A 55,722-nucleotide genomic window follows, 5' to 3' on the forward strand; every position below is an offset into this window, starting at 1 on the left:
GCCGAAGCGGTGGCCGCAGACACCATGACCAGCGGCTGCATTCTGGTTCTGGATACGGCCACTGCTGCGGTTCGCGCCAGCGTCAGCGTACCGGGCTATGACCCGGATGACCTTGCCGCAAGTCTGGATGCACCGGACAGTCCGTTCCTGAACCGCGCACTGGAAAGCTATGCTGTGGGTTCAGTGTTCAAGCCGGTGCTGGCTGCGGCAGCGCTGGAGCAGGGCATCCTGCCGGAGTACGAATGCACCGGTGCGGTGGTGGTGGATGGACAGATCTTCCGCTGCGCAGGCGGTGTTCCGCACGGAACGGTGGACATGACTGCGGCTCTGGAAAAAAGCTGCAACGGCTATTTTATCCGGCTGGGGCAGCAGCTGGGGGCAGAGACGCTTTTGCAGATGTCTCGGCAGCTTGGTTTCGGGCAAGAGGTGCCGGTGGCAGGTGCGCTGCACGCCGATGCCGGAAAGCTGCCGTCTGCCGGGGAGCTTGCCCAGAGCGGCCAGCTGGCAAATTTCAGCTTTGGGCAGGGCGGTCTGCTGGCATCACCGGTACAGATCGCCGCCATGATGAACACCATTGCTTCCGGCGGGGTGTACCGCACGCCTTTCTTTGTGTGTGGCTCGGTGGATGAAACTGACGGTACGCCGCTGGAAACGCTTGCACATCCGCAGTCAAGGCGGGTGATGAGTGCGGAAAATGCAGCGCTCCTGCGTAAAATGCTGCGGCAGGTGGTGGAAGAGGGCACCGCACAGGATGCTGCCGGGCTGGAAGAAGGGGCTGGCGGCAAGACCGGTACCGCGCAGACCGGGCAGTTCACACCGGATGGCACGGAACGCAAAAACTTGTGGTTCGCAGGGTTTTACCCGGCGCAGCAGCCGCGCTACACCATTGTGGTGCTGCAGGACGGGCAGGTGAGCACGGAACATTCCAGCGCCGCCATCTTTGCCCGGCTGTGCGCAATGCTGGACCTTCTGGCATAAAAACGCACGGTTTCTGCTTGCTTTTTTGCGCTTGTTATGCTACTATATATTTGTATTTCTGCGTAGTTTTTATTGAATTAAAATAAAGGAGCGTTTCAATCCATGTCTGTTATCGAAATTGTTGGCGGTGTGATCCTGCTGATCGCTTCGCTCGTCATCGTTTTCCTCACTCTCATGCAGCACACCCATGGTCAGGGCCTTTCCGGTGCCATCAACGGCAGTATGGGCGGCGCAAACAATGCCCGTTTGACCCCGGCTGATCAGATGCTGGCCAAGACCACCCGCATTGCAGGCATTGTTTTCTTTGTGGTTGCCATTCTGGCATGTCTGTTTGCAGGCCGTCTGGCAGGTTGACAAGGTTCGTGCAGCCCCGTGTAAAGGACGGGGCTGTTTTTCTGTGTTATGATAGGATGTCGGCGGCAGTCTGACCGCTGGGCAGGGTGGGGCAGCTGGCCCACGATTGGCAGCGCTGCGGCACGTTGGAGGCTGCGGCCATGGAAGAGCAAGGAGAAAAAATATTATGGCAATGCGCGATAAAATTGAGCACGCGATCCAGAATCAGCCGTGCACCGTCAAAGACCTCAAATCCAAATTCGGCGGGGACCGCGGCTCGGACCGCAAGGTGATGGAGGCTGTGGATCAGCTGGTGCACGAGGCGGTCATCTGCCAGCGTCAGGGCGTGTTCTTTACGGTGCGCTCCGGCCGTGCAGACAAGGCTCTGCTGTGCAAGGTGGTAAAACTGGGCAAGAATTTTGCCTTTGTCATGCTGGAGGACGGCACCAGCGATATCTTTATCCCGGGCCGTTTTACCCGCGGTGCCATGCCCGGCGACATGGTGCTTGTGGAAAAGTTTGAGCACCCCCGTGTGGAGGGCAGCGATGAAGGCGAGATCCTGGCCATTCTGGAAGAAAAGAACGATCTGGTGGGCACTGCCCGCCGCATTGAGGGCCGCCTGAAGTTCGTGCCGGACGACTGCCCGGCCATCTCCATGCAGTTGATGCGTGACTGCGAGGGCGGTGCAAAGGACGGCGACAAGGTGGCCGTGGAGATCCTGCAGCGCGGCAATCGGCAGGAAGATCACCGCGTGGGCGTTGCCATGCGGTTTGGCAGCTCGGACGAAGCAAAGCGCTGCGCAAAGGCCCTGCTCTATGCGCAGGATATCCGCAGCCGCTTCCCGGATAAGGTTCGTGAGGAAGCCAAGAAGCTGGAGAACGCTGAGGTCTCTGAAAAGGACACCGAGGGCCGCATGGATCTGCGTGCCCTGCCCATCTTCACCATTGACAGTGCTGAGACCAAGGACATCGATGATGCCATCAGCCTGACCAAGACCCCGGAGGGCGGCTTTGAGCTGGGTGTCCACATTGCAGATGTTTCCAACTATGTCAAGCCCGGCAGCGAACTGGACAACGAAGCGTTTAACCGCGCAACCAGCGTCTACTATGCCGATCAGGTGGTGCCCATGCTGCCCAAGCAGCTTTCCAACGGCATCTGCAGCCTGAATGAGGGCGTGCTGCGTCTGGCCTTCTCCTGCCTGATGCATCTGGATAAGGATGGCAACCTGATCGATTACCGCTTTGTCAAGTCGGTCATCCGCAGCCGCGTCAAGGGTGTTTACTCCGAGATCAATGCCTTGCTGGCCGGCAGTGCTGACGACGAGCTGAAGGGCAAGTACCATGAAGTGCTCAGCCAGCTGCCCGCCATGAAGGAGCTGTACGGCCACCGTGCCCGCCTGCGCAAGGAGCGCGGCTGCATGGATATCGAGAGCGGCGAGGTGAAGCTGATCCTCGACGAGGACGGCCACTGCATCGATGTGAAAAAGCGCACCTCCGGCGAGAGCGAAGCTATGATCGAAGAGTTCATGCTGCTGGCCAACCAGTGCGCTGCCCACTTTGCCCGCGTGAAGCAGATCCCCTTCGTGTACCGTGTGCACGAGGAACCCAATGCTGAAAAGCTGGAGCGTCTGCACACTCTGCTGCAGGCCTGCGGCATCAACGATCACTTTGCCAAGGATGTGCCCACCCCCAAGGAGCTGAGCGCAATTCTGGAAGGTGTGCGCGGCGGCCCGTATGAGCAGATCATCAATACCGGTATGCTGCGCTGCATGTCCAAGGCTGTGTATGAGGAAAAGCCCAAGGGCCACTACGGTCTGGTGCTGAAGGACTACGCTCACTTCACCAGCCCCATCCGCCGCTACCCGGATCTGGCCATCCATCGCATCATGACCGCCCAGCTCAAGGGCATGGATAAGGATACCATGGTGCTGCGCTACAGCGACTTTGCCGAGAAGGCAAGCAAGCAGTCCAGTGAGCGCGAGATCATTGCAATGCAGATCGAGCGCAAGGCTGAGGACTGCTACAAGGCCGAGTATGCCCGCCGCCATCTGGGCGAGTGCTACGAGGGCCGCATTTCCGGCGTGACCCAGCGCGGCCTGTTCATCGAGTTGGAGAACGGCGTGGAGGGCTTTGTGCCGGCTTCCAGCCTGACCCCCTCCGGTACCATGCTCACCGAGGGCATCCGCCTGTCCGACCCCGTCTCCGGCAAGAACTGGAGTCTGGGCGACACCATGATGATCACCATTGTGCGTGCGGATGTGAACCTGGGCAAGATCGACTTTGAGGTTGCTCCGGCAAGCACAAAGTAAGCAAAAAAGATCAGAACACCTGTACTGCGTTTTCCTGCATAGGAAGAGACTGTACAGGTGTTTTTTGTCCGCGGACAAGAAGCAATGGAAAAGGGGAGAACGACATGCTGAAAAACGAAACACTGCGCAGAGATGCAGATGCCATCATCCGTGCCAGCCTGAACGCTGTTCTGCCGGACGAAGCGGTGCGCCGCGCGCTGAAAAATTTCCGGCCGCAGGGCGGCAGGGTGCTGCTGGTGGCTGCCGGTAAGGCAGCATGGCAGATGGCCCATGCTGCAGTGAGATTTCTTGGCCGGGTGGATGGCGGTGTGGTCGTGACCAAATACGGCCACGTGAAGGGCACGATCTCCGGCGTGGATTGCTGTGAAGCCGGGCACCCCGTGCCAGATGAGAATGGCTTTGCCGCCACCCGGAAAGCGCTGGAACTGGTGCAGGGCTTAACGGCAGAGGATACGGTGCTGTTTCTGCTGTCCGGCGGAGGCAGTGCACTGTTTGAGAAGCCGCTGATTCCCGGCGCAGAGCTGCAGCAGATCACGGGCCAGCTGCTTGCCAGCGGTGCCGATATCGTGGAGATGAACACCATTCGCAAGCGCCTGTCCGGGGTCAAGGGCGGGCGATTTGCACAGAGCTGTGCGCCCGCGCAGGTGTTCAGCATCGTGCTCAGTGATATTCTGGGCGACCCGCTGGATATGATCGCCAGCGGCCCGGCGGTGCCGGATACCTCCACCTGTGCACAGGCCCTTGCCATTGCGGAAAAATATCACCTGCAGCTTTCGGCACAGGCCAAGGCTCTGCTGGCACAGGAGACTCCAAAGGTGCTGGACCGTGTTGCCACGCAGATCACCGGAAGCGTGCGGGAGCTGTGCAGCGCAGCAGCCAACGCCTGCCGGGAGCTGGGCTATGAGCCGGTGATCTTGACCGACAGGCTCTGCTGTGAAGCGCGGGAGGCTGGCAGCTTCCTTGGTTCCATAGCCCGCACCCACGCGGGGCAGGGCAAAAAGCTGGCCTTTCTTGCAGGCGGTGAGACGGTCGTCCACCTGACCGGAACAGGTCTGGGCGGGCGCAATCAGGAGCTGGCCCTTGCTGCAGCACCAATGATCGCCGGGCTGGATGCAGCGGTCTTTTCGGTGGGCAGCGATGGCACCGACGGCCCAACCGATGCTGCGGGCGGCTATGTGGACGGCAGCACGGCCGCGGCACTGGCGCAGAACCAGCTGAAGGTGTACGATGTGCTGCAGAACAACGATGCCTACCATGCCCTCAAGGCGGTGGATGGGCTGATCATCACCGGCGCGACCGGCACGAATGTCAACGATGTGGCCGTGGTGCTGATCGGAAATCAAGGATAGAACAAAGCCACCGGGAGTTCTCTGCAAAAGCGGAAAGCTCCCGGTGGCTTTTTGTGTGATACAGGGAATGGACTTTTTAGAAATTTTCCTCCGGTGCAGCAGACGGGGCGGTGATGTCCCGGTAAAAGACGGCCCACGCGGATTCCTCATAGGGGCGCAGGAAGAAGCCAATGCGTAGCGGAACCTTGAACAGCATGCAGGCAATTGCCAGCGGGAAATGCGGAAAGTACTCGGCAGAACAGAGCGCCAGAAGGCTCCAAAGGCGGCGGAAGGCCGCTCTGTGCGCGAATCGACCGTTTTCAGGCGTGAATCGACCATTTCGTGCATTGACACCCATTTTTCGGAAATGGTATAATTTCTCTGGGAAGATATAAGAAAAGTAGAGGGAACAGCTTATGAAACAGCGGAGGAAGAATATCCTTCTTGGGGCAGGGCTTGTTCTGGTAATGCTGCTCAGTATTGTGGCATACAGCCGCTATACCCAGCGCCAGATCCACCACGAGAGCACGCAAAATCTGCTTTCCACCTATGGGCAGGTAAGCAAGACCTTTACCATGTTTGTGCAGCGCAACTGGAATATCCTTGAGATCTGGTCTGATGATCTTGCGCAGCTGGCAGAGGAAACGAATACCGAGGTAAAGTGGCGCAGATATGTGAACGAAAAAGCCAACTGGCAGTACAGCGAGGTGGCCCTGTTCAACGCGGATGATCAGTTCTGGACGGTCAGCGGCAGACGGGGAGATGCCCCGCATATGCAGTCTGCGCTGGAAGAAGTATACACTATGGACGGCCCTATCGTGACCAGCTACATTTCCAGTAAGGGTGTGCGCAAGGTCATGTTTGCCCAGCAGATCGAGCCTGTCACGATGGATAGCGTTACCTATACCTCGCTGGCGATCTGCTACGATAACTCCGTACTGGAAAACATGCTGGGCGGCTTGGCTTATGAGGGACAGAGCGATTGCTACATTGTTCGCTCCAATGGCAATATCGTGCTTTCCACCGAGCCGAAGAGCGAGATCCCGGAGCAGATGACCAACCTGTTCGACTATCTGGAAGCAAACGTCAAGGCCGACCAGCCGTATTTTGACGAGATGCGCAAGAACCTGCCGCTGCAGTACAAAGGCAGTGTGAGCTATACCTTCAACCGCAAGCGCTACTATATGGTATACCAGCCGGTAGGTGTAAAAGACTGGGCCATCATCGGCATTGTGCCCACCAATGTGATGGACGCGGGAATGCGCCAGGTGCAAATGTTTACCATTGCACTGCTGGCAGTGCTGTCTCTGATGATCTTGGGCGGTATCGGAAAGATCTTCTATGATAAGGAAAAAACGCGAAAAGAAAAAGCGGAAGCGGAACGGATAGAGCTACAGCGCCGCAAGGAACTTACGGAACAGATGTTCCACGGGATGGCCCGCATCGTGGACCGGTTTGTGGTGTGTGATCTGGAAAATGACCGCTATGAATACCACGAGCGCAGGAGAAAGGAGCTGTACCCGACCGAGGGCAGCTATCTGGATCTGCTCAGCTGGCTGTCCCGGCAGTATGTGATCCTGACCGACGGCGAGAACGCAAAGCTCGTGCAGATGCTTGCACCGGAAAACCTGCGTGCAAAGCTCAAAGAGGAAAAGGACAGCATCAAGTTCGAATATGCCACCCGTGACCGCAAAAACTTTTTGATGATGACGGTGGTGCCTGTCGGCTGGCAGAATGGCCGTCTGACCCAGATCATAATGATCTCGCAGGATATGAGCGGCCAGCACATTCTGCAGGAACTTGCCAACACGGACGGCCTGACCGGCCTGCTGAACAAGCGCTATTTTGATGCTGTGACCCGTGCACTGGTCCACCAGGAACAGGCGTTTGTGCTGTTCTATCTGGATCTGGATCGTTTCAAGTCAGTCAACGATACCTATGGACACGAGGTGGGCGACAAGCTGCTGCAGGCGGTGGCAAAGCGCCTGCAAAGCTGCATTCGCAATCAAGATTATGCGTTTCGCATGGGCGGCGATGAATTTGCCCTGCTGACCATTGGCGCAATGTCCCCGGAAGAGGCCCACCGCAAGGTCGAGCTTATCTGTAAGACTGTTGCAGCACCCTATCATGTTGCAGGCAGTCTTCTGACGATCGGCACCAGCTGCGGCTTTGCCCTTTACCCGGAAGAAGGCACGGATACAGACAAGATCACCCGTCTGGCTGACCAGCGGATGTATAAGCACAAGCAAAAGAACCACGCCCTGCAGGATCATGGATCATAGGGGTAAAAAATAAGGTGCTGTCCGCATAGACAGCACCTTGTTTTTATGGTTTACATGTGCAGCAGGCTGCGCTGCTCGCTGGCGCGGAACTTGAGTGCCGCAGCAATGAATGCCTTGAACAGCGGGTGAGCACGGTTTGGACGGCTCTTGAACTCCGGGTGGAACTGTGCGCCCAAATGGAAGTCACGGCCGGGCAGCTCTACAGTCTCTACCAGACGACCGTCGGGGCTTGTGCCGGAAATGACAAGACCGGCGTCCTGCATCTCCTGACGGAACTCGTTGTTGAACTCGTAGCGGTGGCGGTGGCGCTCCCAGATCTCGGCCTCGCCGTAGCACTCGGCCATCTTGGTGCCGGGCATCACCTTGCAGGGGTATTTACCCAGACGCATGGTGCCGCCCTTGGGAATGTTGCCCTGCTGGTCGGCCATCAGGGCAATCACATTGTGCTTGCCATCCGGGGTGAACTCGCTGGAATTTGCATCCTTGTAGCCCAGAACGCCCCGGGCAAACTCCATCACCATGATCTGCATGCCAAGGCAGATGCCAAAGTAGGGAACATGGTTCTCGCGGGCATACTGTGCAGCCTGGATCATGCCCTCAATGCCGCGGTCGCCGAAACCGCCGGGTACGATGATGCCGTCCACATCTGCAAAGGCTTCCTTGCAGGCGGCCTGGTCGGTCAGGTCTTCACTTTCCACCCACTTGATCTCTACCTGACTGTCGTTCTCAAAGCCGGCGTGGTACAGGCTCTCCATCACGGAGAGGTAAGCGTCGTGCAGCTTGACGTATTTGCCCACCAGTGCAATGCTGCAGGTCTTGCTGCGGGTGGCAATGCGGCTGACCACCTGCTTCCACTCGGTCAGGTCGGCAGCGGGCACATCCAGCTTGAGCTTCTGCACCACTACCTCGTCCAGACCACCGGTGTGCAGCATCAGCGGGCACTGGTACAGGCTGGGCATGGTCAGGTTCTCGATCACGCACTCCGGCTTCACATTGCAGAAAGTGCTGATCTTGCGGCGGATGTCGCCGCCCACACTGCCGTCTGCGCGCAGGATGATGATGTCCGGGTTCACGCCCATGCCCTGCAGCTCTTTCACAGAGTGCTGTGCGGGCTTGGATTTGTACTCGTCCGAGCCGGAAATGTAGGGCACCAGCACCACATGGATGTAGCAGCAGTTGTCGCGGCCCTGCTCCAGACCCACCTGACGGATGGCCTCGAGGAAGGGCTGGCTCTCGATATCACCGGTCGTGCCGCCGATCTCAGTAATGACCACGTCAGCCTCGGTGGAAGAGGCCAGATTGTAGATGTAGCTCTTGATCTCGTTGGTGATGTGGGGAATGATCTGCACGGTCTGGCCCAGATATGCACCCTGACGTTCCTTGTTCAGTACGTTCCAGTACACCTTGCCGGTGGTCAGGTTGGAGTATTTGTTCAGATTCTCGTCGATAAAGCGCTCGTAGTGGCCCAGATCCAGATCGGTCTCAGTGCCATCGTCGGTCACGAACACCTCACCGTGCTGCAGCGGGCTCATGGTGCCGGGATCCACATTCACATAGGGGTCCAGCTTCTGGCTGGCCACCTTCAGACCGCGGCACTTGAGCAGACGGCCCAGCGATGCGGCTGTGATGCCCTTGCCAAGGCCGGAGACGACACCGCCGGTGACAAAGATGAATTTGGTTTGTTTCTCTGCCATAGAATTTCCTCCTCTATTTTTGTTTTTCTGAATTCTTTCCCTTATAAACCTTTGTGAATTCTTTCAGGTGAACGGTCTTGCTCTCAGCCTTTCCCAAAATGAGCCGGTGAAAGCAAGGATACTTTTCCCAATCCAATATTATACACCCATGTCCTCATAATTTTCAAGGACTTCCTGTGCAATTTCTGTGCGGTCACGACGGGTATCCATGGCCTGTTTTTCTATGTAGCGGTGCGCCTCGGCTTCGGTCATGTGCTCGTGCTCCACAAGGCAGCATTTTGCCCGGCTGACCAGCCGCACCTGTGCAATCTTTTCCTGTAAGCGGGCGTTCTCCTGCCGGGCACGCAGCAGCCGGTGGTTGCCCGCCGCCGCCATGTGCATGGCCTGCACAAAAAAGGCGGTGCTGAAGGGCTTTGACAGCAGCAATACCCCCTGCTCGCTCAAAGGCCCCAAAAGCTGCTCAGCCTGTGCGGCCTTGACCAGAAACACTACACCGGCATCTGTTTTTTCCACAGCATTGATGCACACCTCATGCCCGAATTCATCGGGCAGGGGAGAGTTGACCACGATCAGCTCAAAATCCGATTCCGTCATGCGCCGCCGGGCTTCGGCCCCGCTGGGAATGATCACCGGGCGGCTGTAGCCCATTTCGGTCAGCCGTGCAGCGATATACTCGTTGGAGCTTGCACCGGCACTTACGATCAGTGCACGTCCCATTTCCTTCGCTCCTTTCTCCTACACACTCTCTTTTGCAGGGGTCAGATGGCGTTGAAGTAATGGGTACGCTCGTACTCAACAGGGTCGGACGCGTGTTTCAGTGCTTCGCAGCGCTTCAGTTCTTCCGTAAAGTAGCGGCTGGCAAGCTGCTCGGGCAGCACTCTGCGCAAAAATTCGCTCTCCTCCGCAGCCTGCACGGCCTCTTCCAGACTGGCGGGCAGAGTCTCGAGACCGAGCCCCTCAGCCATGGAGGGGTCGAACAGATTCTTGTTCACGGGGGCAGAGAGCACCATGCGGTTCTCGATGCCGTCCAATCCGGCAGCCAGAACCAGACCAATGGCCAGATAGGGGTTGCAGGCAGGGTCCGGGCTGCGCAGCTCCATGCGGCAGTTGTCACCCTTTACCTGTGGGATGCGCACCAGCTGGCTGCGGTTCTGGCGGCTCCAGCTCACATAGCGGGGCGCTTCATCGCAGCCAAAGCGCTGATAGCTGTTGGGCAGAGGGTTGGTGAACACGGTCAGCTCCCGGCTGTGGGCCAGCACACCGGCCATAAAGCTGCCTGCAACGCTGTCCGGGGCAATGTCGCCCTCAAACAGGTTGCGGCCATCCATGTAAAGGGACAGGTTGATGTGCAGGCCGCTGCCTGCCTGATCCGGCAGGGGCTTGGGCAGGAAGCTTGCATGGATGCCGCTGCGGGTGGCAATGGCGCGCACGATCTGCTTGAACATCATCACGTTGTCGGCGGTCTTGAGGGGGCCTGCGTGGTGGCAGTCGATCTCGTTCTGGCCGTTGCCGCTTTCGTGATGGCTGTGCTGAGGGCTCATGCCCATCTGCTCCATAGTCAGGCAGATGTCCCGGCGGAGGTTCTCGCCTGCGTCCAGCGGGGCCACGTCAAAGTAGCCGCCAAAGTCGATGGGGATACGGGTGGGGCGGCCCCGGTCATCATTCTCGAACAGGTAGAACTCACACTCTGCGCCCACATTGCAGGTGATGCCCAGCTTTTTGAATTTTCGGTTCACGCTGCGCAGAAAGCCGCGGCAGTTGCCGCCAAAGGGCTGGCCGTCCGGCTTTTCCACATCACAGAAGAACTGCATCACCCGGCCCTCGGTAGGCCGCCAGGGGAGAATGGTCACGGTGGAAAGATCCGGCCGCAGCACAAGGTCGCTTTCCTCCACCTTCATAAAGCCGGCAATGGAGCTGCCGTCGAAGCAGACACCGTCTTCCAGAGCTTTGGGCAGATCGCTTGCCAGCACGGCAATGTTCTTCTGAGTGCCAAAGATATCGCAGAAGGCAAAGCGCACAAATTTGACGTTGTTGTCCTCCACAAAATCAAGGATGTCCTGTTGGGTCGAATAGCTCATAATGGTTTCCCTTTCAAATAAAACGCCTAAAGGCCTGCCCTCAGAATGGGAGCAGGTCTTTAGGCTGGTGTAAGAAATAGGAAAAGGAGAATGGCAATTTTAAATTCCGCAGCCTACGGATGCTATTCTGCTGTTACGCTGATGAAAGATCAGACGTAGTAGAGCATCTTGCTGTAGCTGGGCAGAGGCCAATAATCCTCACCGCAGATGGTCTCGGCATCGTCCGCAGCGGCACGCAGAGCATCCATTGCAGGCAGCACGTTGTCGTGGAAAGCAACGGCCTTTTCTGCCTCGGTGGGCAATGCCTTGGAAGCATCCACTGCATCCTGCAGGGTATCGACGGCGTCGCTCATAGCATCGGCATCAGCAGAGAGCTTGGTCAGGGCCTTGGTCTCACTGCGCACGCTGATGTTCTCGCTGACGGCCAGTTTGGATGCTGCAGTATTGGCAAGCTCGCTCATGTAGGAGTTGACGGCAGGCAGCAGCTGCTTGCGGGCCATTTCCAGCATGGTCAGAGCCTCGATGTTGATGATCTTGGAGTAGTGCTCCATCTCCACCTCGTAGCGGCTCTCCATCTCTACCTTGGTCAGCACGCCGAACTCTTCCATCAGGGCAATGTTCTTGGGCTCGATCAGGGCAGGCAGAGCAGCGGGGGTGTTCTTCTTGTTGGGCAGACCGCGCTTTGCGGCTTCCTCTTCCCACTCGGCAGTGTAGCCGTTGCCGTTGAAGATGACGCGGCGGTGGTCGCGGATGGTGCGCTTGACCAGAGCAATCACGGCGCTGGTAAAGTCCTCAGCGCTCTCCAGCTCGTCGGCGTAGCCCTTCAGTTCCTTTGCAACGGCGGTGTTCAGGATGGTGTTGGCATCACTCAGGTTCTCAGCGGAACCGGGCATACGGAACTCGAACTTGTTGCCGGTGAAGGCAAAGGGAGAGGTACGGTTGCGGTCGGTGGTATCCTTGCTGAACTTGGGCAGGACATCAACGCCCAGATCCATCTTCATCTTGACGGGGCCGGCATAGGGGGAATCGGATGCGATGGCATCGATGACAGCTTCCAGCTCTTCGCCCACGAAGATGGAAATGATAGCCGGAGGTGCCTCGTTGGCACCCAGACGGTGATCGTTGCCGGGAGTGGCAACGGAGGTGCGCAGCAGATCGGCGTACTCGTCAACAGCCTTGATGACAGCAGCCAGGAACACCAGGAACTGCAGGTTCTCCATGGGGGTGTCGCCCGGGTCGAGCAGGTTCTCGTGGGTGGTGGACATGGACCAGTTGTTATGCTTGCCGCTGCCGTTCACGCCCTCAAAAGGCTTCTCATGCTGCAGGCAGACCAGACCGTACTTGGGAGCGATCTTCTTCATCATCTCCATCGTCAGCAGGTTGTGGTCGATGGCAACGTTGGTGGTGTCGAAGATGGGAGCCAGCTCATGCTGGCAGGGAGCAACTTCGTTGTGCTTGGTCTTGGCGGGAATGCCCAGCTTCCACAGCTCTTCGTCCAGCTCCTTCATAAACTCGGAGACCTCGGGACGAATGACACCGAAGTAGTGCTCTTCCAGCTCCTGACCCTTGGCAGAGGGGGCACCGAACAGGGTGCGGCCGGTGAGGATCAGATCCTGACGGGCCTCGTAATCCTCCTTCTTAATAAGGAAGTACTCCTGCTCGGGGCCGACGGTGGTGGAGACGTAATCCACATCCTTGCCGAACAGCTTCAGGATACGGACCGCCTGATTGGACAGTGCGTTCATGGAACGCAGCAGCGGGGTCTTCTTATCCAGAGCCTCGCCGGTGTAGCTGACGAATGCGGTGGGGATGCACAGCACGTCATCCTTCACGAATGCGTAGCTGGTGGGGTCCCATGCAGTGTAGCCGCGGGCCTCGCAGGTGGCGCGCAGACCGCCGGAGGGGAAGGAAGATGCATCGGGCTCGCCACGCACCAGCTCCTTGCCGGAGAACTCCATGATGGCGGTGCCGTCGCCCACAGGGGAAACAAAGCCATCGTGCTTCTCACTGGTGATGCCGGTCAGTGGCTGGAACCAGTGGGTGTAGTGGGTGGCACCCAGCTCCATGGCCCAGCGCTTCATCACGCTGGCCACAACGTTTGCCACCTCAATGTCCAGCGGAGCACCCTTGTGCAGGGTGTTCTTCAGGCTCTTATAAGTTGCGCTCGGCAGGCGCTCCTTCATCACATGTTCGTTAAAGACCTTGCTGCCGTAGATTTCCATAACATTCGCTGCCATAAATCCTACTCCTTACTTGATCTTATTTTCTTACCCTTTCGTCTGCATTCTGGTCTGCCGCAATGCCGCACCCAGAAGTACGAAAGCATCTTAACAAAAACGGCGCTGCGAGTCAGGAGGTGACCCACAGCGCCGTTGCTGTCTATGGTTTGATTATAGCCGCTGCCGGGCAAAAAGGCAATTGACAAATCTGACGATTCTGTACAAACAGCTTCCTGCATTTTTGGAGCATCCGCACTTGGTATGACTTTTGAACCTTTAAACCGGAACAGAACGATTTGGAATTGCCTCCGCTGACGAGTTGCGGCCCCAGCGTCTGCGGCGGCCCTTGGGCGGGCCTTGCATCCTGCTGGCCGCTGCCCCAACCTCGCCTCCCTGTTTCCGCCGCAGGCGGCGGTCGGCTCCGTTGCACTCTGGCAATATCAGCGGAAATAATATTTTTAAATTTTGCAGTTCCGGCAGGCCTGCGGGCCCGCCGGAACTGTTTTTTCACGGGAGGAGTCGTTACGGACAATTGCATTTGCAAAACCTAGGCTTATCCGTTGCGTGACAGCCGCAGATGCTACTACCCGCTACGACCCCTTTTGTGAAAATGTGTTTGGAGCGTCCCGCAGGACGCGACAAACGCCAATATAAAAATAATATTTCCTTTAAATATGCCCAGAGCGAAGCGGAGGGCATTCTAAATGGTCAGATCACCTGGAACAAAAAGAACTTGAGGTAGTTGGTCTCCGGCACGCCCCACAGGATGGGGTGGTCCGGGGCCTGCTGCTTCACCTCGATCTGCCGCAGCTGGCGGTGCGCATCCTTTGCAGCGGCGCGCAGCATCTTGATGAACAGCTCCTCGGTGGCAAAGTGGGAGCAGCTGGCAGTTGCCAGATAGCCGCCGCGGGGCAGCAGCTTCATGGCACGGTAGTTGATCTCCTTGTAACCGCGCATGGCGTTCTCCACAGTGCGGCGCGCCTTGGTAAAGGCCGGCGGGTCCAGAATGATAAAATCGTAGGGGTGTCCCTCTCTTTCCAAGCGGGGCAGCAGCTCAAAGGTGTCCTCGCACAAAAAGTCCATATTGGTCAGCCCGTTGCGCTGGGCATTGCGCTGCGCCATGGCAATGGCCTCGGCGCTGATGTCGGCGGCGGTCACACGGGCAGCGCCGCCCGCAGCGGCGTTCAGTGCAAAGCTGCCGGTATGGGTAAAGCAGTCCAGCACGGTGTGGCCTGCGGCAAGACGTGCCACCGCCCGGCGGTTGTACTTCTGATCAAGGAAGAAGCCGGTCTTCTGGCCATTCTCAAAGTCCACATGATAGTAAATTCCGTTCTCGCAGATCTCGGTCTGGGTGCTTGCCGGGTGAGTCTCACCGGGCAGCTCAAACCAGCCTTTGTTCTGCTCAAGACCTTCCTTTGCACGCAGAGTCTCATCGTTGCGCTCGTAGATGCCGTCGATGGTCTGGCCGTCGGCGCGCAGGACTTCTGCCAGAATGGGGAAGAGGACGGGCTTGAGCTTTTCCATGCCCACGCTCAGGGTCTGGGTGACGAGGATGTTGCTGAACCGGTCCACAGTCAGGCCGGGGAACTGGTCGGCTTCGCCAAAAATGACGCGGCAGGCAGAAAGGTCGGCGGGCTCCAGCACGGTTTTTCGGTAGTTCCATGCATATTCCACCCGGCGGCGCCAGAACGCAGCATCAAAGGTGTCGTTGGCATTGCGGGAGATCAGCCGCACGCGGATCTTGCTCTTGAGCGAAACGAAGCCGGTGCCAAGGTAGGAACCCTTGGTGCTGACCACATCGGCCAGCGTGCCGTTTTCCGGCTCATTTTCCGGGGAATGGAGGATGTCGTTCTCATACACCCAGGGGTGCCCGCCCACCAGCAGGCCCTCGGCGTGTTTGTTGACGGTATACACAGGGTAAGCGCGTTCTTTCATATGGTTCTCCTTATCATGGACGATCTCCCTTCGTCCCGCGTTCGCAGACAGAAGGAGTAAAAATCTACTCTTTATAATAGCACAAAATCATGTTATTATAAATAAGAAATGCCAAAAAACCGCATGAAAGAGGGATGCATTATGGAAATCGAACGCAAATGGATGGTGAAGGGCTGGCCGGAGGGGCTGCCCCTCAGGGAGGAATTTGCCATGCGGCAGGGCTATATCAGCGTGCGGCCCACTGTGCGCATCCGGGAAGAAGCCCTCACCGGCGGCAGAACGGACTACATCCTCTGCTTCAAATCCGGGGGCGGCCTTGCCCGCGAGGAGATCGAGCGCAGCATCGACAAAGCGCTGTTTGAGGATCTGGAACACAAGATCATCGGCAAACCTCTCATTCCGAAGCTGCGCCGCAGCTACACCCTGCCGGACGGTTCTGTGCTGGAAGTGAACCATGTGGACGAAGGCCAGCCCACCGAGTTCTGGTATGCCGAGGTGGAGTACCCCACAGTGGAAGCAGCCCTTGCATGGCAGCCGGAAAGCTGCGGCCTTGGCGATTACCTTAAGGATGAAGTGACGAACCAGCCCGGCCAGAGCATGGGCGAATACTGGGTGGAGACAAGAGGATGAAAAAAGTAAAACTCAAACTGGAACTGCAGTACAACTCCCCGGTGATCCTCACATTTTTCCTGCTGTCACTTCTGGTGCTGTTCCTCGACCAGTGGACGGACGGGTGGACGACGATGCATCTGTTCTGTGTCTACCGCTCCTCGCTGAAGGACCCGCTGTTCTACATCCGGCTGTTCGGCCATGTGCTGGGCCATGCCAGCTGGGACCACTTTCTGAATAACATGCTGCTGCTGCTCGTTGTTGGCCCGCCAATGGAAGAAAAGTACGGCAGCAAGCCGCTTTTGTGCGGCATGGTGTTCACCGCTCTGGTCACCGGCGTGCTGCAATGCGTGCTGTTCCCACGTTCGGGGCTGCTGGGCGCGTCCGGCATCGTGTTCATGCTCATCATGCTTTCGTCGCTGGCGGGCTTCTCCGGCGGCATCCCGGTCACCATGCTGCTGGTTGCAGCGCTGTACTTTGGTCAGCAGGTGTACGATATCATTTTTGTGCACGACAATGTAGCAAACTTCATGCACATTGTGGGCGGCTTATGCGGCACTGCCTTTGGCTACTACAGTGCGTTGCACAGCCGCCGCAGGCCGGCAAAAGCGGTGAAGTTTTCCAGCACGAACAGCCGCCGGAAGCGCTGAACCCACTGTGGACATAGGCTGATTTTGAAAAATTTGCAAACATGTATTGACAAACGAAAAATCTGTGGTTTAATATAGCAAAATTCAATACACTAAACCGTTGAAGTGGAGATAACGGCGAACCATGCCTGTACAGAGAGCCTGCGCAGCTGAGAAGCAGACCGGAAACAGTTCGTCAAGGAAAGTGTGACTTTGCGTTATATTTTCCCGAAATGGACCGCTGAGGGTGCAGGGAACTGCGGAGAACTTTCGCCGCACAGTATTCTGCAACGTAGGGCATACGTCAGTTGCCGGGGATGTGTTGGCATCCCGCCAAGTGCATGGGGTCATGCCCATGAAGTCAGGGTGGCACCGCGGATAAAAGGCCAAATTTTTTTCGTCCTTGACAGAAGAGAATTCTTCTGTTAGGGGCGTTTTTCTTTTCCACTCCCTCGGCAGAAGAGCCGGGGGAGTTTTTGTTTTAGGGCTCCCTTGTTTCCGGCACCAAGGCTCATGCCTGCGGCTGCGGCCACGAAACCCTGAACAAAACAAATGCACCCGGTTGCTGCGGTTCTGCCCACAGGCCGGGTGCATTTTATATTTTAGGAAACATTACAGGTCACTGCGCGGGGAAGCAGCCATGGCCCAGAAGTTCAGCTCGTGCTCCGAGCAGGCATGGAAGATCTCGCGGCAGCGGGCAAGGCGCTCGTCGCTCAGGCCTTCGCAGACTTTTTCTGCAAACGCGGCCCAGTCGCGGCAGGCAGCCTCATAGCCCTTGTCAGCATAGTCCACCACCAGTGCACCATAAAGGGTATCCTGCACGGAAGGCTTTTCTTCCAGCAGTTTCTGGAAGATCCAGCCATAGCTCAGCATACAGGGCAGGCAGGCCATCATGCACTCGGCTGCGCCCTCGCCGTTTTTGGCGGCTTCGATCATAGAGTCTACATAGGCACGGTTCTCCGGCCGCAGCGGCAGGCTCTGGATGCCTTCATCGGTCAGTCCAAAGTGCCTGAGATAGTGCAGGCGGGCTGCATCCTCGCTCTCATTCACGAAGGAAAGCAGGGAATAGTAGGTGCGGATGGTCTGCATATCCTTTGCCTTGGTCATGCCCCAGGCAAACACCTTGGCATATTCCCGCAGGTAAAGACTGTCCTCCACGATGTAGCCCTTGAAGCAGGCTTCATCCAGTGTGCCATCCGCAAGGTGGGTCAGAAATTCTGAGTGCAGGCATTTCTCCCACACAGGCAGACTTTCCTGCACCAGCTGCTGCACAAAGGTCTGCTCACTCACCCACAAACTCTCCCTTCAGTGCAAACATATGGTCCATCGGGCCGGAGCCGTGGCCCAGATCCAGCATGGCAGAAAGACAGCCGGAAATGTAGGCCTTTGCGCGCTCCACCGATGCATCCAGATCATAGCCCTTTGCCAGATTGGACGCAATGGCGCTGGATAGGGTGCAGCCGGTGCCGTGGGTATTGGGGTTTGCAATGCGCTTGCCGCGGAACCATTTGCCGCAGCCGTCCCGCCACAGAAGGTCGTCGGCATCGTTGATCTGGTGGCCGCCCTTGCACAGCACGGCACAGTGGTATTTCTCGCTGATCAGCCTTGCAGCGGCCTCCATTCCGGCCGCATCGGTGATCTTCATGCCGGAAAGGATCTCAGCCTCCGGAATGTTGGGGGTGACCACCTCTGCCATGGGCAGCAGCTTTTCGGTCAGTGCCTGCACGGCATCGTCCCGCAGCAGCTTGGAGCCGGAGGTGGCAACCATCACCGGGTCCACCACGATATGCTTTGCGCCGTAGGTGTGCAGCTTTTCGGCGATCACACCGATCAGCTCTGCCGAGGATACCATGCCGATCTTGACGGCATCCGGGTAGATGTCGGTAAAAATGGCATCGATCTCCTGTGCCAGAAATTCGGGCGTGGCTTCAAAAATGCCGGTCACACCTGTGGTGTTCTGGGCAGTCAGTGCGGTAATAGCGCTCATGGCGTACACGCCGTTTGCAGTCATGGTTTTGATATCGGCCTGGATGCCAGCACCGCCGCTGGAATCGCTGCCGGCAATCGTCAATGCAGTTTTCATGGTTACAACTTCCTTTGCAAAAAATGCGGAAATGCCCGCAAGGAGGCATCTCCGCACTTTGAAGCAGCAGTATCTCCCTACGTTGGCATTGTCCAAATCAGGTCACAGGTCTGGGCAAACAGCCCACTCTCAGCCTGCTTTTGCAGGCTCCCTTTTTTCTGCGTTCAAGAATACCACAGTGCCGCTGCATTTGCAAGGGGATGGCCCTTTTCAATCGGCCCGCTGCGTGGTAAAATGGAAAAAACAAAGGGGGAAATACCATGAACATCACGGTCTATCTTGGAGCAAATGCGGGCAATGATCCTGCGCTGGCGGCAGCTGTCCGGGAACTGGGCAGCTGGATCGGTGCAAACGGGCACCGCCTTGTGTACGGCGGCTCCCGCAGCGGCCTGATGGGTCAGCTTGCCCAGAGCGCGCTGGACGCAGGCGGCACGGTGACCGGTGTGGAACCGCAGTTCTTTGTGCAGCAGGAGCTGCAGCACGATGGCCTGACCGAGCTGATCGTCACCAAGGACATGACCGAGCGCAAGACGAAGATGATCGAGCTGGGCGATGCCTTCATCGCATTCCCCGGCGGCACCGGCACGCTGGAAGAGATCGCAGAGGTAATGTCCAAGGTCTCGCTGGGCCAGTTGGACGCGCCCTGCATCCTGTATGATCTGAACGGCTACTACGACAGCCTGAAAGCACTGCTTGCCAAAATGATCGAGAAAGGCCTTTCCACGCCGCAGCGCCAACAGGGCATCCGATTTGCGGCGAATCTGGAAGAGATCACAACAATTTTGAATAAAGCCTAAAAGGAAACGCTTCCCCGGCCGGGAAGCGTTTCCTTTTTATATCATTCTCCCAGTGCAGTGCGGATATTTGCCAGCACCTTCTGGCTCAGCAGCACAAAAGCCTGCTTGGTGCGTCCGGCAGAAACATTCGCGCAATGCACATTCTCACGTGCAAAGAAGTCTTCACCCACCGGGCCGGCAGCGGCACGGGTGTCACAGAAGAAGTGGGTGCCCGGCAGAGCAAGCCACTGTTCCAGAGCAGCAGAGTCAAAGCCCGGACCGATGGAGGTGTTGAACAGTACCTTGCCTGCGCCCAGCTGTGCAAATTCGTCCTTGCCCAACAGCAGTACGTTCTTGTTCAGGCAGGTGAACACCACCTCGCTCTCGGTCAGCAGCTGTGCCAGCGGCTTATAGGCCATGCCCACAGCTTCGGCATCCGGCTTGCGGGTGCGGCTGTAATAGGCAATGTCGGCACCCATGAACTGCAGCGCGTCGGCGATCATTTTGCCGGACACACCCAGCCCGATGATGCCTGCCTTCAGCCCGGTGATCTCCACCGGCTCGTCCCGCAGCATGGGCATCCCAAAACCGTGCAGGATGCCGGTGAGCTCATGCAGGACGTACTCCACAACGCCGCGGTCGCCGTAGTCCCGGATGCCCAGCACTTTGATGCCGCGGGTGCGGGCGTAGGCGATATCCACATTGGCGCTTTCCTCAGAATACAGGCTGCAGCACATGCCGATGTAACGGATATTCGGGCAGCGCTCGATCACATTTTTGCCCATGCGGGAGGTGTAGCTCAAAAGCACGGCATCGGCATCTCCGATGCGCTGCACGATTTCGTCGTCGCTGGCCGGGATATCGCGGTACAGCACCACTTCTTTTGCGTACTGATGCAGCTCTTCCTCGGCGGAAGGAATCAGGCTTACCGGCTCAATGGCCACCAGTTTGTTGAACATCTGCAAAGCCCTCCTTTAATAGAAGCATACGGGGGAGGAGAGGTTGCGCAGCAGGGCAACTACGCTCCAACCGGCAATGGCGCTGGTGGAAGAGCAGATATCCACCACGGCCTTCACGCCCTCGATCTCGGCGGTGATGCAGTGGTCGTCGCCCACCCAGCCGGGTACCGAGTGCATGGTCACGCCGGTGATCTCCGGGCCGGTGGTGGCCAGCGAGGTGGCAACAGCCACATTCACGCGGCGGGGGAAGGTGGCAATGGCCTGCTTGGCATTGCCGGTGAACACGGTGGTCTTTTCGGTATCGGTCAGCAGGTGGTCGGCCCATACCGGCGTGTTGCGGAAGCCCTTGGCTCCGGTGTGGGTCTCAATGCCTGCCGTCTCGGCCAGCTTCTGCGCCTCGGCCATCAGGGTGACGGTCTGCAGCACATCAAAGCCGCCAATGGCACCGCTTGCCAGATGCACCTTGGCACCGCCCTCCACGGCAGCGGCCTTGACCTGCTCGTAAAAATCAAGGTCCGCAAAGGCACCAATGGAGATGATGACCAGATTCACGCCGTTTTTCAGTACAGGCACAGCCATGGCGCGCACAGCCTCCACCGAAGCAGTCTCCACAATGTATTCCGGCTGCAGTGTCAGCAGAGCATCCACATCATCGCAGACGGGACAGCCGACCTCGGCGGCAAGTTTTTCTGCCGAAGCACGGGTGCGGCTGGTCACGCCCACCAGCTCATAGTCCGGCAGCAGACCGTTCTTCCATGCGTTGGCCACAATGCCGCCCAGAAAGCCGCAGCCTACAATGCCAAATTTTGTTTTCATATCCTAAACTCCTTTTTCTGCTTTTTCCAAAGAAAACAGCATATTCCATTGCAGTATATCATATCAAAACAAAAAATGATATAATAAGGTGCAAGAAAGGAGAAGGCTATGTCGAAAACAAAGGAGCTTTTCTGGACGTTTTTCAAAATTGGAGCGTTCACGTTTGGCGGAGGCTACGCCATGGTAGCCCTGCTGCAGAATGAGTTTGTAGAAGAGAAAAAGTGGGTAACAAAAGAAGAATTTCTGGACATGGTGGCAATTGCGGAGTCTACGCCCGGCCCGGTGGCGGTGAACAGTGCCACCTATATCGGCTACAAGATCGAGGGTGCGGCAGGTGCGGCAGCGTCCACGGTGGCGGTATGTCTTCCGTCCTTCGCGGTCATTTATCTGATCTCGCTGTTTTTTGACCAGTTCCTCCGCCTGTCGGTGGTGGCAAGTGCGTTCCACGGCATTCAGGTGTGTGTGATCTATCTGATCCTCTCGGCGGGCCTGAAAATGCTGAAGCAGCTGGAACACAGCGTCTTCAATATTGTCATCCTGACCACGGTTGCGGCAGCAATGGTGGGCTGTTCCATTGCAGCAGTGTCCTTCTCTTCCATTTTTTACATCCTGTTCAGCGGTGCGGCCGGGCTGCTGGTGTATGCAGTACAGCAGCTGCGGAAGGGGGAGAAGAAGCCGTGATCTATGTAGAACTTTTCTGGAATTTTCTCATGATTGGCGCGCTGTCCTTTGGCGGCGGCTACGGGATGATCTCGCTGGTGCGGGAAACGGTCTTAGGACACGGCTGGCTGACGGAAGGCGAATTTCTCAGCTTCATTGCCGTGTCGGAATCCACACCCGGCCCGCTGGCTATCAATATGGCTACCTTCATCGGCGCTTCACAGGGCGGCTTCTGGGGTGCGCTGTGTGCGACGCTGGGTGTGGTGCTGCCGTCCTTTGTCATTATCCTGCTCGTTGCATCGGTGCTGCAGAACTTGATGAAGTATGCCGGTGTCAACGCAGTTCTTGGCGGCGTTCGTCCCTGTGTGGTGGCGATGATCCTTGCAACTGCAGTCAACATGGCGCTTTCTACGCTGGCCGGGTTTGCAGCGGACAAGGCAGGCATTGCACCGGATCTCCGTTCCATTGTGGTGTTCCTGCTGCTGTGGGGGCTGCATGCCCTTTGCCGCCGGAAAAAGGGCAAAGCACCATCGCCCATTGGGATGATCCTGCTCTCTGCAGGACTAGGAATCCTGTTCTGGGGAATATAAGAATAAGCATTGCACGCTGCCTGAGGGGCATCCTGCTTCTGATGACAGCTTCTGAAAAATGCGCCGGGAGGTTCCCAATAAACCTTTCCGGCGCATTTTGCTACAAAAAGCCGGGCACAGAAAAAATTCCGTGCCCGGCTTGATCGTTCCTTGAACTGGGTGCGCTGCCTGATTATGCGGCAACAGAAGAAGCAGCTTCGCTGGAAGCAGCCTCACTGGAAGCGGCCTCAGAAGAAGCGGCCTCGCTGGAAGCAGCCTCAGAAGAAGAACCGTTCTCCTCTGCAACAGCGGAAGAAGTGTTCTCCTCGGCCTCAGCAGCAACAGAAGTGCTGGTAGAAGCAGCCTCGGAAGAGGATGCAGCAGTGGAGGAAGCAGAACCGCCGCAAGCGGTCATGCCAACAGCCAGAGCCAGAGCAACAACAGCAACACAAACATTCTTGAGTTTCATATCTAAAATCTCCTTGCCATACGCAAATGTATTTTGCAGAAGGCCCTACAGGAAGTGCCTTTCTGCAAGTGGATATTCTAGTCTTTTTTGCGAAAAAATCAAGAGCTTTTTTGGCTAAGAAGTGAGATTTCAATGATAATCTACGATTTTGTTATAATTTATCGCTAAAAGTCAAAGAGTTTTTGTTAAACTGATCGAAGCACAGGAAAACTCAGGAAAGAATTTTTTACCGCGTTGTAATCCCTTTGTAATTTCTTTCATTATTTGTTCATTTGAATCAAGACGGGAATGCATGTTTCCTGAAGAGAAATAAAGATGAAGTACTATGTTACATTGACCGGACTCAACTACCGCTTCGGCACTCAGCCGTTTACAGTAGGCCAGAAGATAAAGCTGGTCAAAGAACCGGAGAATGACTTTGACAGCGAAGAAGATGCCATCGCATTCTGACAGAAAAGCCCGTCGCACTGTATTTTGTGTGACGGACTTTTCTGCACCTTTTTGCTTCGGCGCACATACACCGGGCAAAGGGGGAATGCATCGTGAACCAGATCGTTTTCACTGCATGGGTGCTGCTGTTCCCGGCGGCGTGCACTACACTGGGGGCAGCAGGTGTGTTTTTGCTGCGGCGGCAGTCGCGGCCCTGCACGCAGCGCATCCTGTGCGGCATGGCAGCGGGCATTATGCTGGCGGCCAGTGTGTGGAGCCTGCTGCTGCCTGCTATCCAGCGCGGACAGACTTTGCCGCTTCCGGCATGGATCCCATCGGCAGTGGGGCTTGTGCTTGGCGCAGTGGGCCTTTTGCAGGTGGAACAGTTTGCCGGGCAGCTGCTGGAAGGCGGGGCCGGGCACGGCGGACGCATGGTGCTGGCTGTAACATTGCACAACCTGCCCGAGGGTATGGTGGCGGGCCTTGCCGCTGCACTGGCTTTGACCGGGGAGCCGGATGCTATCAGCGGTGCGCTGGCGCTGAGCCTTGGCATCGGTTTGCAGAATATCCCGGAAGGTGCAGCAGTCAGCCTGCCGCTGGCCCATAATGGCCGCACCCGCAGTCAGGCGTTTTTTGCGGGAGCGGCTTCCGGGCTGGTAGAGCCGTTGGGGGCATTGCTTGCCTTTGCTCTGGCCGAATGGGTCAGTGCTGCGCTGCCGTGGCTGCTCAGCGCAGCGGCGGGCTGCATGGTGTGCGTGACCGCACAGGAGATGATCCCGCAGGCCGTGGAGGGCGATGAGCCTGCCGGTGTTGTAAGCATTGTGCTGGGATTTGCGCTGATGATGGCACTGGATGTGGCATTGTAAGAAAAAAGGGGCTGCTGCAAAATCGATGCCGTTAATAAAATAACAGGATAAAAGCAAAGCGCAGTACAAACATAACGCGAAAGCGCAGAGAATGTACTGCGCTTTTTTGGATTTTTGAGAGCATCACATTTTCTGACTTTGGGCTATCCTATTTGATTGTTTCATGCGTTGGCCGTGAAATGATACCTCCCACCCCTTGCAATCTGCCTGCGTTTATGGTACAATATTCTGGCATTCAGAAGAATGTGTCGGACAGCGCCTGCTGCGTGGTTCGGCATACGGATGCGGGTCCTGTACGATGGATTCGCTGTGAACCAGGTCAGGTGGGGAACCAAGCAGCCTTAAGCAGTGCGTTCGTGCGTTTCAGTAAGCCTGCATCCGTATGCCGAGTTACGCAAGGCGGGGACAAAACCCCGTCAGCGCTGTCCTTTTTATTTTGCAGGAAAGGGGAGAGAACCATGTACCGTGCCTTGTACCGCAAATGGAGGCCGCAGCGTTTTGAGGATGTGGTAGGCCAGCGGGCCATTGTTACTGCGCTGAAAAACCAGATCACGGCAAACCGTGTGGGCCATGCCTACCTGTTTACCGGCGTGCGCGGCACCGGCAAAACCACCTGCGCCAAGATCTTTGCAAAGGCGGTCAACTGCCTGCATCCGGTCAATGGAGACCCCTGCGGCGAGTGTGAGATCTGCAAGGGCATCGATAACGGCAGCATTCTGGACGTGGTGGAGATGGATGCGGCTTCCAACAACGGTGTGGACGATATCCGCGACCTGCGCGACGAAACAGCTTACACTCCCAGCGCCTGCAAATATAAGGTATACATCATCGATGAGGTGCACATGCTGTCCACAGCAGCATTCAATGCGCTGCTCAAAACGCTGGAAGAACCGCCTGCCCACGTCATCTTTATTCTGGCAACCACTGAGATCCAGAAGGTGCCCGCCACCATTCTTTCCCGCTGCCAGCGGTACGATTTTACCCGCATCGGGCCGGAGGATATCGCCCGCCGGGTGGAATACATTGCAGGGGAGGAAAAGCTGGAGCTTTCGCCGGATGGTGCGGAACTGATCGCCCGTCTGGCCGACGGTGCGCTGCGCGATGCGTTGTCCATTCTGGATACCTGCGCAGGCGTTACGGCGAAAATTGACGCCGATGTGGTGCGCCGCATGGCAGGTGTGACCGACCGCAGTTATCTGTTCCGCATTTCGGACGCACTGGAAGCGCAGGACGGTGCAACAGCACTGGCCCAGCTGGCACAGCTTCGCCAGCAGTCTGTGGATGTCAAGCGTCTGACAGAGGAATTGATCGCGCATTATCGTGCTTTGATGCTGGCAGCATTGCCGGGCGGGCAGAGCCTTCTGTCCGGCGTTTCGCCGGAGGAGGAAGCTTTGTATCTGGAAAAAGGCCCGCAGCTGGGCCAGCGGGAGGCCATTCGTGCCATCCGTGCGCTGGGCAGTGCGCTGGAACATATGACCCGTGGCAGCGACCAGCGGATCGAGCTGGAACTTGCACTGTTTGGCTTATCCGAACCGCCCCAGCAGCCGCAGGCAGTTCCTGTGCAGGCCGCGCCTGTCCGTGCTGCAGCTCAACCCGCAGCGCCGCAGCCGTTTGCATCGGCAACTGCTGTGCAGCCCTTTGCAAGCGCTCCGATTTCCCAGCCGCCAATACCGTCCGTTCCTGTGGTGCAGCCTGCAGCGGAACCGAAACCTGTAAAGGCAGAACCTTCCGTGCCGTCGGAAATACCTGTAGAGCAGACTTCACCCGTCCAGACCGAAGAGCTGCCGCCGCTGCCGGAGGAACCGCCCGTGCAGCAGGCCGGAATGCTGCCTTGGGACGAGCCTGCCGCGCAGGCCGCACAGTCAGCTGCACCCGTGCCGGCAGAGTTGGAACCTGTTCCGCAGCCAGAACCGCCCAAACCTGCACCCACGCCCACTGCAAAGCCTGTGCCGGAAAAGCCACAGGATGCCGGGCAGGAAGGGACTGTGCTGTATCCGTACTGGCCGCAGGTGGTACAGCAGCTGCAGGAAAAAGATCCCATGCTCTACACCTATCTGCGCAAGTCCAAGGCTTACTTTGATGGCACCCGCGTGCTGATCGACGGCGGCAAGACCTTCCGCGATTTTATCCGCGCCAACAAGGACAGCCAGCGCCTGATCAAAAAGCTGATCAAGGATGTGTCCGGTACGGCGGTGCCCATTGGTCCCTATGAACCAAAGAGCGCTGGCAAAACGGTCTCCAACGCAGAGCAGTCGCTTCGTGCACTGGAAAAGCTGGGGTTGGATGTGTCCATTGAGGATTCCGCAAGGAAAACGAGATCATAAAAATACATTGCATCAATAAGGAGAAACGATTATGAAAGCAAGAATGCCCGCAGGCTTTGGTCGCCCCGATATGAACGCCCTCATGCGTCAGGCACAGAAGATGCAGGAAGATATGAAAGCCAAACAGGCCGAGCTGGAAGCTGCCGAGTACACCGGCAGCGCTGCCGGTGAGATGGTCACTGTTAAGATGAACGGCAAGCACGAAGTGCTGTCCATCACCATCAAGCCCGAGGCTGTGGACCCGGATGATGTTGAAATGCTGGAAGATATGGTGGCTGCTGCCATCAACGCAACCGTCAAGCAGGTGGACGAAACTGCCGAAGCTGAAATGGGCAAGCTGACCGGCGGCATGAACATCCCCGGTCTCTGATCCGGCAGGAGGGAAGAACATGGGCTATACTGCTGCCCCGCTGGAAAAGCTGATCGAAGAATTCAGCAAGTTTCCGGGGATCGGGCGCAAGGGCGCTACCCGCATGGCGTATCAGGTGCTGAGCATGTCGGACGAAGATGCCGCCGCACTGGCGGGAGCCATTCAGGGTGCCCACACCAAGCTCCATCGCTGCCGTATCTGCCAGAATTATACAGAAGCGGATATCTGCCCCATCTGTGCCAGTGCAAAACGCGATCCTTCTGTGATCTGCGTGGTGGAAACGCCCCGCGATGTGCAGGCGTTTGAACGCACAAGGGAGTATCACGGCTTGTACCATGTGCTGCACGGCCTGCTCAGCCCGATGGACGGCATTACTGCCGAACAGCTGTGCGTCAAGGAACTTCTGGCCCGCCTGGGCGACGGCAAGGTGAAAGAGGTCATCATGGCCATGAACCCCACGGTGGAGGGTGAAGCCACCGCCATGTATCTGGCAAAGCTTATCAAGCCTCTGGGCATCAGGACCACCCGTCTGGCCTATGGCCTGCCGGTGGGCGCAAGCCTGGAATACACTGACGAAACCACTTTGTACCGTGCACTTTCTGGCCGCGGTGAGCTGTGAATTGGGAAAAATTTACAGTTTCTTCAAAAACAGCCCTTGCAAAACCATAAAAAAATGGTATACTGATACAACAAACCACAATGGAGAAAGGAGGCGCGCGGAATGGCACCCACTAAGGAGCGTCCGGCAACAAAAACCATTGCCACAAACCGTGAAGCGCGCCATGAATACTTCGTTCTGGAAGCGCTGGAAACCGGCGTTGAACTGAAAGGTACGGAGGTCAAGAGCCTGCGTGCCGGAGGGGTCAACCTGAAAGACAGCTGGGTCGATATTGAGGATGGTGAACTGCTGGTAAAGGGAATGCATATCAGTCCCTACGACCACGGAAACATGTTCAATCAGGATCCGATGCGCGTCCGGCGCCTGCTGGCACACAAAAGTGAGATCCGGCGGCTGCATCAGCAGTGCAAGCTGCAGGGATATACCCTTGTGCCGCTTTCGCTCTATTTCAAACATGGCCGCGTGAAAATGGAAGTGGGCCTTTGCAAAGGCAAAAAGCTCTACGATAAGCGTGCCGATGCCGCCCAGCGCGATGCAAAGCGTTCCATTGACCGTGCCATGAAGTCCAACGGCAAATACTATTGATCTTTTCAGACCGCTTCCTGAAGCGGAACTTTTTCAAAGCTTTCTGCACACCGCAAGGTGTGCTTTATAAGGGGGCGTAAAGGTTTCGACGGGGAGAGCGAGGTCTGGGCAGCGGGTAGCAGTGGGGGAACTGCTCTATAACTCCTCCAAAAAAATTAACTGACAATAACAATTCTCAGTTGCTCGCAGCCTGAGTGCTGCGCGTTCCGCCCACTCTTGTGTCGTGTGGGGCCGGGGCGTCCTTTAGACACAGCACCTGAACGGACTTAAGCTTTGCGGACCGGCAGGAACTCATGAAGCTACCAATGCGCTAGCCTGACGATCGGCGTGGCGCGGCGGGAATGTTGTAGATCGCCTGCACCCGGAGACACCTACACTGAACTCTTTTCGGACATGGGTTCGACTCCCATCGCCTCCACCAACAAAAAGCACCTGGATTCATTGAAATCTGGGTGCTTTTCTTTTTGCTGAAACTGGTTTATAAAGCACGCTATATCACAGAACGATTCGCTATTAGGGCGGCTTTTGTCACAATTTGTACGTATTTCCAGCAAAACAGAATGATTGTATAAAATTTATACACCCGCTAAAGTTTGTTTGTTGTCTGCTGCGGCGGCGCGGGGTATACTGTTGCCATAAGGACGGCGCAAGGATGCCGAAAAAAGCAATAAAAAGCAGGGAGGCTTTTCTATGTACTATTCCAGTGGCAACTATGAAGCATTTGCAACTCCTAAAAAGCCGGAGGGTGTCGATCATAAATCTGCATATATCATTGGTTCCGGTCTGGCTGCACTGACGGCTGCATGTTATCTGGTGCGTGACGGCCAGATGAAGGGCGAGCATGTGCATGTGTTTGAGAAAGACCCCATCCCCGGCGGTGCCTGCGACGGCTACAAATACGATATCGGTTACGTGATGCGCGGTGGCCGCGAGATGGATAACCACTTCGAGGTCATGTGGGATCTGCTGCGCTCCATTCCGTCTCTGGAGACCGAGGGTGCCAGTGTGCTGGATGAGTACTACTGGCTGAACAAGGAAGACCCCAACTATTCACTGTGCCGTGCTACCGTCAACCGCGGCGAGGATGCCCACACCGATGGCAAGTTCGGCCTGTCTGATAAGGGTGCTATGGAGATCATGAAGCTCTTCTTCACCCCCAACGAGCAGCTGCAGGATAAGAAGATCACCGATTTCTTTGATGATGAAGTGCTGAACTCCAACTTCTGGCTGTACTGGCGCACCATGTTTGCCTTTGAAAACTGGCACAGTGCTCTGGAAATGAAGCTCTACCTCAAGCGTTATATCCACCATATCGGCGGTCTGCCGGATTTCACCGCCCTGCGCTTTACCCGCTACAACCAGTATGAATCTATCATCCTGCCCATGGTCACTTACCTGAAGGACCACGGCGTGCAGTTCCACTATGAGACCAAGGTCGTGGACGTGAAATTTGATATCAATGGCAAGCGCAAGCAGGCAAGCAGTGTGGTTGTGGAGCATGCGGGGGAGACCAGCACCATCGGCCTGACCGAAAATGATCTGCTGTTCATCACCAACGGCGGCTGCGTGGAAAGCTGCACGATGGGCGCACAGGACAAGGCAGCAGGCTTTGATCCCACCATCAAGCCGGGTAACGGCTGGGACCTGTGGAAGAAGATCGCTGCACAGGACCCCGCATTCGGCAATCCTGAAAAGTTCTGCTCCGACCCCGAACATTCCAACTGGGAAAGCGCCACCATTACCACCTTGGACGACAAGATCCCGCAGTATATCCAGAAGATTTGCAAGCGTGACCCGTTCAGCGGCCACACCGTCACCGGCGGCATCGTCACCGTTAAGGACTCCAACTGGCTGCTCAGCTGGACGTTGAACCGTCAGCAGCAGTTCCGAGACCAGCCTAAGAACCAGCTGTGCGTCTGGGTCTACGGCCTGTTCAGTGATAAGCCCGGCAACTACGTCAAGAAGGCCATGCGCGACTGCACCGGCAAGGAACTGTGCATGGAATGGCTGTACCACATTGGTGTGCCCGAGGATCAGATCGAGGAGCTGGCAGAGCACAGCGCAAACACCATACCTGTGATGATGCCCTATATCGATGCATTCTTTATGCCGCGTGCGATGGGCGACCGTCCTGATATCGTGCCGGAGGGTGCTGTCAACTTTGCCTTCCTGGGTCAGTTCGCCGAGACCGGCCGTGACACCATCTTCACCACCGAATACTCCATGCGCACCGGTATGGAAGCTGTGTACACCCTGCTGGACATCGACCGCGGTGTGCCCGAGGTCTGGGGCAGCACCTATGATGTACGTGCCCTGATCGATGCAACGGTCAAGCTGCGCGACGGCAAGAAGATCACCGACATGGATCTGCCGCTCATCCCGCGCCTTGCCATGAAGGAAGCTTTGAAAAAGATCGAGGGTACCGACCTTGAGAAATTCCTCAAGGAATACAATGCGATTTGAGCTCGTTGCTCTGATCTATTTTTGAATCCCCTTTGAAAACAGCCCGCTTTTGCAGTCAACGACTGGCTGCAGATGCGGGCTGTTTTTTGCCCTGAAAAGGAATAATGTTGCACAAAAAGTGTGACTTAGTACCGTGAATTATGAACAAATTGTGCGATTCCGGGTTGTTCTTGGGTGTTTTGTGTGTTATGCTTAATATAACAAGCGTCGGGCTGGTTCTGTGCGCCCGATAAAAACAAAAGAGAGTTTTAAGAGGAGGTCGTTTTTCCATGAAACAGCTTATCTCCCGCCGCAGCTTCCTGAAAGCCGCAGGTGTCACCACGGCCGTTGCTGCCGTGAGTCTGGGCGCACCCGCTGCGTCTGCATGTTACCCCGGCAGCTTTAAGGACATTACGATCCTGTACACCAACGATGTTCATACTTATATCGACAAAAAATCGCCGGAACTGACCTATGCTGCCATCGCAGCTTTGAAAAAGAGCTATCAGGATGCAGGCAAAAATGTCCTGCTTGTAGATGCGGGCGACCATATTCAGGGTACCGCATATGGTTCCATGGACGAAGGTGCATCCATCATCCAGCTGATGAACGCCGCTGGCTATGATGCTGCAACTCCCGGCAACCATGAATTCGACTACGGCATGGCCCGTGCAAAAGAGGTAATGGCTGAGGCGGATTTCCCGTACCTCTCCAGCAACTGGGTCAATCTGCCGCTGGGCAACCGCGTTCTGCCGGATGTCAAATACTTCACCATCGGCGGCCGCGTGATCGCATTTGTGGGCATCACCACGCCCGAGACCTTCACCAAGTCTACTCCGGCTTACTTCATGGATAAGAGCCAGAGCCGCTATATCTATGATATTCTAGGCGGTGACGACGGCCAGAAGCTGTACAAGGCTGTGCAGAAGTCCATTGATAAGGCCAAGGTTCTGGCTGACTACGTGATCGGTCTGGGCCATCTGGGCGTTGATCCTTCCTCTTCGCCCTGGACCAGCAAGGAAGTCATCGAGCACACCTCCGGCTTCGATGCATTCATCGACGGCCATTCTCACACCAAGATGGAGTGTGAGTGGGTGAAGGATCTGTCCGGCAAGGCTGTCGCCCTGACCCAGACCGGCTCTTATTTTGCAAATGTTGGCGAAATGACCATCAAGGCTGACGGCTCCATTGCCACCCGTCTGATCTCCTCTTACGAAGGCTCCGACAGTGCCGTTGCCGATATCCAGAACGCATGGGTCGCTTCTGTGGACGACATGCTGGGTGAGAAGATCGCTGTTGCCGATACGAACTTCTACATCTCCGACCCCGAGACTGGCAAGCGCCGCATCCGCATGGCAGAGACGAATCTCGGCGACTTCGTGGCCGACGGCATTTACTCCTACTTCAATGAGGTGGAACAGCTGCATTGTGACATCGCTATCATGAACGGTGGCGGCATCCGCGCCGATGAGAAAGCCGGCTACTGGACCTTCAAGACCTGCAAGCAGGTCAGCCCGTTTGGCAATGTGGCCTGTCTGATGTCTGTCACCGGCAAGCAAATCCAGGATGCACTGGAGTTTGCAGCCCGCTTTGCCGGAACGGAAAAGGAGAACGGCGGCTTCCTGCATGTGGCAGGCGCTTCCTACGAGATCCACACCGATATCCCCAACACCGTGCAGACCGACGAGAAGAATGTCTGGATCGGCAGTGCCACCGGCACTCCGCGCGTGCAGAACGTGAAGATCTACAACAAGGCTTCCGGTACTTATGAACCGCTGGACGAGAGCAAGACCTACGCTCTGGCTGGCATGAATTACACTCTGCGCAATCTGGGCGATGGTTTTGCCATGTTTGATGGCGCAGAGCTGATCAAGGACTATGTGTCTGAGGATTACCTTGTGATGTCCACTTACGCAATGAGCTTTGGCGGCGTGGACGGCGAGGGTCTGCCGCATCTGACCACCGCAAACAGCCCGCTGGCCGATTACCCGGGCTATCTGCTGGATTACGAGAATCCCTACGGCGCAGGCCGCATCAGCATTCTGTAATAACTGCATAAAAATGGGCGTACCGTCGCAAAGACGGTACGCTGTTTTTGTATAACAATATAGAACGAAAAAAGCCATCCGGCATAAACCAGATGGCTTTTTGGTTGGGGATGAGAGAATCGAACTCCCACAAGTAGAGTCAGAGTCTACCGCACTACCACTATGCAAATCCCCAATATCCGATTGCGTTTCGCAGTGTGAGCCGCTCAACGTGTGCTATTATACGCGGAAAAGTGATACTTGTCAAGCGTGATTTTGAAAAAATTGCAAACTTTTTTAAAATGCGCGCACCAGCGGAGAAAGTTTCTGCTTTACCATAAACTGGCATATTCTGCACCGGTCTCTTCATATACTAGAATGTACAAACCTTCAAGATGCACAAAGAAGAGGAGGACGGCCTATGCTGGAACGAACCCATGCCCAGAACACCCAAACTTTGCTTTCGAGCCGCATCCCGCGGGATACCGAGCACGAACGCTATCACCCAGAACTGGAAGAAGAGCTGAAGGAATGTCTGTTCTGCCTGCGGCGTAATGAGATGATGTTTGATCTGGAGGTAGATACAGACCTGATCGAGCAGCGCATTTACGAGCGGCAGGCGCTTTTGTGCCGCTACCGGTACTTACTGGCCAGGGCGCGGGAGCTGGGGCTGCACACCGTCCTGACGAAGTATCAGCCTGCTGGACAGGTTTGAACAGGTTAGTAGCATAAAAATCTTGACAGAAAGCCCCTTGCGTGTTATCATAAGTAAAGATAAATGCGTACCGGGCTTTGTCCGGCGCGATGAAATTTTGAGAGCTAGAGAGGTTTTCTATTATGGAACGTATTAAGACCATTGCTACTCGTGACCTGACCAAGAGCGTTAAGACCGGCGGCTGCGGCGAGTGCCAGACTTCCTGCCAGTCCGCTTGCAAGACCTCCTGCGGCGTGGCTAACCAGCAGTGCGAGAACAGCAACAAGTAATTTTTGCAAACCCCATGCCGCCTTTGCCGGGCGGCATTTTTTTGTGTAATTGGAATGGAGAGTAAAATGGTACACCAGTATCAATTGAACGGCTATAATATCGTGCTGGACACCTGCAGCGGCTCGGTGCATGTGGTGGACGATGTTGCATACGATATCATTGCCATGTACCCGGAGCATACTGCTGACGAGATCGTTTCGGCTATGATGGCAAAGTATGGAGACCGCGAGGATGTCACGGAGGAAGATCTGCGTCAGTGCATCGATGATGTGACCAACCTGAAGGAAGCAGGCAAGCTGTGGACCCCGGATACCTATGAGAATATGGCTTTTGACTTTAAAAACCGCAACACCGTGGTCAAGGCCTTGTGCCTGCATGTTGCACACACCTGCAACCTGAACTGCTCCTACTGCTTTGCTTCGCAGGGCCGCTATCAGGGCGACCGTGCGCTGATGAGCTTTGAAGTGGGCAAGCGTGCCATGGACTTCCTGATCGAAAACTCCGGCACCCGCCGCAACCTTGAGGTTGACTTCTTTGGCGGCGAACCGCTGATGAATTTTGACATGGTCAAAAAGCTGGTGGCTTACTGCCGTGAGCAGGAGAAGATCCACAACAAGAACTTCCGCTTTACCATGACCACCAACGGTATGCTGATCGATGACGATGTGATCGATTTCTGCAACAAGGAGTGCCACAATGTGGTGCTGAGTCTGGATGGCCGCAAAGAGGTCAACGACCGCTTCCGCAAGGACTATGCAGGCCATGGCAGCTACGATACCATCGTGCCCAAGTTCCAGGAGTTCGTGAAGAAGCGCGGCGACAAGAACTACTACATGCGCGGCACCTACACCCACTATAACACCGACTTCACCAACGATATCTTCCACATGGCCGACCTTGGCTTTACTGAGCTGAGCATGGAGCCTGTGGTGTCCAAGCCCGGCGACCCCAGTGCCCTGACCGAGGAAGATCTGCCCATCCTGAAGGAACAGTACGAGATCCTTGCCAAGGAAATGATCAAGCGCAACCGCGAGGGCCGCGGCTTTACCTTCTACCACTACATGATCGACCTCACCGGCGGCCCCTGCATCTACAAGCGCATTTCCGGCTGTGGCTCCGGCACTGAGTACATGGCTGTTACTCCTTGGGGCGATCTGTACCCCTGCCACCAGTTTGTGGGTGACCCCAAGTACCTGATGGGCGATATCTGGAAGGGCGTTACGAACACTGCCGTGCGCGATGAGTTCAAGCACTGCAACGCCTATGCCCGCAAGGAGTGCCAGAACTGCTGGGCAAAGCTGTACTGCTCCGGCGGCTGTGCAGCAAACTCCTACCACGCTACCGGCAACATTACCGGTGTGTATGAGTACGGCTGCGAGCTGTTCAAAAAGCGAATGGAATGCGCTATCATGATCAAGGTCGCTGAGAATCAGGAACTTGCCGCCAAGGGCATCGAGGTGCCTATTGAGCTGGGTTCCACCTGTAACGCCTGTGCTGATGGCGAAGCCTGCGAATGAGCACGACCACGCCTATTGTGGATTTTGTGCGCCGTTACGCACAGTCCGGCACCTCGCGGCTGCATATGCCCGGTCACAAGGGCCAGAGCCTTTTGGGCTTTGAGCCGTGGGACATTACCGAAATAAAGGGTGCGGATGAACTGTATGGGGCTGACGGCATCATTGCCCAGAGCGAAGCCAACGCTACCCGGCTGTTCGGCACGGTGCATACCTATTACAGCACAGAGGGCTCGTCCCAGTGCATCCGTGCAATGCTGTGCCTTGCACTGCAGGCTGCGTCCGCAGCCGGACAGCGCCCGGTCCTGCTGGCAGCGCGCAACGCTCACAAAGCACTGTTGTATGCGGCGGCGCTGCTGGATTTTGATATCCAGTGGCTCTGGCCTGCGCCGCAGGATGCCGGTGCGCTTTGCAGCTGCCCGGTGTCAGCTGCAAAGCTGACAGGTGCTCTGCAGGGTTTGGCACAGCAGGGCAAAAGGCCCTTTGGCATCTACATCACCAGTCCGGATTATCTCGGCGGTGTGCAGGATATTGCAGCGCTGGCCGAAGTGTGCAAGGATTTTAGCGTTCCGCTTCTGGTGGATAATGCCCACGGTGCTTACCTGCGTTTTCTGCCGCAGGGCGGTCAGCATCCTATTGCGCTGGGCGCGGCCATGTGCTGCGACTCCGGCCATAAAACACTGCCCGTTGTCACTGGCGGCGCATACCTGCATCTGGGCAAAAATGCCCCCATTCAGAACGAAGCCGCTGTGCGCAATGCACTGGCATTGTTTGGTTCCACCAGTCCGTCTTACCTGATCTTGCAGTCGCTGGACAAATGCAATCAGGTTCTGTCGGAGGGTTATCCGCTGCGGCTTTTGCAGTGCTGCGGATATTTGACCCGCCTGCGCCGGGAGCTGAACGAAGCCGCTGCGGCAAAACACTGCCCGGGGCCGCTGGCACTGGAAAGCGAACCTCTCAAGGTCACGCTGGATGCTGCTACACTGGGCATGACCGGCACAGAGCTTGCAGAAGCGCTGCGCAGCGCAAAGGTCGAGTGCGAATATGCCGACCCGCGCTATGTTGTGCTGATGTTCACCCCGGCAAATCCGCCGCAGGACTTTGAACGGCTGACTTCTGCCGTTCTCCACATTGTGGAAAACCTTACAGGCCCGTTCCCGCTCCCGGAAAAAAACGATCGTGAACTTTTGGAGCTGGAACACGAATTGCACACCTGCTGCAGCATCCGGCAGGCCGTGTTTGCCCCGCAGGAGCAGGTGCCCACAGAGCAGGCGGTGGGGCGTATCTGCGCTATGCCGACGGTTTCCTGCCCGCCTGCGATCCCCATTGTGGTCAGCGGCGAGAAGATCACATCGGCTGCCGTCCGGCTGATGCAGAAATACCATGTAATGCAGGCGGCTGTCCTGCGCAAAACGATCTGATTGTTTCAAAAGGCCCAAAGGCATCGTGCGTTTTGCACGGTGCCTTTTTTGCGCGCATATCCTGCAAAGCATGTGCATACCTTTCCAGTAGAGACGGACAGGGAAAGGAGCACACTGCATGGAACTGAAGATCTTTCGGGATACGCTGCCGCAGGCAGGCACGAGCTGCACCGTCAAGGCAGAACTTCCGCTGGAAACCGAGATCCTGATTTCAGATTATCTTCCGCCGGTGTTCAAGCTGGTCAAATGCTTTGCAAAACCGGTGGTGCTGCAAAAGCAGCTGCAGCCCGGGCGGCTTACATTGGAAGGCTATCTGCGCTGCACTGTGTTTTATCAGGGCGAGGATGGGGCCGGGCTTTGCCAGACCGAGCAGAAGCTGCCGTTTACAAAGCAGCTGGAGGTGCCGGAATTTTCCTTCACCAGCTGGATGGCCATGGTAGAAGGGCAGACCGAATACCTCAACTGCCGGGCGGTAAACCCGCACCGTATCGAGGTGCGCGGAGCCTATGGTCTTGTGGTTGCTATCCATACACAGGATAAACAGGAACTGATCACGGCGCTGGCCGATGGCGGCATTGAACAGAAATTGCAGACGCTGAACGGCGTGCGCAGCGCCGCGGTGCTGGAAAAACTGGTCACTGTGGAAGGGGAGCTTGTGTTTGCAAAGCCGCCCGCAGCCATTCTGGATATTACCGGCAGCGCCGCCGTGCGGGAGGTAAAGCTGCTGGCGGGCAAGGCAGTGGTCAAGGGCGAGGTACGTGCCCAATGCGCCTGGCGCGCGGAAGGCGAAAGCAGCCTGCAAAGTCAGGCGGCATCCCTGCCGTTCAATCAGGTGGTGGATCTGGAAGGCGTGGCAGAGGACTGCAGATGCATGTGCGTGCTGGAGCCGGTGGGCTTTGCCCTTGCGGAGGGCGAACAGGAAGCCAGCGGCCAACTGACAGCCAGCGTGATGATGCATTTGCACGCATGGCGGCCCTGCCAGCTGCAATACGTAGCGGATGCCTTTTCTACGCAGTTTGAAACCGCCGTCACGCCGCAGGAGTTGGCAGCAGAAGATCTTGCCTGTATGCTGAACGAGACAGCATCTTCCACGGCCTCCGGGCCGCTGCCAGATGCGGATGCTCAGCTGCGCGCCTGCTTTGTGTCTTATGGACCGGCGCAGGTAACACCTTACCGCGACGGCTGGGCCTTTACGGTGCGTGCCGTTGCCACCGCCTTTGCCGAGAACAGTCTTGCCGAGCTGGAAAGCTACGAAAAAACACTGGAGCTTGTCTTTCCGCTCGCAGTAGAAGCCCCGCCGGGTGCACAGTTCAGCCCGGAATGCTGGCTGAGCACCGAGAACATCCAGTGCAGCTGCACCGGCGGCACATTGGAAGTGACGGTCACCGCCCGTGCCGAAGGAGCCATCCTCTGCCGGAGCACACATCCGGGCATCGGCAGCATTGAGCTGGGCGAACCGCTGACGACTCCGGACCCGGAGATCGCACTGCGCATCTACTATGCACAGGCAGGGGAGGAGTTGTTCGGCATTGCCAGACGGTTCCATGTGTCACCGGCACAGATCCTGACGGCAAATGGGCTGGAAGCCGGTACGCAGGTCCTGCCGCAGGCGATGCATTTTCTGGTGCCGGGTGCATAAATCGACGAAGAACGCTGCCTTTTCAGGCGGCGTTTTCCTTTTGTGCCGAAAAGAAAGTGAAAAAGCCCTTTCTTCTCTGTGTGCGTGAGAGTATAATAAAAAGCGGTGTTTGAAATAGGAAAGGAGTAAAAAACAAAGATGAATTCCAAAAGTAAGCTCCTTGCCCCGGAGCTTGTCAATGTAGAAAGGCCGGTTTGGGCTTTCAGCAAAAAAATTTTCTGTGAGGGCATGCGGGATGGCGTTCCCATTGCGCTGGGCTATTTTGCTGTTTCCTTCTCGCTGGGCATTGCGGCCCGCCGGGCAGGCTTTACCCCGTTTCAGGGCTTTCTGGTCAGCCTACTGAACAACGCTTCGGCAGGCGAATACGCTGCATTTGCCATCATCATGGCCAATGCGACCTATCTGGAAGTGGCCATCATCACACTGATTGCCAATGCGCGCTATCTGCTCATGAGCTGCGCACTGGCCCAGCGCTTTGCGCCGGGCACACCCTTCTGGCACAGGCTGCTCATCGGTTATGATGTGACAGACGAGCTTTTTGGCATCACCATTGCACGGCCCGGCAGCCTGAACCCATATTATACCTACGGTGCCATTCTGCTGGCGGCACCGGCTTGGGCCATCGGTACAGCGTTGGGCATCATTGCGGGCAATCTGCTGCCGCTGCGGGCTGTCAGTGCGCTGAGCGTTGCCCTTTACGGCATGTTCCTTGCCATCATCATTCCTCCGGCGCGTAAGAGCAGGGTGGTAGCTGCACTTGTTGCCATCAGCTTTGCACTGAGCTTTGTGTGCAATTACCTGCCGGGTATCTCCGCTCTTTCGGAGGGCACGCGTACCATTTTGCTCACAGTGCTCATTTCCAGCGCTGCAGCAGCTCTTTTTCCGGTAAATCCAGAAGAGCAGGAGGCAGAGCATGACGCATAATAATTACATTTACATTGCAGTGATGGCGCTGGTATCCTATGCCATCCGCATCCTTCCGCTCACACTGATCCGCAAGCCCATCAAAAACCGCTTCATTCAGTCGTTTCTGTATTATGTGCCCTATGTGACGCTGGCGGTCATGACCTTCCCGGCCATTGTCAACGCGACCCAGAGCCCGGCTGCCGGTGCCATGGCGCTGGTGGTAGGCATTGCAGCTGCTTGGTTCGGCGCAAGCCTGTTTCAGGTATCTGTGGCCTGCTGTGCCGTCGTGTTCGTGCTGGAACTGTTCCTTTAAAATTTTTGTGCCCGGCAGGCTGTCATGCTGCTGGGCACTTTTTCATTGTCCTGCAGGAGGAAATTATCATGAAAAAAATTCTTATCACCGGTGCAGGCGGCTTTGTCGGCTCCCGCATTTTACAGCAGTGGCAGGGAAAGTACGAGCTTTGCGCCCTTCCAAAAGGCTTTTTCTGTACAGCCGATGAAGCTCTCACCCGTGCACAGGTGGAAGCTCTGCATCCGGATGTGATCCTGCACACCGCCGCTCTTTCCGATACCAGTTACTGTGCGCAGCATCCGGCAGAAGCTTACCGTGCCAATGTGGAGCTGCCAGTCTGGCTGGCACGGGCTGCGCAGCAGACGAAGGCAAAGCTGGTGGCATTCAGCTCGGATCAGGTCTATGCTGGTGTGCAGCAGCAGGGGCTGCTGCCGGAAACACTGGCCCTGCATCCCGCAAACATTTACGGCCAATACAAGCTGGAAGCAGAGCAGCGTGTGCTGGAGCTCTGCCCGGACTCGGTCCATCTGCGTGCCAGTTGGATGTATGACCTGCCCGGCTATGGGCTGCCCATCCGGGGCAATCTTCCGCTGAATCTTCTGCGTGCCGCGCTGAAGGGAGAGACTCTGCGCTTCTCCCGGAACGACCACCGCGGCGTGACCTATGTGCGGCAGGTGATCGAAAATCTGGAGCCTGCCATGGCGCTGCCCGGCGGCGTATATAATTTTGGCAGCGGCAATGCCGAAAACATGGTATGCACCGCCCGGCAGTTTGCCGAAACGCTGGGAATCGCTGTGCAGATCGAGGAAGAAAGCTGGGGTCGGAACCTTGTGATGGACACCACAAAACTGGAACGCTTCGGCATCCGGTTCGACACCACTCAGCAGGGCATCCAGCGCTGTTTAAAAGATTACGGGCTGAGAACGCTGTAAAATTTCCATATCGCACAAAAATCAAATAAAACAAAACAAAAAAGCAGGAGTTCTGCGCGAAATTCTTCCGACCAAAGCGGAAAAACCGCACAAAACGCCCTGCTTTTTGTGTTTCCCAGCGGGAAACAGCTGTTCACGAAAAAGTCATACTTAATTTACAAGGATACGCAGTTTTGCTATAATAAATCCGCTTTTTTGGTAAAGCAGTCGAAAAGAATGATTTTTGTCAAGATTTGAGGAGAGTGGAACATTTGAAGGAAGTCAAGCTCGAAGAGTCGGCGTATCAGTTCGACGCAAAAATGTCCCTGAAACAGGCGATCCCGCTGGGTCTGCAGCATGTCTGCGCCATGTTCGTGGGCAACCTGACCCCGCTGCTGATCATCACCAGCGCCTGCGGCATTGCGGGCGGCGAATTTGCAGATCTGCAGGTCACGCTGCTGCAGAGCGCCATGTTTGTGGCCGGCGTAGTCACGCTGGTACAGCTGTTCACCATCGGCCCCGTGGGCGGTAGTGTGCCCATCATCATGGGCACCAGTTCCGGTTTTATCGGCGTGTTCAACAGTGTTGTCGGCAGCATGGGCGGCGGTGTGCTGGCCTATGGTGCCATTATGGGTGCATCCATCATCGGCGGCATCTTTGAAGGCGTTCTGGGCTTCTTCCTCAAGCCTCTGCGCAAGTTCTTCCCGCCGGTCGTCACCGGTACGGTTGTACTTTCCATCGGTCTTTCGCTGATCTCGGTGGGCATCAATTCCTTTGGCGGCGGCAACGGCGCAAAAGACTTTGGCTCCATGGAAAATCTTCTGCTTGCCCTGTTCGTATTGGTGGTCATTCTGATCTTCAAGCACTGGACCACGGGCTTCCTCAGCTCTTCCGCGATCCTGATCGGCATTCTGGCCGGTTACGTTGCGGCCTTTGTCATGGGTCTGGTGCTGCCCACCACCGGTGTCACTGCCGATGGTGTAGAGTTTGCCAAGGCATGGGTGCTCAACTGGAATAAGGTGGCACAGGCCTCTTGGTTTGCCATTCCCAAGCTGATGCCGGTCAAGATCGTGTTTGATATGCGCGCTATTATGCCGGTGATGATCATGTTCGTTGTTACCGCTGTTGAGACCGTGGGCGATATCTCCGGTGTCATGGAGGGCGGCATGAATCGTGAGCCCACCGATAAAGAGCTGTCCGGCGGTGTGATTTGTGACGGTCTGGGCTCCTCTTTTGCGGCTCTGTTCGGTGTACTGCCCAACACTTCCTTCAGCCAGAACGTGGGTCTGGTGGCCATGACCAAAGTGGTCAACCGCATGGCTCTGGCCTCCGGTGCCATCTTCCTGATCCTGTGCGGTCTGATCCCCAAGCTCGGCGCGCTGATCTCCATTATGCCGCAGGCCGTTCTGGGCGGTGCTGCCGTTATGATGTTCTCTTCCATCGTGGTCAGCGGCATCCAGCTCATCACCAAGGAAAAGATGACCCCGCGTCAGCTTACCATCGTCTCGGTGGCTCTGGGTGTTGGCTACGGCATGGGTGCCAACAGCGGCATTCTGGCACAGGCTCCGCACGCTTTCCAGCTGATCTGCGGCGAGTCCGGCATCGTTCCGGCTGCGTTCGTGGCGATCCTGCTGAATGTGCTGCTGCCGAAGGATGACAAGGCAGAATAAAGCTCAAAGCTTTTGCCGGGCCAGAGCTTCCAATTGCGCAAGTGCTTCGGGCGTGTCGGCATCGGCCAATTCATTCCGATCCGCAATGTAAACGGTGTGAACATGCGCGGGATATTTCCGAAGCAGAACACTTCCGCCCATGCCCTGCGGCAAGGTGAGCAGTTCCTGAAAAAGTCCTTTTTCAAACAGAACGGGACTTCCAGTAAGGGGAGACGGATCGTTACGGACCCGGAATCCCAGACGGAAGATCTCCCGTTCTGTTTCTTTTTGCCGTTCCAGCCGGGTCCTGTGATCCCATCCGGAGATGCCTGCCATGGCTTCCACTGTCTCGCGGCACAAAAGCGGCTGGTCTCCCGGCAGGAACATGCAGCCAAAAAGCTCCGGAACCTGTTCCAGCAGCGCAGAAAGACCCAGTCGTACCGTATCGTTTCGATCAGGCAGAACGTGCAGCAGCACCGGAACATTGCGGGAGCGGCAAAGCTGCGCAACTTCGTCCGAACGTGTCACCACGATGCGGGCCGAAAGCTTTGGAGTATCGGTCGCCGCAAATGCGCGGCATAGCATCGGTTCCCCGCAGAACGGCGCAAGGAGTTTGTTGGAGCCGAAGCGCTGGCTCAGACCGGATGCCATAATGACACAGCCCACCGGAAGAAGTTCTTTCATATAGTACCACTCTTTCTGAAACGAATTCACAATAGTATTATATCGAAATCTGTGTTAAAATAAAAGAACAGAGAAAAAAAGAGAGAGGAACCTGCATCTATGATGACGATCCGAGAATATAAGCAGGCCGAAAGTCTGGAAGAAGCGTGGCAGCTGAACCAGAAAAAGGCCAACCGTGTGCTGGGCGGCATGATCTGGCTCAAAATGGAGAACATCAATGTCGGTACAGCCATCGACCTGTCCGGTCTGGGACTGGACACCATAGAGGAGACCGAGGGCAGCTTTTCCATTGGTGCCATGGTTACACTGCGCCAGCTGGAAGAGCACGCCGGTCTTGCTGCGTATACCCATGGCGCAGTAAAGGAAGCGCTGCGGCATATCGTGGGCGTGCAGCTGCGCAATCTGGCAACTGTGGGCGGCAGCATCTACAGCCGGTTCGGCTTTTCTGATGTGCTCACGCTGTTTATGGCCATGGACTGTTCGGTAGAGTTGTACAAGGGTGGGATCATATCCCTGCAGGAGTATGCTGAGCGCCCTTATGACCGGGACATCCTTGTGCGGCTGATCGTTAAAAAGGAAGAAGCAGAATTTTTCTATCAGTCCGTGCGCAACAGCCAGACTGATATCCCGGTGCTTACCTGCGCGGCCGCCCGTCTGGAAAACGGCAGCTATCGCATTGCGATCGGTGCGCGGCCGCTCAAGGCTGTGCTGTTTGAGCTGCCGGCAAAGGCGGGTGTTTCTGCGCAGGAACTGGCGCAGAACTTTGCCGATGAAGTAAAGCAAAAAATTGTCACTGGCTCCAATATGCGCGGCAATGCCGAGTACCGCCGCCATCTGGCAGGCGTTCTGACAAAGCGTGCTGTTCTGGAACTGGAAGCACGCACGGCACAGGAGGAAAATTAAATGCAGATCACTCTTACATTGAACGGCATCAAGGTCACAGAGGATGTGGCTGCAGATATGCTGCTGATCGATTTTGTACGTGCCCATGGCTGCAAGAGCGTCAAGCGCGGCTGTGAGACTTCCAACTGTGGTCTGTGCACGGTGTTTCTGGACGAGAAACCGGTGCTGTCCTGCTCGGTACTGGCAGCGCGTGCCAGCGGCCACAGCATTACCACACTGGAAGGCCTGCAGGAAGAAGCGGCGGAGTTCGGCGGCTTTATCGCGGATCAGGGCGCAGAGCAGTGTGGCTTCTGCAACCCGGGCTTTATCATGAATGCGCTGGCCCTCTTCCGCGAGAATCCGTACCCCAGTGAGGAAGAAGTGAAAGAATATCTCTCCGGCAACCTCTGCCGCTGCTCTGGCTATGAGGGCCAGCTGCGCGGCATCATGAACTTTCTGGCATGGAAAAAGCAGAAGGAGGCCGCAGAATGAGTACCATCAACAAGCCTTTCCGTAAAAAGGATGCCATGCAGCTGGTCACCGGCCAGCCCGTCTATATGGACGATGTGATCCCGCAGGACTGCCTGATCGTAAAGCTGCTGCGCTCTCCGCACGCGAATGCCATCGTCAAAACGATCAATACGGCTGTAGCAAAAAAGGTGCCCGGCATCGAGGCGGTCTTTACATGGGAGGATGTGCCGCAGGATGCGCCGCGCTACACGCAGGCTGGCCAGACCTATCCGGAAGCCAGTCCGCGTGACCGCCTGCTCATTGACCGCCATGTGCGCTTTGTGGGTGATGTGGTGGCCATTGTGGCCGGTAAGGACGAAAAGTGCGTGGATAAGGCTCTCAAGCTCATCAAGGTGGAATATGAGGTTTTGGAAGCAGTGCTGGACTATCACACTGCCAAGGACAACCCCATTCTGGTGCATCCGGAGGACAACTGGGCCAGTCTGTGCCCGGTGGGAGCTGACAACAAACGCAATCTTTGCGCCCATGATGAATGCGGAGCCGGTGATATCGACGCGGTGCTTGCAGCCAGCGATGTAGTCATTGACCACATTTACCACACCAAAGCCTGCCAGCAGGCCATGATGGAGACCTTCCGCACCTACTGCTCCATTGATACCTATGGGCGGCTGAATGTGCTCAGCTCCACGCAGATCGTGTTCCATGCACGGCGCAATATTGCGAACGCACTGCATATTCCCAAATCCATGGTGCGCGTGGCAAAGCCCCGCATCGGCGGCGGATTTGGTGCTAAGCAGACGGCGGTCAGTGAGGTATATCCGGCTTTTGTGACTTGGAAGACCAAAAAGCCCTCCAAGATCATTTTCAGTCGTGTGGAAAGCCAGATCGCATCCTCGCCGCGTCACGAAATGGAGATCCATGTGCGGCTGGGTGCCACGAAGGACGGCGTTGTGAAGGGCATTGATCTGTACACCCTTTCCAATACCGGTGCTTACGGTGAGCATGGCCCTACGACCGTGGGCCTTTCCGGTCACAAGTCCATCCCGCTGTACGGCAAGGCAGAAGCCTTCCGCTTTATCAGTGATGTGGTGTATACGAACCACATGTCTGCCGGTGCTTACCGCGGTTACGGCGCAACGCAGGGACTGTTTGCCGTAGAATCTGCTGTCAATGAACTGGCTCATAAGCTGAATATGGACCCCTTTGAGCTGCGGCTGAAAAACACCGTACAGGAGGGCGATGTGATGCCCGCCTACTATGGGGCTGTCAACACCAGCTGCGCGCTGGACCGCTGCCTTGTCAAGGTGCGGGATATGATCGACTGGGAGCACAAATACCCTGCCCGTGATATGGGCAACAGCAAGGTGCGCGCTGTCGGTATGGGCATGGCGATGCAGGGTTCCGGCATTTCCGGCATGGATGTGGGCAGTGCCACCCTGAAACTGAATGATGACGGCTTCTACACCCTGATGATCGGTGCGGCCGACATGGGCACCGGCTGTGACACTACACTGGCGCAGATCGCCGCCGAAGTGCTGGACTGCCCGCTGGACAATATCACGGTCTTCGGAGCTGATACGGATACCTCGCCCTATGACTCCGGCTCCTATGCGTCCAGTACCACTTACGTTACCGGCAAGGCCACCGAAAAGTGTGCCATGAAGCTGCGCGGCCAGATCTGCAAGCTGGGCGCAGAGCTGCTGGAATGCACCGAGGACGAGGTGGAATTTGATGGAAAAGATGTTTTCAAGAGCAAAGATCCCACACAGAAAAAGTCTCTGAGCGAGATTGCGTATGCTTCGCAGTTCGGCCATATGGTTCCGCTGGAAGCCACCGAAACGCATACTTCGCCTTTGTCGCCGCCGCCGTTCATGGTTGGTGCTGCTGAGGTGGAAGTGGATACTGAGACCGGCGAGGTAAAGCTGCTGGAGTTTGATGCCTGTGTGGACTGCGGCACGCCCATCAACCCGAACCTGACCCGTGTGCAGGCTGAGGGCGGTCTGCTGCAGGGCATCGGCATGACTCTGACCGAAAACATCACCTACGATAAAAATGGCTACCCGGAAGAGAACTCTCTGTTCCAGTACAAAATTCCGGCCCGCACCGATGTGGGCAAGATCAAGGTTGAATTCGAGAGCAGCTATGAACCCAACGGACCCTTTGGCGCAAAGTCCATCGGCGAGGTGGTCATCAATACACCGCTGCCTGCCATTTCCGATGCCATCTATAACGCTATCGGCACCCGGTTCTATGAGCTGCCCATCACACCGGAAAAAATCGCCATGGCAGTTGCAGAAAAGCAGAAATGATCGACGAAAAAATTTTTCCGTTTCTTGCGGAGAAGGGACATGTTATTTCTCTGGTGGGCGGCGGCGGAAAGACCACACTGATGTACAATCTGGCTGCGCACTGCGCCCGCAAGGGCTGGCGGGTATTGGCCGCTACCACCACCCATATTATGCAGCCGCCCGGCGGGGTCTGGGCACAGACGGATGCAGAGCTTTTCCGCCTGTGGAAGTGCGGCAGTTATGCCGTGGCCGGAACCGCTGCACACGGCGGCAAATTGACGGCCCCGCCGCAGGCACAGCTGGAGCGCTGGATGACCCTTGCAGATATCGTGCTCATTGAAGCGGACGGCGCAAAACGGATGCCCTGCAAGGCACCCGCTGCGCACGAGCCGGTGCTTTTACCGCAGTGCGATACGGTTCTGGCCGTAGCAGGGCTTTCTGCGTTGAGGCATCCGCTCCGGGAGGTCTGTTTCCGGGCGGAGCTTGCCGCAGAGCTGCTTTGTGTTCCGCAGGATGCGCAGTTGACACCGGAACTTCTGGCAAAGCTGCTTGCAAGTGAAGCCGGTGGAAGGAAGGCTGTAGGGGATCGCAGCTTTTATGCTGTACTCAATCAGGCCGATACAAAAGAGCAGGCTGCTCTGGCCCGGCAGATAGCTGATATTCTGAAAAATATTTATCGTATTTCCTGCGTTACGTCTCATTTCGAGAAAGGAGAACGTGCATGAGCAAAGAAGGCAAGATCGTGTTCTGCACCGGCGGCGGATGTACCGCAAAGCTGGGGGCCGGAGCGCTGAGCCGTATTCTGGAAAAGCTGCCGCGCGATGCAAGAGACCCGAGCCTTCTGGTCGGGTACGACAGCCGGGATGATGCGGCTGTATACCGCATTACCGATGATATAGCACTGGTGCAGACAGTGGATTTTTTCCCGCCGATGGTGGATGACCCCTATACCTTCGGCCAGATCGCAGCGGCCAACGCCCTGAGTGATGTCTATGCCATGGGCGGCGAGGTGAAGACTGCACTGAACCTTGTCTGCTTCCCCGAGAGCATGGATCTGAACATTCTGGGCGAAATTCTGCGCGGCGGAGCCGAGAAGGTGGCCGAAGCGGGCGGAAGCCTTGCAGGCGGGCATTCCATTGCCGATACAGGTGTGAAATACGGACTTTCGGTGACTGGCCTTGTGGACCCGAAAAAAATGTATATGAATGATTCCGGCAAGCCCGGTGACAAGCTGATTTTAACAAAAGCTCTGGGCGTGGGCCTGATCTGCACGGCAAACCGTGTGGGCGAAGCGGCACCGAAAGATATGGCCGGTGCCATTGCGTCCATGACAACGCTGAACAAAAACGCTGCCGAGATCAGCCGAAAGTATACGGTCCACGCGGCAACCGATGTGACCGGTTTCAGTTTTCTGGGCCATCTGCACGAGATGATGGGCGGAAAGCTTTCCTGTATCATTGATGCACGGATGGTGCCGGTTCTGCCGGGAGCCGAAAAAGCGGCAGATGATTTTTTGTATACCGCTGCCGGACAGCGCAACCGCAACCATACCGGGCCATATGTCACTTTTGAAAATGTGCCGTTTGCAATGGAAGAGGTGCTGTTTGACCCACAGACTTCCGGCGGACTGCTGCTGGCCGTTTTGCCAGAAGAAGCAAATGCGCTGGAAGCAGAGCTGCAGGCCGCTGGCCTACCTGCAAAGATCGTGGGTGAGATCATACCCAAAACCGAACAGGAAATCACTGTAAAATACTGATGGAGGCCTACAATTATGATGCTGAAAGTTGATGCCCGTGGCGACGCATGCCCGCTGCCCGTTGTAAAAGCCAAAAAGGCGATCTCTGAACTGCAGGGTGCCGGTGAGGTGGAAGTGCTGGTGGATAATGAGATCGCCGTGCAGAACCTTACCAAAATGGCCCAGCAGAAAGGTTATCGGTACAGCGCCGAAAAGCTGGCCGAGCGGGAATACCGCGTGCTCTTCACAGTCGGCGAAGCGTCCGAAACACCCACTGAAGAAGCACCGGCCTGTGCACCGGATACCCGCACAGACACGGTGGTTGCCATCAGCTCTGATAAAATGGGCATTGGCGCAGATGACCTTGGCAAGTCCCTGCTCAAGGCATTTGTGTTCGCACTTACCCAGCAGGATCAGCTGCCCAAAACAGTGCTGTTCTATAACGGCGGCGCGTCCCTGACCTGTGAGGGTTCGCCCATGCTGGATGATCTGAAGGCACTGGAAGCACAGGGCGTGGAGATCATGACCTGCGGCACCTGCCTGAATTTCTATGGCCTGACCGAAAAGCTTGCTGTTGGCAATGTGACCAACATGTACACTATCGTGGAAAAACTGACGCAGGCCGGTAACGTGGTGAAACCGTGATCTATCTGGATAACGCTGCCACGACCCTGCGCAAGCCGCCGCAGGTGGAGCAGGCTGTGCTGGACGCAATGCGCACGGCAGGCAATCCGGGACGGGGCGCCCATGAGCCCACGCTGCACGCAAGCCGTCTTGTTTATGCTGCGCGGTGCGCAATGGCAAAGCTCCTCCACGCACCAGACCCGTCCTGCATTGCCTTTGCGGCAAATGCAACGGAGGCTTTGAACATTGCATTGGGTGGTCTTTTTGCGCCGGGCGATCATATCATCACAACGGTATGTGAGCATAACTCTGTTCTGCGGCCGCTCTACCGGCTGCGGGAACAGGGCTTGCAGTTCAGTTTTGCGGGCGTGGATGAGCGCGGACGGCTGCAATATGATGACTGGGATAAGCTGGTTCAGCCCAATACAAAAGCGCTGGTCGTAACGGGTGCTTCCAATGTGACCGGCAACGGAACGGATCTTGCAAAAGCAGCGGGTTTTGCGCACCGGCACGGCCTGCTGCTGATCGTGGATGCGGCCCAGACGGCGGGTTCACAGCCCATTGACGTACAGGCACTGGGCATTGATGTGCTATGCTTCACCGGGCATAAGGCACTGCTTGGCCCACAGGGAACAGGCGGCTTGTATGTGCGCCCGGGGCTTTCCATCCGGCCATTGGTAGTGGGAGGCAGCGGCGTACACAGCTTTGATGAACAGCATCCCGCACAGATGCCCACCGCTCTGGAAGCCGGGACGCTCAATGTTCCGGGTCTGGCGGGCCTGTGTGCCGGTGTGGAATGGATTCTGGCTCAGGGCGTGGAAACGCTGTGTGCAAAAGAAACTGCACTGGCGGCGCTCTTTTATAAAAACATTCGAGATCTGCCGAACGTGAAGATCTACGGCGACCCGGAAATGCCGCTGCATGCTCCCATTATCTCGCTCAACATCGGAGACGAAGATTCAGCCCGCATTGCAGATATCCTGTGGGAGGACTACAGCATCTGTGTGCGTGCCGGCGCGCACTGTGCACCGCTGATGCATAAAGCGCTGGGCACGGTGGAGCAGGGCGTGATACGGTTCAGCTTTTCGCATTTCAATACGGAAGCCGAAGTGCTTCAGACCGCAGCCGCTGTTCAGGAGCTTGCACAGGAGATCTGATATGCGCATCAAAAAAACTTATATTGTTCTTTCGTTCCGCACAACGCTGGATGCCATGGAATGGGAAAAGCAGTGCCTTGCGGAGAAGGTTCCGGGCAGGCTCATCCCACTGCCGCGCGAGATCTCCGCAGGCTGCGGCCTTGCCTGGCGGATGCTGCCGGAAGAATTTGAGCAGTGGCAGAACCGGCTGGACCCGGCACGTTACGATCAGGCCGCAGCAGTAGAACAGTAATAAAGATAAAACAGGAGAATGACGCATGGGTAAAATGCCGCTTTATACAATGCTGCAAAAAGCCCGTTCTGCGGGCGGCTGGACGATGGAGACCCAGTTAGAGGGCGATGCCGCGGGGAGCCAGCTGCTTTTGCTGGAGGGCAGGCCTGTGTGGCAGAGGGGAGACAGCACCGTACTGCTGCAGCACCTGACAGAACTGCAGGGCTGCACAGCAGCTGGTATCCACTCTGTTGCGGGCACAGACATCTTTGCGGAGCGCTTTGGCGCGGTGCCGCAGCTGGTAGTCTGCGGCGGTGGACATGTGGCTGCAGCCGTTGTGCAGCTTGCAAAGCTGCTGGGCCTGACGGTCCTTGCAATGGATGACCGCGAGGAATATGCACAGCAGCTGCGGCTGGCCGGAGCCGATAAAGTGCTCTGCCTGCCGTTTGAAAAAGCGCTTGCGCAGGTACCTGACGGCGCAGAGACTTATTTTGTGGTCGTCACCCGGGCACATGCATTTGATGTGGACTGCCTGAAGGTGATATTAAAAAAGCCTGCAGCCTATGTTGGCATGATGGGCAGCCGCGGGCGTGCCGCACTGGTGCGCCGTCAACTTCTGGAAGCCGGTATCGATGCCGAAAGAGTGGAGGCGTTGTACGCCCCCATCGGACTTTCCATCGGCTCACAGACGGCAGAGGAGATCGCACTTTCCATTCTGGCACAGATCGTATCGATCAAGAATGCGCGTCCGCAGACGGAGGGCTTTTCATCTGCCCTTCTGGAAGCCATGGCTCAGACAGATGCCGCCGGGCAGCAGGCGGCGCTTGCCGTGATTGCGGCGCGGCACGGCTCTACGCCGCGGGAAATCGGCGCAAAAATGCTGGTTCGCACAGACGGCTCTATTGTGGGCAGTGTGGGCGGCGGTATTATGGAGCACCGCACCATTCTGGCTGCACAGGAAATGCTGACGGGAGCTGCTCCGGCGTATCAACGGCTGCATTTTTCGGCAGACGGCAAAAATGATGATGCAGCAATTGCTGCCTGCGGTGGGTCTATGGAGATCGTATTGACTCGACTCCAGCCCGGAGAGGAGATCAAATGAAGAAAGATGCACTGATCCTTGTGCGCGGCGGCGGCGACCTTGCTACCGGCACCATTCACCGGCTGTGGAGCGCAGGCCTGCGTGTGCTGGTGCTGGAAGCGGAGCATCCGGCGGCGATCCGGCGGCAGGTTTCTCTGTGCGAAGCCGTTTATGAAGGTGAGACCGCCGTTGAAGGTCTGCGTGCGGTACGAATCGAAACTCTGGCACAGGCAGAAGAAATCTGGAAACAGAATGCCGTTCCTGTTCTGGTAGACCCGCAAGGCAAAAGCATTGCGCCGGCAAAGCCGGATGTCCTTGTGGATGCGATCCTTGCCAAAAAGAATCTTGGCACAACGCGGGATATGGCACCCCTGACCATTGCACTCGGCCCCGGTTTCACGGCCGGGCAGGATGTAGATGTGGTGGTGGAGACCAAACGCGGCCACCGGCTGGGACGCATCATTCGGGAAGGCAGTGCCATCCCCGATACCGGCATTCCCGGAATCATTGGCGGCTACGGCAAAGAGCGCGTGATCCATGCCGGCACGGCCGGTATATTTATGGATCTCCGCAAAATTGGAGATATCGTGGAAGCGGGTGAGACCATTGCGCAGATCCGCACGGCAGATGGTGCCATGATCTCTGTGACCACGCAGATCACGGGCATTCTGCGCGGGCTTCTGCGTAGCAGCTATCCGGTAACGCCCGGTTTTAAGGTGGCCGATATAGACCCCCGCAAAGAGGAACTTTCCAACTGTTTTCTCATTTCGGATAAGGCCCGCTGCATCGCGGGCAGTGTGCTGGAACTTGTCTGCGCTCAACTGTGGAAATAAACCTGTAAAAAGCAAAAACCTCCGCTTCCCGGCGGCAGTACCGACAGGGAAGCGGAGGTTTCTATTTTTCATTTCAGTTGCGGTAGCAGCGGTCCTGACCTACCAGCCAGTCCTCACACAGGCGCTGGGCTTCCTCCAAACTGCGGCTCTCGCAGTCGAAGAATGCACCGTGCATCGAGCGATAGGAGTAGTGAACTCTCGGAATACCGTTGCCATCCTTGAAGCGTTCGCAGCGTTCTTCACCGGGCATCAGAAAAAGTTGTTCCATGGTTCCTTCTCCTTTGATTTCAGCATTCCGGAGCGGCTGGCCGGATGCAAGCCGCACAACGTTTGCTATTGTAGCACGCAGGGGAGAAGTTTGCTATTGCCTTTTTGTCCAAAGATATGTTTTGTTTTTCTCTGTGGTTGTGGCACAAAAGGACTTGACAAGATCATTCGTACAGGATGCGTTCCTGTTCCTGCATTTTCCTTTTTGCTGCCGCTTTGCATGGGCAGCTGCCTTGCCGTATGGAAAAACCGATGGAACGGATGAAAATATTTTGTGCACTTTTCACAGTTTTCTTCTCGAGATTTTGGTGGTACAATAGAAGCATTAAAATATATCCTTTCAGGAGGAGCACATGGCAGAAAAGAATATTGAACTGGATAGTGTAGAGGTCGCCGCAGCTGTTTTTGGCAACTGCGACCGGAACATCCGTCTGCTGGAGAACGAGTTTTCTGTTACGGCGGTCTGCCGGGGCACGCAGCTGCGGCTTTCAGGCGAACCGGCCAATGTTGCCGCGGCCAGCCGCGCTGTGGAGGGAATGCTGCTTCTGATCGAGAATCATACACCGCTGGAAGACCAGACCGTGCGCTACTGCATCAGTCTGGCGCACGATGGAGCAGAAAAGCGGGTCAAGGAACTGACCGAAGATTTTGTTACCGTAACGGTCAAGGGACGGCCGATCCGGCCCAAAACACTGGGCCAGAAGGAATATCTCAATGCCATCCGCACCAATGCCATTACCTTTGGCGTTGGCCCGGCGGGTACCGGCAAGACCTATCTGGCCGTTGCCATGGCGGTAAAGGCTTTTAAAGCCAAGGATGTTTCCCGTATCGTGCTCACCCGCCCGGCAGTGGAAGCGGGTGAAAAGCTGGGCTTTCTGCCTGGTGATCTGCAGCAGAAGGTAGACCCTTATCTGCGCCCGCTGTATGACGGCCTGTTTGATATGCTGGGTGCCGAAACTTACGAGCGCCTTGTGGAAAAGCAGATCATTGAGGTTGCACCGCTTGCCTATATGCGCGGACGCACGCTGGATGATTCCTTTATCATTCTGGACGAGGCACAGAACACCACACCGGAGCAGATGAAAATGTTCCTCACACGTATGGGTGTCGGCTCCAAGGTGGTGGTTACCGGTGATGTGACCCAGATCGATCTGCCGGAACGCACCCGCAGCGGTCTTGTGGATGCACTGCACGTGCTTAAAAATGTAAATGGGATTGCACAGTGCTATTTTACTGAGAAGGATGTTGTGCGCCACCGTCTAGTGCAGGAAATTATCAAGGCTTACGAAAAGGCTGCACACCCTGAAAAATAAAATCACCAGAATTCATATAAAGCCATCAAAAACAGAAAGGAGTGGACTGATTTATGTCCAATAAAGTTTTAATCACCAATTCACAGAAGGCCGTCAAGGTTCCTTCCGGTCTGCGCATTCTCATCCGCCGTGCCTGTAATGCCGTGCTGGAATATGAGCATTTTGAAGCTCCTGCAGAGATCAGCGTGACCTTTGTGGATAACGCCGCCATTGCTGAGCTGAACAACCAGTACCGCAACAAGCCCATGCCCACCGATGTGCTGAGCTTCCCTCTGGGGGTGGACGGCAAATATGATGTTGACGAGAACAACGGCTGCAAAATGCTGGGTGACATCGTCATCAGTATGGAGCGTGCACAGGAGCAGGCAAACCTCTACGGCCATCCGCTGCAGCGTGAGGTGGCGTTCCTGACGGTGCACTCCATGCTGCACCTGCTGGGCTACGACCACGAAAATGGCGGTCTGGAAGCCATGCGGATGCGTGAGAAAGAGGAAGCTGTTCTGCTGCAGCTGGGCCTGCCGCGCACCGTAAGCTATACCGAGTAATTGATTCACCGTGCGGTTGCCGCACAATACAGACAGGAGCTAGATTTTGAGTAACGCTACACCCATTCAGGGGCATTATGATACTTCTTCCGTTTTTGTGGCTGTCATTGGCCGTCCCAATGTAGGCAAATCCAGTCTGACCAACCTTCTGGTTGGCGAAAAGGTAGCCATCGTCACTTCCAAGCCGCAGACCACCCGCACCCGCATTACCGGCGTGATCACCCGCGGGCCGCTGCAGTATGTGCTGCTGGATACACCCGGTGTGCACAAGGCACGCAACAAACTGGGTAAACGGATGGATAAGACTGCCAGCGATTCCATTGCAGATGTGGATGTTTCCATGATGCTGTTTGAGCCTTACGGCGCACTGAATGAATCGGAAATGGTTCTGGTGGATATGCTGCGCAGCAGCGGCGGCCCGGCAATTGCAGTCATCAACAAGACCGACCTTGTCAAGGAGCCTGCTGATCTGGAAGCCCGCAAAGAAGAGCTGAAGGCATTGGGTGTATTCGACGATATCTACACCATCAGCGTCCGTGATAACGACGGCTGCGAAGTGCTGTTCGATGCTTTGAGCCGCTATGCTGTGGAAGGCCCGCATTATTTTGATGATGATGCCTACACGGATATGCCGGAAAAGGAGCTTGTGGCGGAGGTCATCCGTGAAAAGGCCCTGCTGTTCATGCGCGACGAGATCCCCCATGGCATTGCTGTCGTGGTGGAGCGCTTCAAAGAGCGCCCGGGCACCGACCTGATCGATATTGATGTAAATATCTACTGCGAGCGCGAAAGCCACAAGGGCATGGTCATTGGAAAAGGCGGTGCAATGCTGAAAAAAATTGCCAGTGCTGCCCGTGCAGACTGCGAAGAGTTTTTGGGTTGCCGCGTCAATCTGCAGTGCTGGGTAAAGGTAAAATCCGATTGGCGCGATAACGAGTTCCTGCTGAACAACTTTGGCTTCAAGCAGAACACCAATAACCGTTGAAACTTGCCAAAGCAGGACAGAATTCCCTTGGATGAACGGTTAAAATAAACTTGACACTATCCGTAACAGGGAAGAGGTGCTGCAAATGGATGCACAAGCAAGCTGGCAGGCGTTTGCCTGCACGGGAAACATTCTTCGTTATCTCGATTATAAACAACAGCGGCCGGAAGAAACCCCGGCAGAGGACCAAGAAAATGGAAGCCTTTGTAACCACGGGTCTGGTGCTGAAGGAGACCCGCTATAAGGAATCGGACCGCATTCTGACGATCCTGACACCGGAACTGGGCGTGATCTCGGCAGCAGCGCAGAGCAGCCTGCGGCTAAAGAGCAAGCTGTTCAGCGCGTGCGGGCTGTTCTGCTATTCCGAGTTCACACTGGTGCCGGGCCGCAACATGTACACTGTGCGGGAAGCGGAAGTGAAAAATGTCTTTCACGGCATCTCGTCCAGCATTGAGGGCATGAGCCTTGCCATGTATATGGCTGAAATGGCAATGACCCTTTCGCCCACCGGGCAGGAGGCACAGCGGGAGCTTCGACTGCTGCTCAACTGTTTCTATATGATCAGCGAGAGCAAAACGGACCTGCGGGTGATCAAGGCCGTGTTTGAACTGCGCACCATGAGCGAGTGCGGCTTTATGCCGCAGATCGTGTGCTGCCGCGATTGCAGCGCCTATGACGGTGCTGCGTTCTATCTGGATGTGCAGGAAGGCCACCTGCTCTGTGCAGACTGCGCCGCAAAAGCAGGAAAGACCTGCAACCTTGATCAGGGCGCACTGTATGCGCTGCGGCACATCTGCCTTGTGGACGACAAAAAAATATTTGCATTCAAAATTTCTGTGGGCAGTCTGGAAAAGCTTTCCGCAGTGGCAGAGCGCTATGCACTGACCCACCTGGACAAGCCTTTGAAAAGCTATGACTTTTTAAAGACCCTGCTGCCCTGAG

55 protein-coding genes, 1 tRNA gene, 2 other RNA genes and 1 riboswitch (1 of these 59 cut by a window edge) are annotated in these 55,722 nt (G+C 56.4%); of the genes, 44 read left to right on the forward strand and 14 right to left on the reverse strand.

Annotated elements, in window-relative coordinates; all coding sequences use genetic code 11:
• From DXA66_RS04190 to DXA66_RS04205, 4 genes are all read left to right on the forward strand, one after another.
• On the forward strand, positions 1-978 hold the 3' portion of the coding sequence (locus DXA66_RS04190; RefSeq protein ID WP_118526994.1) for a penicillin-binding protein 2. It extends 618 nt beyond the left edge of the window; the window shows 978 of its 1,596 coding nt (coding positions 619-1,596); its start codon lies beyond the left edge, outside the window; it ends in the stop codon at positions 976-978.
• A gap of 102 nt (positions 979-1,080) precedes the next feature.
• Positions 1,081-1,332, forward strand: a complete 252-nt coding sequence (gene secG / locus DXA66_RS04195) for a preprotein translocase subunit SecG (RefSeq protein ID WP_005937305.1) — start codon at positions 1,081-1,083, stop codon at positions 1,330-1,332.
• Positions 1,333-1,498: 166 nt separating this feature from the next.
• A complete protein-coding gene (rnr, locus tag DXA66_RS04200; RefSeq protein WP_118526996.1) occupies positions 1,499-3,619 on the forward strand; it encodes a ribonuclease R in 2,121 nt (706 codons plus the stop codon).
• A gap of 104 nt (positions 3,620-3,723) precedes the next feature.
• Complete coding sequence (locus DXA66_RS04205; protein ID WP_118526998.1) at positions 3,724-4,968, forward strand: glycerate kinase; 1,245 nt, start codon at positions 3,724-3,726, stop codon at positions 4,966-4,968.
• A gap of 76 nt (positions 4,969-5,044) precedes the next feature.
• On the opposite strand, the gene DXA66_RS14055 is transcribed toward DXA66_RS04205, so the two are convergent.
• Positions 5,045-5,305 carry a hypothetical protein gene (locus DXA66_RS14055; RefSeq protein ID WP_147365143.1) on the reverse strand — a complete coding sequence of 87 codons (261 nt, stop codon included), beginning with the start codon at positions 5,303-5,305 and terminating at the stop codon, positions 5,045-5,047.
• Positions 5,306-5,363: 58 nt separating this feature from the next.
• Here DXA66_RS14055 and DXA66_RS04210 point away from each other — a divergent pair, with 58 nt between their 5' ends.
• Complete coding sequence (locus tag DXA66_RS04210) at positions 5,364-7,229, forward strand: diguanylate cyclase domain-containing protein (protein ID WP_118527000.1); 1,866 nt, start codon at positions 5,364-5,366, stop codon at positions 7,227-7,229.
• A 50-nt stretch (positions 7,230-7,279) separates the two neighbouring features.
• On the opposite strand, the gene DXA66_RS04215 is transcribed toward DXA66_RS04210, so the two are convergent.
• The 5 genes from DXA66_RS04215 to DXA66_RS04235 all read right to left on the reverse strand — a co-directional run bounded on the left by DXA66_RS04215 (position 7,280) and on the right by DXA66_RS04235 (position 15,155).
• The gene (locus DXA66_RS04215; RefSeq protein WP_118527002.1) at positions 7,280-8,923 is read right to left on the reverse strand and encodes a CTP synthase; all 1,644 of its coding nucleotides are present in this window, start codon (positions 8,921-8,923) and stop codon (positions 7,280-7,282) included.
• 138 nt (positions 8,924-9,061) lie between these two features.
• Positions 9,062-9,640: an ANTAR domain-containing response regulator gene (locus tag DXA66_RS04220; RefSeq protein ID WP_005937320.1), complete on the reverse strand. Its 579-nt coding sequence runs from the start codon at positions 9,638-9,640 to the stop codon at positions 9,062-9,064.
• 41 nt (positions 9,641-9,681) lie between these two features.
• Positions 9,682-11,001: a glutamine synthetase family protein gene (locus tag DXA66_RS04225; protein ID WP_118527004.1), complete on the reverse strand. Its 1,320-nt coding sequence runs from the start codon at positions 10,999-11,001 to the stop codon at positions 9,682-9,684.
• Positions 11,002-11,150: 149 nt separating this feature from the next.
• Positions 11,151-13,238: a glutamine synthetase III gene (locus tag DXA66_RS04230; RefSeq protein WP_118527006.1), complete on the reverse strand. Its 2,088-nt coding sequence runs from the start codon at positions 13,236-13,238 to the stop codon at positions 11,151-11,153.
• A gap of 690 nt (positions 13,239-13,928) precedes the next feature.
• On the reverse strand, positions 13,929-15,155 hold the full coding sequence (locus DXA66_RS04235; RefSeq protein WP_118527008.1) for a class I SAM-dependent rRNA methyltransferase: 1,227 nt from the start codon (positions 15,153-15,155) through the stop codon (positions 13,929-13,931).
• A 141-nt stretch (positions 15,156-15,296) separates the two neighbouring features.
• Between DXA66_RS04235 and DXA66_RS04240 the strand changes: the two genes are divergently transcribed.
• On the forward strand, positions 15,297-15,785 hold the full coding sequence (locus tag DXA66_RS04240; protein ID WP_118527011.1) for a CYTH domain-containing protein: 489 nt from the start codon (positions 15,297-15,299) through the stop codon (positions 15,783-15,785).
• On the forward strand, positions 15,782-16,414 hold the full coding sequence (locus DXA66_RS04245; RefSeq protein ID WP_005941761.1) for a rhomboid family intramembrane serine protease: 633 nt from the start codon (positions 15,782-15,784) through the stop codon (positions 16,412-16,414). Before DXA66_RS04240 ends, DXA66_RS04245 begins: the two co-directional genes overlap by 4 nt.
• 591 nt (positions 16,415-17,005) lie before the next feature.
• On the opposite strand, the gene DXA66_RS04250 is transcribed toward DXA66_RS04245, so the two are convergent.
• Together DXA66_RS04250 and thiD are read right to left on the reverse strand one after the other, a co-directional pair.
• On the reverse strand, positions 17,006-17,683 hold the full coding sequence (locus tag DXA66_RS04250; protein WP_118527013.1) for a TENA/THI-4 family protein: 678 nt from the start codon (positions 17,681-17,683) through the stop codon (positions 17,006-17,008).
• Positions 17,676-18,476: a bifunctional hydroxymethylpyrimidine kinase/phosphomethylpyrimidine kinase gene (thiD, locus tag DXA66_RS04255; protein WP_118527015.1), complete on the reverse strand. Its 801-nt coding sequence runs from the start codon at positions 18,474-18,476 to the stop codon at positions 17,676-17,678. The genes DXA66_RS04250 and thiD overlap by 8 nt, the downstream gene beginning before the upstream one ends.
• A 57-nt stretch (positions 18,477-18,533) precedes the next feature.
• Positions 18,534-18,640: riboswitch (TPP riboswitch) on the reverse strand.
• Between the two features lie 96 nt (positions 18,641-18,736).
• Between thiD and DXA66_RS04260 the strand changes: the two genes are divergently transcribed.
• Positions 18,737-19,273, forward strand: a complete 537-nt coding sequence (locus DXA66_RS04260) for a TIGR00730 family Rossman fold protein (RefSeq protein WP_118527017.1) — start codon at positions 18,737-18,739, stop codon at positions 19,271-19,273.
• Positions 19,274-19,314: 41 nt separating this feature from the next.
• On the opposite strand, the gene DXA66_RS04265 is transcribed toward DXA66_RS04260, so the two are convergent.
• Positions 19,315-20,211 (reverse strand): D-isomer specific 2-hydroxyacid dehydrogenase family protein, encoded by an 897-nt coding sequence (locus DXA66_RS04265; RefSeq protein ID WP_118527019.1) that lies wholly within the window; start codon positions 20,209-20,211, stop codon positions 19,315-19,317.
• 15 nt (positions 20,212-20,226) lie between these two features.
• Positions 20,227-21,027, reverse strand: coding sequence for an aspartate dehydrogenase domain-containing protein (locus DXA66_RS04270; protein WP_118527021.1), 801 nt, complete (start codon positions 21,025-21,027; stop codon positions 20,227-20,229).
• Positions 21,028-21,135: 108 nt separating this feature from the next.
• Between DXA66_RS04270 and DXA66_RS04275 the strand changes: the two genes are divergently transcribed.
• Together DXA66_RS04275 and DXA66_RS04280 are read left to right on the forward strand one after the other, a co-directional pair.
• On the forward strand, positions 21,136-21,708 hold the full coding sequence (locus tag DXA66_RS04275; RefSeq protein ID WP_097777853.1) for a chromate transporter: 573 nt from the start codon (positions 21,136-21,138) through the stop codon (positions 21,706-21,708).
• Positions 21,705-22,277, forward strand: a complete 573-nt coding sequence (locus DXA66_RS04280; RefSeq protein WP_118527023.1) for a chromate transporter — start codon at positions 21,705-21,707, stop codon at positions 22,275-22,277. The genes DXA66_RS04275 and DXA66_RS04280 overlap by 4 nt, the downstream gene beginning before the upstream one ends.
• A 172-nt stretch (positions 22,278-22,449) precedes the next feature.
• On the opposite strand, the gene DXA66_RS04285 is transcribed toward DXA66_RS04280, so the two are convergent.
• Positions 22,450-22,725, reverse strand: coding sequence for a hypothetical protein (locus DXA66_RS04285; protein ID WP_118527025.1), 276 nt, complete (start codon positions 22,723-22,725; stop codon positions 22,450-22,452).
• Between the two features lie 315 nt (positions 22,726-23,040).
• Here DXA66_RS04285 and DXA66_RS14650 point away from each other — a divergent pair, with 315 nt between their 5' ends.
• The 10 genes from DXA66_RS14650 to DXA66_RS04330 all read left to right on the forward strand — a co-directional run bounded on the left by DXA66_RS14650 (position 23,041) and on the right by DXA66_RS04330 (position 32,408).
• Positions 23,041-23,175: a hypothetical protein gene (locus tag DXA66_RS14650; RefSeq protein ID WP_256372182.1), complete on the forward strand. Its 135-nt coding sequence runs from the start codon at positions 23,041-23,043 to the stop codon at positions 23,173-23,175.
• Between the two features lie 92 nt (positions 23,176-23,267).
• Positions 23,268-24,020 (forward strand): ZIP family metal transporter, encoded by a 753-nt coding sequence (locus DXA66_RS04290; protein WP_243089026.1) that lies wholly within the window; start codon positions 23,268-23,270, stop codon positions 24,018-24,020.
• Between the two features lie 282 nt (positions 24,021-24,302).
• Positions 24,303-24,401, forward strand: an RNA gene (gene ffs, locus DXA66_RS04295) — signal recognition particle sRNA small type.
• A 77-nt stretch (positions 24,402-24,478) separates the two neighbouring features.
• Positions 24,479-26,344 carry a DNA polymerase III subunit gamma/tau gene (gene dnaX, locus DXA66_RS04300; RefSeq protein ID WP_118527027.1) on the forward strand — a complete coding sequence of 622 codons (1,866 nt, stop codon included), beginning with the start codon at positions 24,479-24,481 and terminating at the stop codon, positions 26,342-26,344.
• A gap of 31 nt (positions 26,345-26,375) precedes the next feature.
• A complete protein-coding gene (locus tag DXA66_RS04305; RefSeq protein WP_097774953.1) occupies positions 26,376-26,714 on the forward strand; it encodes a YbaB/EbfC family nucleoid-associated protein in 339 nt (112 codons plus the stop codon).
• 19 nt (positions 26,715-26,733) lie between these two features.
• The gene (recR, locus tag DXA66_RS04310) at positions 26,734-27,333 is read left to right on the forward strand and encodes a recombination mediator RecR (protein ID WP_118527029.1); all 600 of its coding nucleotides are present in this window, start codon (positions 26,734-26,736) and stop codon (positions 27,331-27,333) included.
• A gap of 102 nt (positions 27,334-27,435) precedes the next feature.
• Complete coding sequence (gene smpB, locus DXA66_RS04315; protein WP_005941729.1) at positions 27,436-27,918, forward strand: SsrA-binding protein SmpB; 483 nt, start codon at positions 27,436-27,438, stop codon at positions 27,916-27,918.
• Positions 27,919-27,988: 70 nt separating this feature from the next.
• Positions 27,989-28,339: a transfer-messenger RNA gene (gene ssrA, locus DXA66_RS04320) on the forward strand.
• Positions 28,340-28,608: 269 nt separating this feature from the next.
• A complete protein-coding gene (locus DXA66_RS04325) occupies positions 28,609-30,381 on the forward strand; it encodes an oleate hydratase (protein WP_118527031.1) in 1,773 nt (590 codons plus the stop codon).
• A 269-nt stretch (positions 30,382-30,650) separates the two neighbouring features.
• A complete protein-coding gene (locus DXA66_RS04330; protein WP_118527033.1) occupies positions 30,651-32,408 on the forward strand; it encodes a bifunctional UDP-sugar hydrolase/5'-nucleotidase in 1,758 nt (585 codons plus the stop codon).
• A 101-nt stretch (positions 32,409-32,509) separates the two neighbouring features.
• On the opposite strand, the gene DXA66_RS04335 is transcribed toward DXA66_RS04330, so the two are convergent.
• A tRNA-Gln gene (locus DXA66_RS04335) sits at positions 32,510-32,583 on the reverse strand.
• A 225-nt stretch (positions 32,584-32,808) separates the two neighbouring features.
• On the opposite strand from DXA66_RS04335, the gene DXA66_RS04340 reads away from it, so the two are divergent.
• The 9 genes from DXA66_RS04340 (at position 32,809) to DXA66_RS04380 (ending at position 41,725) form a co-directional block, all read left to right on the forward strand.
• On the forward strand, positions 32,809-33,102 hold the full coding sequence (locus DXA66_RS04340; RefSeq protein ID WP_005942150.1) for a hypothetical protein: 294 nt from the start codon (positions 32,809-32,811) through the stop codon (positions 33,100-33,102).
• A 122-nt stretch (positions 33,103-33,224) separates the two neighbouring features.
• Complete coding sequence (gene scfA, locus DXA66_RS04345) at positions 33,225-33,371, forward strand: six-cysteine ranthipeptide SCIFF (protein ID WP_005926683.1); 147 nt, start codon at positions 33,225-33,227, stop codon at positions 33,369-33,371.
• A 66-nt stretch (positions 33,372-33,437) separates the two neighbouring features.
• On the forward strand, positions 33,438-34,889 hold the full coding sequence (scfB, locus tag DXA66_RS04350) for a thioether cross-link-forming SCIFF peptide maturase (RefSeq protein ID WP_165853647.1): 1,452 nt from the start codon (positions 33,438-33,440) through the stop codon (positions 34,887-34,889).
• A complete protein-coding gene (locus DXA66_RS04355) occupies positions 34,886-36,307 on the forward strand; it encodes an amino acid decarboxylase (protein ID WP_118527037.1) in 1,422 nt (473 codons plus the stop codon). The genes scfB and DXA66_RS04355 overlap by 4 nt, the downstream gene beginning before the upstream one ends.
• Before the next feature lie 118 nt (positions 36,308-36,425).
• Positions 36,426-37,946 carry an SPOCS domain-containing protein gene (locus DXA66_RS04360; RefSeq protein ID WP_118527039.1) on the forward strand — a complete coding sequence of 507 codons (1,521 nt, stop codon included), beginning with the start codon at positions 36,426-36,428 and terminating at the stop codon, positions 37,944-37,946.
• Positions 37,947-38,084: 138 nt separating this feature from the next.
• Positions 38,085-38,870 carry an AzlC family ABC transporter permease gene (locus tag DXA66_RS04365; RefSeq protein WP_118527041.1) on the forward strand — a complete coding sequence of 262 codons (786 nt, stop codon included), beginning with the start codon at positions 38,085-38,087 and terminating at the stop codon, positions 38,868-38,870.
• A complete protein-coding gene (locus DXA66_RS04370; protein WP_118527043.1) occupies positions 38,860-39,165 on the forward strand; it encodes an AzlD domain-containing protein in 306 nt (101 codons plus the stop codon). Before DXA66_RS04365 ends, DXA66_RS04370 begins: the two co-directional genes overlap by 11 nt.
• A 68-nt stretch (positions 39,166-39,233) precedes the next feature.
• On the forward strand, positions 39,234-40,076 hold the full coding sequence (locus tag DXA66_RS04375; protein ID WP_118527045.1) for a sugar nucleotide-binding protein: 843 nt from the start codon (positions 39,234-39,236) through the stop codon (positions 40,074-40,076).
• 299 nt (positions 40,077-40,375) lie between these two features.
• On the forward strand, positions 40,376-41,725 hold the full coding sequence (locus DXA66_RS04380) for a uracil-xanthine permease family protein (protein ID WP_243089037.1): 1,350 nt from the start codon (positions 40,376-40,378) through the stop codon (positions 41,723-41,725).
• A 3-nt stretch (positions 41,726-41,728) separates the two neighbouring features.
• Here DXA66_RS04380 and DXA66_RS04385 read toward each other — a convergent pair whose 3' ends face one another.
• Positions 41,729-42,388, reverse strand: a complete 660-nt coding sequence (locus tag DXA66_RS04385) for an NTP transferase domain-containing protein (RefSeq protein ID WP_118527049.1) — start codon at positions 42,386-42,388, stop codon at positions 41,729-41,731.
• Positions 42,389-42,487: 99 nt separating this feature from the next.
• Here DXA66_RS04385 and DXA66_RS04390 point away from each other — a divergent pair, with 99 nt between their 5' ends.
• Genes DXA66_RS04390 through yqeB form a run of 10 tightly spaced genes read left to right on the forward strand, consistent with a single transcriptional unit; the run spans position 42,488 to position 51,670 of the window.
• Positions 42,488-43,291: a xanthine dehydrogenase family protein subunit M gene (locus DXA66_RS04390; protein ID WP_097781789.1), complete on the forward strand. Its 804-nt coding sequence runs from the start codon at positions 42,488-42,490 to the stop codon at positions 43,289-43,291.
• Positions 43,292-43,762 carry a (2Fe-2S)-binding protein gene (locus tag DXA66_RS04395; RefSeq protein WP_005942122.1) on the forward strand — a complete coding sequence of 157 codons (471 nt, stop codon included), beginning with the start codon at positions 43,292-43,294 and terminating at the stop codon, positions 43,760-43,762.
• Positions 43,759-46,050, forward strand: coding sequence for a xanthine dehydrogenase family protein molybdopterin-binding subunit (locus DXA66_RS04400; RefSeq protein ID WP_118527051.1), 2,292 nt, complete (start codon positions 43,759-43,761; stop codon positions 46,048-46,050). Before DXA66_RS04395 ends, DXA66_RS04400 begins: the two co-directional genes overlap by 4 nt.
• Positions 46,047-46,754 (forward strand): selenium cofactor biosynthesis protein YqeC, encoded by a 708-nt coding sequence (gene yqeC / locus DXA66_RS04405; RefSeq protein WP_118527053.1) that lies wholly within the window; start codon positions 46,047-46,049, stop codon positions 46,752-46,754. Before DXA66_RS04400 ends, yqeC begins: the two co-directional genes overlap by 4 nt.
• A complete protein-coding gene (selD, locus tag DXA66_RS04410) occupies positions 46,751-47,785 on the forward strand; it encodes a selenide, water dikinase SelD (RefSeq protein WP_118527055.1) in 1,035 nt (344 codons plus the stop codon). Before yqeC ends, selD begins: the two co-directional genes overlap by 4 nt.
• A gap of 15 nt (positions 47,786-47,800) precedes the next feature.
• Positions 47,801-48,409: a sulfurtransferase-like selenium metabolism protein YedF gene (yedF, locus tag DXA66_RS04415; RefSeq protein WP_347561873.1), complete on the forward strand. Its 609-nt coding sequence runs from the start codon at positions 47,801-47,803 to the stop codon at positions 48,407-48,409.
• Positions 48,406-49,545: an aminotransferase class V-fold PLP-dependent enzyme gene (locus DXA66_RS04420; protein WP_118527057.1), complete on the forward strand. Its 1,140-nt coding sequence runs from the start codon at positions 48,406-48,408 to the stop codon at positions 49,543-49,545. Before yedF ends, DXA66_RS04420 begins: the two co-directional genes overlap by 4 nt.
• A gap of 1 nt (position 49,546) precedes the next feature.
• Positions 49,547-49,777, forward strand: a complete 231-nt coding sequence (locus tag DXA66_RS04425) for a DUF3343 domain-containing protein (protein WP_097775510.1) — start codon at positions 49,547-49,549, stop codon at positions 49,775-49,777.
• 25 nt (positions 49,778-49,802) lie between these two features.
• Positions 49,803-50,858, forward strand: a complete 1,056-nt coding sequence (locus DXA66_RS04430; protein WP_118527059.1) for an XdhC/CoxI family protein — start codon at positions 49,803-49,805, stop codon at positions 50,856-50,858.
• Complete coding sequence (gene yqeB, locus DXA66_RS04435) at positions 50,855-51,670, forward strand: selenium-dependent molybdenum cofactor biosynthesis protein YqeB (protein ID WP_118527061.1); 816 nt, start codon at positions 50,855-50,857, stop codon at positions 51,668-51,670. The genes DXA66_RS04430 and yqeB overlap by 4 nt, the downstream gene beginning before the upstream one ends.
• 73 nt (positions 51,671-51,743) lie before the next feature.
• On the opposite strand, the gene DXA66_RS04440 is transcribed toward yqeB, so the two are convergent.
• Positions 51,744-51,938: a DUF3873 family protein gene (locus DXA66_RS04440; protein WP_005942104.1), complete on the reverse strand. Its 195-nt coding sequence runs from the start codon at positions 51,936-51,938 to the stop codon at positions 51,744-51,746.
• Between the two features lie 352 nt (positions 51,939-52,290).
• Here DXA66_RS04440 and DXA66_RS04445 point away from each other — a divergent pair, with 352 nt between their 5' ends.
• The 5 genes from DXA66_RS04445 to recO all read left to right on the forward strand — a co-directional run bounded on the left by DXA66_RS04445 (position 52,291) and on the right by recO (position 55,721).
• Entirely contained in the window at positions 52,291-53,250 is a 960-nt protein-coding gene (locus DXA66_RS04445) for a PhoH family protein (RefSeq protein WP_005942102.1), read from the forward strand.
• Between the two features lie 53 nt (positions 53,251-53,303).
• Positions 53,304-53,795 carry an rRNA maturation RNase YbeY gene (gene ybeY / locus DXA66_RS04450; RefSeq protein WP_097775507.1) on the forward strand — a complete coding sequence of 164 codons (492 nt, stop codon included), beginning with the start codon at positions 53,304-53,306 and terminating at the stop codon, positions 53,793-53,795.
• 46 nt (positions 53,796-53,841) lie between these two features.
• Positions 53,842-54,780, forward strand: a complete 939-nt coding sequence (gene era, locus DXA66_RS04455) for a GTPase Era (RefSeq protein WP_154255692.1) — start codon at positions 53,842-53,844, stop codon at positions 54,778-54,780.
• Between the two features lie 85 nt (positions 54,781-54,865).
• On the forward strand, positions 54,866-55,024 hold the full coding sequence (locus DXA66_RS14205) for a hypothetical protein (RefSeq protein WP_158576285.1): 159 nt from the start codon (positions 54,866-54,868) through the stop codon (positions 55,022-55,024).
• Positions 54,975-55,721, forward strand: coding sequence for a DNA repair protein RecO (gene recO / locus DXA66_RS04460; protein WP_118527063.1), 747 nt, complete (start codon positions 54,975-54,977; stop codon positions 55,719-55,721). The genes DXA66_RS14205 and recO overlap by 50 nt, the downstream gene beginning before the upstream one ends.
• The last annotated feature ends 1 nt before the right edge of the window (position 55,722 follow it).

Origin of the sequence: Faecalibacterium sp. OF03-6AC (assembly GCF_003478175.1) — a bacterium.
GTDB classification, from domain to species: Bacteria; Bacillota; Clostridia; order Oscillospirales; family Ruminococcaceae; genus Faecalibacterium; species Faecalibacterium taiwanense.

Excerpts from the sequence above, each read along its gene's own strand:
- secG (WP_005937305.1), top strand. The coding sequence starts at position 1,081 with ATGTCTGTTATCGAAATTGTTGGCGGTGTGATCCTGCTGATCGCTTCG.
- rnr (WP_118526996.1), top strand. The coding sequence starts at position 1,499 with ATGGCAATGCGCGATAAAATTGAGCACGCGATCCAGAATCAGCCGTGC.
- DXA66_RS04205 (WP_118526998.1), top strand. The coding sequence starts at position 3,724 with ATGCTGAAAAACGAAACACTGCGCAGAGATGCAGATGCCATCATCCGT.
- DXA66_RS14055 (WP_147365143.1), bottom strand. The coding sequence starts at position 5,305 with ATGGGTGTCAATGCACGAAATGGTCGATTCACGCCTGAAAACGGTCGA.
- DXA66_RS04210 (WP_118527000.1), top strand. The coding sequence starts at position 5,364 with ATGAAACAGCGGAGGAAGAATATCCTTCTTGGGGCAGGGCTTGTTCTG.
- DXA66_RS04215 (WP_118527002.1), bottom strand. The coding sequence starts at position 8,923 with ATGGCAGAGAAACAAACCAAATTCATCTTTGTCACCGGCGGTGTCGTC.
- DXA66_RS04220 (WP_005937320.1), bottom strand. The coding sequence starts at position 9,640 with ATGGGACGTGCACTGATCGTAAGTGCCGGTGCAAGCTCCAACGAGTAT.
- DXA66_RS04225 (WP_118527004.1), bottom strand. The coding sequence starts at position 11,001 with ATGAGCTATTCGACCCAACAGGACATCCTTGATTTTGTGGAGGACAAC.
- DXA66_RS04230 (WP_118527006.1), bottom strand. The coding sequence starts at position 13,238 with ATGGCAGCGAATGTTATGGAAATCTACGGCAGCAAGGTCTTTAACGAA.
- DXA66_RS04235 (WP_118527008.1), bottom strand. The coding sequence starts at position 15,155 with ATGAAAGAACGCGCTTACCCTGTGTATACCGTCAACAAACACGCCGAG.
- DXA66_RS04240 (WP_118527011.1), top strand. The coding sequence starts at position 15,297 with ATGGAAATCGAACGCAAATGGATGGTGAAGGGCTGGCCGGAGGGGCTG.
- DXA66_RS04245 (WP_005941761.1), top strand. The coding sequence starts at position 15,782 with ATGAAAAAAGTAAAACTCAAACTGGAACTGCAGTACAACTCCCCGGTG.
- thiD (WP_118527015.1), bottom strand. The coding sequence starts at position 18,476 with ATGAAAACTGCATTGACGATTGCCGGCAGCGATTCCAGCGGCGGTGCT.
- DXA66_RS04260 (WP_118527017.1), top strand. The coding sequence starts at position 18,737 with ATGAACATCACGGTCTATCTTGGAGCAAATGCGGGCAATGATCCTGCG.
- DXA66_RS04265 (WP_118527019.1), bottom strand. The coding sequence starts at position 20,211 with ATGTTCAACAAACTGGTGGCCATTGAGCCGGTAAGCCTGATTCCTTCC.
- DXA66_RS04270 (WP_118527021.1), bottom strand. The coding sequence starts at position 21,027 with ATGAAAACAAAATTTGGCATTGTAGGCTGCGGCTTTCTGGGCGGCATT.
- DXA66_RS04275 (WP_097777853.1), top strand. The coding sequence starts at position 21,136 with ATGTCGAAAACAAAGGAGCTTTTCTGGACGTTTTTCAAAATTGGAGCG.
- DXA66_RS04285 (WP_118527025.1), bottom strand. The coding sequence starts at position 22,725 with ATGAAACTCAAGAATGTTTGTGTTGCTGTTGTTGCTCTGGCTCTGGCT.
- DXA66_RS14650 (WP_256372182.1), top strand. The coding sequence starts at position 23,041 with ATGAAGTACTATGTTACATTGACCGGACTCAACTACCGCTTCGGCACT.
- dnaX (WP_118527027.1), top strand. The coding sequence starts at position 24,479 with ATGTACCGTGCCTTGTACCGCAAATGGAGGCCGCAGCGTTTTGAGGAT.
- DXA66_RS04305 (WP_097774953.1), top strand. The coding sequence starts at position 26,376 with ATGAAAGCAAGAATGCCCGCAGGCTTTGGTCGCCCCGATATGAACGCC.
- recR (WP_118527029.1), top strand. The coding sequence starts at position 26,734 with ATGGGCTATACTGCTGCCCCGCTGGAAAAGCTGATCGAAGAATTCAGC.
- smpB (WP_005941729.1), top strand. The coding sequence starts at position 27,436 with ATGGCACCCACTAAGGAGCGTCCGGCAACAAAAACCATTGCCACAAAC.
- DXA66_RS04325 (WP_118527031.1), top strand. The coding sequence starts at position 28,609 with ATGTACTATTCCAGTGGCAACTATGAAGCATTTGCAACTCCTAAAAAG.
- DXA66_RS04330 (WP_118527033.1), top strand. The coding sequence starts at position 30,651 with ATGAAACAGCTTATCTCCCGCCGCAGCTTCCTGAAAGCCGCAGGTGTC.
- DXA66_RS04340 (WP_005942150.1), top strand. The coding sequence starts at position 32,809 with ATGCTGGAACGAACCCATGCCCAGAACACCCAAACTTTGCTTTCGAGC.
- scfA (WP_005926683.1), top strand. The coding sequence starts at position 33,225 with ATGGAACGTATTAAGACCATTGCTACTCGTGACCTGACCAAGAGCGTT.
- scfB (WP_165853647.1), top strand. The coding sequence starts at position 33,438 with ATGGTACACCAGTATCAATTGAACGGCTATAATATCGTGCTGGACACC.
- DXA66_RS04355 (WP_118527037.1), top strand. The coding sequence starts at position 34,886 with ATGAGCACGACCACGCCTATTGTGGATTTTGTGCGCCGTTACGCACAG.
- DXA66_RS04360 (WP_118527039.1), top strand. The coding sequence starts at position 36,426 with ATGGAACTGAAGATCTTTCGGGATACGCTGCCGCAGGCAGGCACGAGC.
- DXA66_RS04365 (WP_118527041.1), top strand. The coding sequence starts at position 38,085 with ATGAATTCCAAAAGTAAGCTCCTTGCCCCGGAGCTTGTCAATGTAGAA.
- DXA66_RS04370 (WP_118527043.1), top strand. The coding sequence starts at position 38,860 with ATGACGCATAATAATTACATTTACATTGCAGTGATGGCGCTGGTATCC.
- DXA66_RS04375 (WP_118527045.1), top strand. The coding sequence starts at position 39,234 with ATGAAAAAAATTCTTATCACCGGTGCAGGCGGCTTTGTCGGCTCCCGC.
- DXA66_RS04380 (WP_243089037.1), top strand. The coding sequence starts at position 40,376 with ATGTCCCTGAAACAGGCGATCCCGCTGGGTCTGCAGCATGTCTGCGCC.
- DXA66_RS04385 (WP_118527049.1), bottom strand. The coding sequence starts at position 42,388 with ATGAAAGAACTTCTTCCGGTGGGCTGTGTCATTATGGCATCCGGTCTG.
- DXA66_RS04390 (WP_097781789.1), top strand. The coding sequence starts at position 42,488 with ATGATGACGATCCGAGAATATAAGCAGGCCGAAAGTCTGGAAGAAGCG.
- DXA66_RS04395 (WP_005942122.1), top strand. The coding sequence starts at position 43,292 with ATGCAGATCACTCTTACATTGAACGGCATCAAGGTCACAGAGGATGTG.
- DXA66_RS04400 (WP_118527051.1), top strand. The coding sequence starts at position 43,759 with ATGAGTACCATCAACAAGCCTTTCCGTAAAAAGGATGCCATGCAGCTG.
- yqeC (WP_118527053.1), top strand. The coding sequence starts at position 46,047 with ATGATCGACGAAAAAATTTTTCCGTTTCTTGCGGAGAAGGGACATGTT.
- selD (WP_118527055.1), top strand. The coding sequence starts at position 46,751 with ATGAGCAAAGAAGGCAAGATCGTGTTCTGCACCGGCGGCGGATGTACC.
- yedF (WP_347561873.1), top strand. The coding sequence starts at position 47,801 with ATGATGCTGAAAGTTGATGCCCGTGGCGACGCATGCCCGCTGCCCGTT.
- DXA66_RS04425 (WP_097775510.1), top strand. The coding sequence starts at position 49,547 with ATGCGCATCAAAAAAACTTATATTGTTCTTTCGTTCCGCACAACGCTG.
- DXA66_RS04430 (WP_118527059.1), top strand. The coding sequence starts at position 49,803 with ATGGGTAAAATGCCGCTTTATACAATGCTGCAAAAAGCCCGTTCTGCG.
- yqeB (WP_118527061.1), top strand. The coding sequence starts at position 50,855 with ATGAAGAAAGATGCACTGATCCTTGTGCGCGGCGGCGGCGACCTTGCT.
- DXA66_RS04440 (WP_005942104.1), bottom strand. The coding sequence starts at position 51,938 with ATGGAACAACTTTTTCTGATGCCCGGTGAAGAACGCTGCGAACGCTTC.
- DXA66_RS04445 (WP_005942102.1), top strand. The coding sequence starts at position 52,291 with ATGGCAGAAAAGAATATTGAACTGGATAGTGTAGAGGTCGCCGCAGCT.
- ybeY (WP_097775507.1), top strand. The coding sequence starts at position 53,304 with ATGTCCAATAAAGTTTTAATCACCAATTCACAGAAGGCCGTCAAGGTT.
- DXA66_RS14205 (WP_158576285.1), top strand. The coding sequence starts at position 54,866 with ATGGATGCACAAGCAAGCTGGCAGGCGTTTGCCTGCACGGGAAACATT.
- recO (WP_118527063.1), top strand. The coding sequence starts at position 54,975 with ATGGAAGCCTTTGTAACCACGGGTCTGGTGCTGAAGGAGACCCGCTAT.